Origin of the sequence: Methylocaldum sp. (assembly GCF_035627495.1) — a bacterium.
Taxonomy (GTDB): domain Bacteria; phylum Pseudomonadota; class Gammaproteobacteria; order Methylococcales; family Methylococcaceae; genus Methylocaldum.
The window spans coordinates 1-57,671 of sequence record NZ_DASPLO010000161.1 but is presented as its reverse complement, the minus strand read 5'-3'; the positions used below and the strand labels follow the sequence as shown (position 1 = coordinate 57,671).

The following is a 57,671-nucleotide window of genomic DNA, read 5'->3' as shown; positions in this document are numbered from 1 at the left end:
TCCGACCTCGGTCGCATTAGCCAACCACATCGTCGATCTCGAGGCCGGCCCCTACGCCCGCGAATATTTCGCCTGGAACTTCAACAGCGGGATGGCCGCCATCGACGGAATGCTGTCGCATGTCCTGGGGCGCGGCGACATCCTGATCGCCAGCCGTAATATCTACGGCGGGACCCATCAGCTCATTCACGACTGGTTCGCCAAACCCGCCAATCTGGACATTGCCGTCGAGACCTTCGACGGCTACACCGTCGCCGATTTTCTGAACGGCTGGCAACACGCCCTCAGCCGGTACGGCGACCGCTTCGCGGCCGGCCGGCAAGCCTACGTCTACCTCGAATCGCCCTGCAACCCGCATGGGTATGTCTTGGACGTGCCCGCGATCTGCCGGGAAGCGCATCGGCTCGGCCTGCGCGTCATTCTCGACGCGACTGTCGGCACGCCCTTCCTCCACACACCGCTGCAGCGGGAAGATCCCACGGAGCGCCCGGATTTCGTCATCCACAGCTACACGAAAGATCTCTCCGGCAGCGGATCGGTCATCGCCGGCGTCGTCATCGGGCGCAACGAGGACATGTTCATTCCCAAGGGCGAAACGATGAACGGCGTTCATTGGAACGAGACGCTGTTCTGGAACGTGTATTACGTCAAAGGCACATTCCTCAACGCCGACGCGGCTTTCGACGTGCTCCAGGGCCTGCGCACCCTCGACGTGCGCATGCTGAAGAAGTGCATCAACACGCAGATACTCGCGCAGTTTTTGGCCGCCCATCCGAACATTACGGTTCACTGCAACGCACTTCCCGGCGATCCGAACAGCGAAATCATGAAAAAGACCATGGCAGTCGGATTGCCCGCGCCGCTGTTCACCGTGGATATGGGCGATCTGCCGCCGGATGCCTTTCAGAGATTCTTCGACAACCTCTCGCCGACCTTCGGCCATATGATCAGCCTCGGTCAGAGCAACACGATCGTGGCATGCCCGGCCCTGACGACGCATTCGGAGCTGGACGAACAAGCGCTGCGCGACTGCGGCATCTCGCGGACCACCATCCGTATCGCTGTCGGCGACGAGGACCCCATGGATCTGATCCTGCATCTGGTCAGCACGGCGCGGCTGACAATCGATCCGGTCGTGGCCGGTTTCTCGCAAGGCTTCGAGCCCCTGTCGGCGGCGCGTAAAATGGTGAAAACGACGTATCTGGAAGCGCACCGGAGATACATCGAGGCGAAAACAGCTCAAAGCCCCGAGTGAAACACGGCCGGGCGATCGGGGCCTACCCGAGAACATTTCGCCCGCCAGCCGAATCCAAAAGACATCGAGGCTTAGCACGAGGGCGCAAATCCATGAAAAAGCGGCTGGGTATGGTGTGCTTCGTTTCCGGACTGATGGGTTGCGCCCACTCGATGTCGAAGCCGACCGCAAGGTCCATTTATTTGGCCAGCGGCGAGCCGGCGTATCAGATCACCTGCGAAGAGCAAGGTCTCGCGAAAGATAGTTGCTATAGGAAGGCCGGCGACCTCTGCGGGACGCGGGGGTATGACGAAGTCGCTTTAGGCGATGAACGGCAGATGAATGAAATTCTCGATATGGTGACGGGAGCGATCCGGCAAGGAAAAACTGCGCCCATCGTTAAGAAAACAATCGTGATCCGGTGCAAACGCCCATCGATCGGAGATCGAGTGTAGCGGAGATGATGCATGTAGCGCAGCCACTGTCGCGTCTACGGTAAAGTGGCGCATGGCTCTGCGGGAGCGGGCTTTAGCCCGCGACCGGGGGGCTGCGCAAAATCGCGGGCTAAAGCCCGCTCCCGCAACCCCTCTAGCGCTCATCAAACCCTTCATCCCGGCGCCGATGGCGAACAAGGCGGCGCGACGCGGATTTTGCGGGCTTCGCTTCGATCACGCGCTCAAGCTGCGGCGCCGCACTCGGGGCAGTCTTCTTCTGATACGCCAGGGATTCCTGCCGGCTGCGAATTAGATAACCCGCTACCGCACCGCCGGCGGTGGCGAAGGTCAGCAAGCCCACCGTCACAAACTCGATGGCCAGCAGAATCGCCCCGATACTCAGGAGACCGAAGAGTCCGAAGCCCAGTTTGACGTTGGCTCTGCGCTGGGCGCGGCTCACTTCCCGGACAAGTCGCTGATGGGTCTCCTCGAGCGTCGCCCGTTTGTCGGTTTCGGCGGCAACCAGAAGGTTCTCGCGCTCGCGGGCAAAGCTATTCCGGGCATCGGCCAGCGCATCTTTCTTCACGTGATCGGCGATGGACCCGAACCATAAGGCGATCAGGACCGTAATGATAAGGGCAAGTAAGCCGAGGGGAAGCCAGTTCGCCTCGGCGGAAGCGCTTCTCGCCGCCATCACCAGACCGACCGTCGCCACTTGCACGACGAGGATTCCGGGCAGAAACCTGAACATGGACATCGCGTTGACACCTCGGGATATTATTGGATCGGCAGAAGACTTGGCCTTGGAGTCCTGTACCGGTTAAAGCGTTCCTTGAGCATGGCCTGGCTGAGCCGTGCCAAAAGCGCCGTATTTACGAAGTGCCGCATCGTGGCGGAAATAGCCGACAAGATCCAGCCTAAATCCGTGTTCAATACTTCCCTCATCCAAGGAGTCTTCGGCACAGGATAGCCGACCTACGACTGCTCCGATCACGGATGGTAGGCCGGGATAAGCCTGTCCTGAGCCCCGTCGAAGGGGCGCCAGCCGTTCCCGGCGCTCGACGGACGAAAGCGCCGGATACGCTTCGCTTAATCCGGCCTACATTTTGGGCCAAAAAACCCGCATGTGGGTCAAGCGACCCAGTCCACGCCGCTAAACCGTGATGAAAAACGCTCTAAAGCGGCCCTACGGGTTATTTCCGCCGAAACATACGGTGCTCGGCGCGACAAAACGGAATAAAAACACAATCTGAGTAAAATCAGCGAATCAGTGGCAATGAGAACAACAGCAGAACCTTGAAGCTCATTGTCGCGTGAAGCGCGATTTCGCCCTCAGTAATCGCCCGTATTGCCATGGAAAGCGGGAAAGCAAACTATGTTCATTTCACCAATCCGGCTGTCCCACCAAGACAGCAGAGGTTCACAATGGCGATCCCCAAGGTCCTGGCCGTGGTTTTGGCTGGCGGTGAGGGCACCCGCCTCCTTCCGCTCACGGCTGAACGGTCGAAGCCGGCGGTGCCGTTCGGCGGACGTTATCGAATCGTGGATTTCGTGCTCAGTAACCTGGTCAATTCCGAAATCCATTCAATCTACCTGCTCGTCCAGTACAAGTCTCAATCGTTGATCGAGCATGTGCGCAGGGCCTGGTCGGTGTCCCATTTGATTGCCGGACATTTTGTCACGGTCGTGCCTCCCCAGATGCGCGACGGTCCGGACTGGTTCCAAAGCACCGCCGATGCGGTCCACCAGAACCTGGGGCTGATCGATCATCACCGTCCCGATGTGGTGGCGGTGTTCGGGTCCGATCACGTCTACCGCATGGACATCAATCAAATGGTCCGCTTTCATCTCGATCAAAACGCCGATGTCACCATCGCCGCTTTGCCCATGCCGCTGGAGCAGTGCTCCGCCTTTGGCGTTATCCGTCCCGACCACGCCGGCCGGGTGATGGAATTTCAGGAAAAGCCGGCACGGCCGAAGCCGATGCCCAGCGATCCCCATCGTGCTCTGGCCTCCATGGGCAACTACATCTTCAGCACCGAGGTACTGATCGACGCTCTTAGAGCCATTCAGCCACGCAGCGAACAGGATTTCGGGCGGGATGTCCTGCCGCGGCTGATCCGCACTCACCGGGTGTACGTTTACGATTTCACCTTGAATCAGGTTCCGGGGATCAAACCGTATGAAGAGCAGCCTTATTGGCGCGATGTCGGCACCATCGAAGCCTATTACGCGGCCCATATGGATATGCTGGGACTGGAGCCGCGCTTTGAAATTTTCAATCCGAGCTGGCCGATTTACTCCGATAATTATCTCGGACCGGACACCCGGATCATCGATGGCGAAATCCGGAACAGCATTCTCGGTGCGGGCACTATCATCCAGGGCGCCAGGATCAACCGCTCCGTAATTCGGCGCGAAGTGGTCGTCGAGCCGGACGCCGATATCGACGAGTGCATCATCATGGATTACACCATCATCGGCCGGGGTTCAAAGCTGCGCCGGACCATCGTCGATCGCTACAACATTATCCCACCCAACACCATCATCGGTGTTGGACGGTACCTCGATAAGAATCACCGTCCGGAAAACCCTTCCCGGATCACAATCGTACCGAAGGGCAAACGGGGATTAGATTTGGTTTATTAATTTGCTTGGCATGATTCTCCCCGGCTTACCAGAGAAACGGGACCAACCTGAACCGAACTCTTTCCGTATAGGCCTGGTAACCCTTCAGCTCCCGCCTCAGGAACGCTTCCTCGATCCGGATTCGCAGAACGAGCAGACCGATCGGAATGCCGGCCATCACGGCGGCGGCATACGATTCCAGCCACAAAGGCATGCCGACCAGCAGGGGTATGGCGCCCGTGAACATGGGATGGCGCACGACGCCGTACACGCCGGTGTCGATGACGGTTTGGCGCCGTTCTTTCTGATGCCTGACCACCGGCGCCGCGAACGGGTTCTCCCGGAGGGCCAGGGTAATGATCCACCAACCCGTGATGAACAGAACCAGCCCGAAAGACGCTACGATTATCCCGGGTTTGCCCATGAGGTGAAACCGGAACACGTCCAAGGGAATAAAAGCCAGCACGCCGTAGAACGCGGCGAGAAACAGAAGCAACACAATCCGATCCGCCAGCGGCTGTCCTTCCTGAATGGGAGACTTGAGGCGCTCCTCGAGCAACCCCGTGTTGCCCGGATAGAGACTCGCAATCGACCACACCGTTCCCAAGAAGATCACGGCCAGGAACAACCACGCGTGCGGCCAATCCAGCGTCCCCGCCGGTAGAAATAACAAGCCACCGAAGACGGCCATCTCGGCGATGATGCCCAGGATCAATTTGGCGAAAAGCATACGGGTTGTCGTCCGCCGTTAGGGAAGCTCTGATTAAGTCCTTCGATATGCTCAGGACGAACGGTAACGTATTGATTCCGTTCGTGGTGAGCTTGTCGAACCATGAACGGAATCAACTTGATCAGAGCTTCCTTAGGATCCGGAATCCGCCGTTTGCCGGCTCCGATTTGGACAGAACGGGGAATGAACGGTCGGATGGTCCGGCAAGCGCGGAAGGCGGATGACGAACTCGCTGCCCCTGCCGCGGCCTTCGCTGAAAGCCCGCACCTCACCGCCGTGCATCGCCACCAGGCGTTTGACCAGTGAGAGGCCAATCCCCAGGCCACCTTCGGCCCGGTCGATAGTGCGGTCCACCTGATAGAACAAATCGAACAGGTCCGACAGTGCCGTGGGATCAATGCCGCGGCCGCTATCGCGGACCCGGATGACGACATCGCCATCGGATGGTTCGACTGTCAATTCGATCTGCCCGCCCTCGTCGGTGTACTTGGCGGCGTTGTTGAGCAAGTTCGACACCACCTGCGCCAACCGGACCAGGTCGCCTTCGACGCGCACCGGTTCCGGCGGAAAATGCGCGGTGAATTGGTGCCGGCGGGCATCGATCAGCGGCCGGCTGGTCTCCACCGCCCGCTGCACGATGTCCGCCAGAGAAAGCGGTTCGTTCTTGAGTTCGATCTTGCCGCGGCTGATCCGGGAGACATCCAGGAGGTCGTCCACCAGTCGGGTCAAATGTTCCACCTGCCGATCGATCACATCCCGCGTCCACTGCAGCTTGGGATCTAAGGTCCCTAGTCTGCGCATGATTTGAACGGCGTTGCTGATCGGCGCCAGGGGATTGCGCAGTTCGTGGGCCAGCATGGCCAGGAATTCGTCCTTGCGCCGGTCGGCTTTGCGCAGCTCCTCTTCGGCGTGTTTGCGCTCGGTGATGTCGAGCACGTGTGCCACAAATCCCCGGACCCACCCCTCGGCGTCGCGGTCGGGGGAATAGGTCGCGTGAATCCAGCGCGTATCGCCTTCGGCGTAGGGTACTGGAATTTCGAAAGCGACCCGCTCTCCCGCCAGAGCTCTCTCGACATAGGGGGCGAGGGTTAGCCAAGCCGCCTCGCCGAGGACCCCCCGGATGTGACGCCCATACACCTGTTCACTGCTGTGGCCGAACCACTGCTCATAAGCCTTGTTGACGCGACGGTATCGGCAGTCGGTGTCGATGTAGGACATCAGGGCCGGCGCGTTGTCCATGGTCACCCGCAGCAGGTCGCGCGCTTCCTCCGCTTCCCATCGCGCCGCTTCCAATTCGGCCGTGCGCTCGGTTACGCGCCGTTCCAATGACGCATTGGCTTCGCGTAGCGCCTGCTTGGCCCGATTCATCTCGGTGACATCGATGCCTACCTCCATGATCATCGGAGAGCCGTCACTGTCGGCGAAGGGATAGTCGTGAATCTTGTAGTCACGGCCGTCCGGGCCGGTCCAGTCCCAATCGACTGCCGCGTCGGTCTTCAGTACCTTGAAGGTCTCGCATACCTCGCATGGCTCGCTGCGGTTGAACAGGTATTGGTAGCAGCGCCGACTGTGGGCCTTGCCGTAGCGCTCTTCGAAGAAGCGGTTGGCGAAGACCACCTGATAATCCTGCGACAGCAACATCACGTAAACGGGAAGCCCCTGCAGCACGTCATGCAGCCGCTGACGTTCCGCCTGCACGGCCGCGACGGCCTGGGCCAGTTCGGCGGTGCGTCGCGCCACCTGCCGGCGCAACTGCCAGGTCCACAGCCCCAGGAGTGCCAGCAGGACGGCAATAGCCCCTGCGCCCCAGACTGCATACTTAACCGGGAAGGTCGGGGTCTCGTAGATGCCGAGCCATTTTCTGTAGAGACGGTCGTATTCCCCGCTCGCCTTGACGATGGCTAGGCCCTGGTCGAGGCGGTCGCGCAGTTCGGTGTCGCCCTTGCGTACGGCGAAGCAGAACTCCCGCCGGTAATCCTTGAGCAGCGGACCGGCTTCGATGACCTCGCTTAGGCCAGCCATTTCCACCAGCATGTTTCCCTGCAAGCGCGGCGCCAGCACCGCGTCATGCTGTCCCGAAGCCAGCAGGCGAAAGCCGTCGGCCAGGCTGTCGACGATCACCAACTGATGGGTGAAACCGCGGCCAACAAGGGCGTGGTGAGCAGCATCCGAGCGCAGGACGATGATGCTCAGGGCGCGGGCCTGCCCGATGGAGTTAATGGGCGGGTGCTCCTTGCGGACGAAGAAGCTGTCATAGCCGATGGTGTGCGGTTGAGTGAATTCCACCTGTCCTTCACGTTCGTCCATCCGAGCGACCAGCGGCAGAGCATCGAGCTTGCCCGCTTTCAGATCTTGCCAGACGATGTCCCATCGGTCTGGATGGAACGTGATGGGAATGTCCATCGCCGCGGCAACTGCGGCGAAGAGTTCGACGGCGAAACCAGTCGGCTGGCCCTGCGCATCGACATCGACATAGGGCGGGAAGTCGATCTCCGCGCCAACGATGAGAGGACGGCCCGGCTCAGCCCGGGCGGAGCCGGGCAGACCTGAAACGATCAAGGCCAGCACGAGCGCAACGCGTACGCCCCATGGTCCGAGCCATATTCGAGAAAACACCTTCCCTTTCACCCTAGAAAGGGCAGTTGAATATGCCCGAGTGTGCGGTTGGCGGATCGGCCGGCAAGCCTGTCCTGAGCACCGTCGAAGGGGCACAACGACGCGCATGGTCATTCTCCGCAAAAGATGGCAACCGGATGCTGCACGTGATCACCCCGACGGTACTGTTCAGCCATGGCAGACAGTGAGCATGTTGTATTTCAAAAGGTCGAAGTCCTGTCTTGATAGTCTCACCCAATATTGCCGGACACGCCTGCCCGTCATCCTGCGGACGCACTCCGTGCGATCCAATTGGCGCAGACCGTCCTGGGTCTGCCCCCTCCGGGCGAACGTCGTTCGTCCCATTCTGCTCCCGGCGAATTTGTCCCAAAGACGAGAGGGGACCGGGTACGCCCACCTACGACGCTTCACTGATAGAGCGATTGCCCTGTTCTAAGTTCAAGGTCCGCTCTTCGTCGCATCCCGAAGCCCGTGAAACAATAGAAATTTCAATGGGCTTCGTCGTTCATGCTAGCTGGAGGATGCACTCGCGCCGAGGTGCAGTCAACTATGGAGAGGGAACGAAAGATGAGGTAGTACGTGGAAAAGGAGAAACCGGGAACCGCCGACGGGCTCTGATTCGATGGGGCTCAAGGGAATCGGCCGGACGGCGGACGAAATGGCGATCCGCACCGCCGCGGGCGAGACCGACCAGACCCTACTGATGCGCCGGGCCGGGCGACGCCAGGAACGCTAACCGGTCCTCATGCCGCCAATGCTGATCGGACCGCCCCCCGTTTCGACAGCTTTCTTTCGCCAGACGTGAAAACGCTCTCATTGACAAAGCGTGCCGAGCAGAAGAAATTTTCCTATCTGGACCGTCCGCCGGTCAGAGAGTATTTCATCAACCGCAACCACCGAGGGATATTTTCGCCATGCTGTGGGATATTTCTCCCGTCGCCTTCACCGTTTCCATAGGCTCTTTCCATCTTCCCGTCTACTGGTACGGGCTTTTCTTCGCCGCCACGTTTGTCTATGGAATGCTCGTGTTCCGCTACATGTTTCGGCGGGAGGGGCGGCCGGAGGACGAGGTTTACGACCTGGTGCTGTTCGTCCTCGCCGGGACCGTGATCGGGGCGCGTCTGGGCCATGTACTGCTCTACAATCCGGTGTTTTATCTGACACATCCGTGGAAAATCCTCGCCGTATGGGAAGGCGGGCTGGCCAGCCACGGCGCGGTGGTGGGTATTCTGGTCGGGGTCTGGATGTATTCCCGCCGGGCGACCGATCAATCCTTCTTCTGGGTATGCGATCGCATCGGCGTGACCGTGCCCTTGTCCGGCTGTCTGATCCGCATCGGCAATTTCTTCAATTCGGAAATTCTCGGTCACCCCGCCGATGTTCCCTGGGCGGTGATCTTCGCCCGCGTCGATTCCCTACCGCGCCATCCGGCGCAACTCTACGAGGCTTTCTGTTACCTATTGATTTTCCTGGTCCAGTTCCGTTTTTATCTCAGACACGGGAATAGAGTGCCGGCGGGTTATATGTTCGGGCGCTTTTTCATCCTGGTGTTCGGCGCCCGCTTCGTCCTGGAATTCTTCAAGGAAGGCCAGGCCGTTTTCGAGTCCGGCTGGGCGATTACCATGGGCCAATGGCTCAGCATTCCCGCGGTGCTGGTGGGCATTTGCCTGGTATGGCGGGCGTGGCGGTTGCAGCGGGTATCCGAGATAGGCTGAAACGGCGCGCCGTCATGGCGCCGGGCGTCGTCAGCGCAGCGAGCGGGCCGAGATGACCCAGCCTTTCATGCCCGCCATCGGCCAGCATCGCCACGGGAATCGGCCGTCAAAGTAATGGCCGAATCGGTGTTCCCGATCCGTTCCGGGGCGCGGATTCGATCCCGACACTTGGGATCGTTAACGGCAGGGGTGGGGCGGTGCCCACCCTGCCCACCTTAAATACACCCCGGCGGCTTGGGTAAACCTGCGATGAGGCACGCGTATTTGAGGGGACTCTCGGGGAACAGCCGATGCAGGTAGCGGGACGTGCCTTTTTCGTCTCCGAATTCCTTCTGCACCGCTTTGACGAACATGCGGGTGTTGGGAAGATGATGGAATTTAAAATAGTAGCCCCGGATGAACCGCACGATCTCCCAGTGCGCCTCGGTCAACGCGATGGGTATGCTTGCCGCCAGAACGGCGGCGACATGCTCGTTCCATGCGTTCGCATCGGCCAGAAATCCGCTTTCGGTCGTTTCCAAGCTTACGCCGTCCACTTCGATCATGGCTTAAAACCAGGATTGAATAGGCTGGTAGTCGGCGGTCAAATCGACGAATCCGACATAATCGACAACGCGAATTCCCTCGGCAATTTCGGATGTCTGTACCCCGCGAGCTTCTAGGTCTGGTCCCAAGGCATAAAACCTCAATTGTCCCATAGCCGGCCGGGTGACAGCCTCAAAACCCGCGCCTTTCACGGCGGCATAAACCGCATCCTCGATCAGCAGCACCGCATCGCCCATTCCCGCCCGAGCGAGACAGTGTTCCAGGGCACGGCTTTCGCCAGGCGAGCGGTTGACCAGGTGTAAAGTCGCCATTAGCAGGAGATCACGATGTCATGTCCCGCCGTCAATCCAGCGATTTCCCCCCGTTCCACGATACGAACCGGTATGGCTAGATCTTCGGCGTTCAAATGCCGCTCCTGTAAAGACTCCCGCTCCACCAGAATGTCCTCCACATCGTACAACGCTAAAGCCTCGAACATCGGCGCAACGGGTTTCAGCCCGCTCGCTCGGGGCTGCTGACCGTGTTTGAGGAGGAAAACGCCGTCATCGAGCATAAGAAGCCGCACGGTTTGGTCGAAGGCGGCGGCGGTCATGATCATGTCCAAGGATTCCCGAACCCTCACTGCGCCGGTTGGTCCGCGGCGCATAACGAATAGAAACTTCTTACGCACCGGTTCAGTCACCGAAAACCAACACGCGGTCGGCCTTCAAGCAGGCCTCCACCCATTGCCCCAGACCGCCGACGCGGAAGCCGTCCGCCACCACCGCGGCATCGCGATCCGTTGGTGCCGTTTCGTCCGAGGGCAGCAAGCCGCGCCGCTGGCCCGCCGAGATACAAAGAACCAGGTCGAGCCCGTAGTCGCCGGCCAAGGCGGACCATGCGGGAATCAAATGCCTGTCCTCCGCGGGCAATACATGGCGAACGCCGTTATGAACACCGTCATGATAAAAGAAGACGCGTACGATTTCGTGATCTTTATCCAACGCGGCTTTGATAAACTGGTAAGCCGTATGTGCCGCTTGAGAGTAAAAAGGTCCGGCGTTGACTTGAATGGCGTATTTCATCTCCTAACACTCTTCCGGAAACCGGTTCATCGAGCAATCGCACATCATCCTAGAAACGGCAATTGACCGCTTAGATGACTAGACTGTCCTATCTTCTACCCGCTTCACCGTTTGGGTGAAGCCACTACGCGCCCAAGTGTGCGACTACCGTTTCTAGGATCATGAATTCATCCGCGATCGCGCCGCGTACAGCGCAGAAATACATCATGAAATTCGACAAACTGCTCGCATCTCTGCTCATTCTCAGCCTGGGTTCGTTGGCGCTGCAACCCGCGCTCGCGCAAAACAATATCGAGTTGCCGGACATCGGCGACTCGACGGGAACGCTCATGACGCCACAGCAGGAAAGGGAACTCGGCGAAGCCTTTTACCGCAAATTGCACAGTCAGCTCGACATCAGCCAGGATCCGGAAGTCAACGACTATATCCAATCCATAGGCCAGAAGCTTGCAGCCTCCAGCGACACCCCAGCACAGACATTCCATTTCTTCGTTGTCGGCGAGCCCGCGATCAACGCCTTCGCCGGACCCGGCGGATACATCGGCGTCAACTCCGGGCTGATTCTGACCTCCGAAGCGGAAAGCGAACTGGCCTCCGTTCTGGCGCACGAAATCGCCCACGTTACCCAGCGGCATCTCCTTCAAACATTTCAAGCCGCGGGACGCTTATCGCTGCCCACCGCCGCCGCCATGCTGGCGGCCGTTCTGCTGGGCGCGAAATCCGGGCAGTTAGGTCAGGCGGCCTTGATCGCCGCACAAGCCGCCAGTCTTCAGTACCAAATCAATTTCACCCGCGACAACGAGGCGGAAGCCGACCGGGTCGGCATGCAGATTTTATCGAAATCCGACTTCGATCCGCGCGCCATGCCGACGTTCTTCGAACGGATGCAGCAATCCACCCGCTTTGCCGGCCGACAATTGCCCGAATTCCTGCTGACCCACCCGGTTACGGTATCCCGTATCTCGGATACGCGCGGACGCGCGGAGCAGTTTGCATACCGGCAATACCCCGATTCCTTCGCGTACCAAATCGTCCGCGCCAAACTTCGGGTACAAACCGCCGCCAATCCCCGCAGCGCGCTGGATTATTTCAAGGCGGTCAGCGGCCAGGGCACTAAGCTGCAGCAGGACGTCTCCGCCTATGGGTTAGCCTTGGCCTTGATCGCCAATACGCGGGCGAGGGATGCAAAACCCATCCTGCAAAAGCTCATGGACGCGTATCCCGATCAATCCCATTTCGTCAACGCGCTGGCCACCGCCGAACTGGAAACCAAGAGCTACCCTCGGGCGATCCAGCTTTATGAAACGGCGCTACAGCGCTTTCCGGACAACCGGGCGCTAACACTCAACTATGTTCGCGCCCTGCTCACCACTCGCAAAGCGCAACAGGCGCGCAAACTGCTGCAAGAGTACGCCCGCCGTCACCCACCCACGCCGGAGGTCTACAACCTGATGGCGCAAGCCTACAGCCAACTCGGCAACGACGCCGAATCGCATCGTTACGTAGCCGAGTCTTATTACGCTTCGGGACAAAACCGCGCCGCCATCCTCCAACTTCGTCTGGCCAAGAAAACGGCCGGCGATAATTTTTATCTCAACTCCGTCATTGAGGAGCGCTTGAAACAACTGCTTGCCGAGGAGGAAGAGCGGAGAAAACAGTGAGGCGGTAGAAACCTCTGCTGCCGGGAAATTCGGCGGGTTTTATTCGAGATCCTGCACGCCGCGCTCGATTTCGCCGTGTTTCCGAAGTTGTCGCTTGAGGATCTTGCCCGCGCCATTTTTCGGCAATTCCGGGAGAAAGACGATCTTACGGGGAACTTGGTGGCGCCCGAGATGCTCCCGGCAAAAAGCGCGGACTTCGGCTTCGGTCGTGGGCCTCGATTCATCGCTGGCGATATACGCGACCGGAATCTCGCCATGCAAATCATGCGGCTCGCCGACCACCGCCGCCTCGCGGATCGGCGGAAAGCGGTAGAGCACCTCCTCGATCATGCGAGGGTAGACATTCATGCCGTTGACGATGATCAGATCCTTCTTGCGATCGACGATGCTGAAATAGCCGTCTTCGTCCCGCGTCCCCAGGTCACCCGTTAGAAACCATTCGCCGCGGAACACTTCGGAAGTCGCTTCCGGTTGCTTCCAATATCCATTCATCACGCTGGCACCGCGTACGGCAATCTCGCCGACCTCGCCGCACGGCAACTCGCGCCCATCCTCATCGAGGATTTTCATTTCGACTCCCGGTACCGGCAAGCCCACCGTTCCCGGTTTGATGAAGCCGTCGATAGGGTTTACGCAGGTCACGGGCGAACATTCGGTCGGCCCGTCGCCCTCGTAGATCCTGATGTTGAATTTTTCTTCGAAGCGCCGCAGCACGTCGACCGGAAGCGCGGCGCCGCCGGAAACGCAATAACGTACGGAGGAAAGCAGCGGCACACGCTCGTCCCTGAGGCGCAACAATACGGTATACATGCTGGGTACGCCCAGAAAAATCGTGGCTCGACTGGCGTGGATGGCGTCGGCGACCTGATCGGGCTCGAATCGCGGCAGCGGAACGAACGCACAGCCGTTGGTCAAGGGCGTGAGCATGCCTACGGTGGCCGCGAACGCATGGAACATCGGCAAAACCAATAGCACGACATCCTTGCCCGGACGCCAATGCATGGCCTCGCGGACACTTCGGGTATTGGCGACCAGATTTCCATGGGTCAGCATCGCCCCCTTGGGACGCCCGGTGGTGCCCGAGGTGTAGAGAATGACGACAAGATCCTCTTGCGGATCGCAATCGATCTCCGGTATCGGAGCATCCGAGTCCAGAAAAGCTTCAAACGCCACGGCGCCTTCAGCCTCGCCGCCTACGGACACGCGAAACTCTATTCCTGGCGCCGCCTGAAGCACGGATTCCGTCTGTTTCGAAAAGGCCTGATGAAAGATCAAGCCCTTGGCGCCGGAATCGTTAAGAATGAAGCCGATCTCTTCCGTGTTCAGCAGCAGATTGATCGGAACGACGGTCGCCCCGGCTTTCACGATGCCGGTGTAGGCGATGGCAAATTCCGCCGAATTGGGACAATAAAGCGCAACCCGGTCCCCTTTGGCCACGCCTCGAGCCGCCAAAGCCGCCGCCATGCGATCCGATCGATCGCCCATAGTGGCATGATCGATGATCTGGGAGCCGAGGATTACCGCGGGCCGGTCAGGATAAAGCCGGGCGCTTTCCCGGAGAGCATGAATCAACGACGACATGGTGGCACCTTCTCGGACAGGTTTACGCCTTATAGCGGCAAACGCAAAAAAACAATCCCGCCGGTGCCCGGAGCACAACGGCGGGATTGTTTGTGTTTAGACCGATCGGCTTACTAATTAACGACTCTGTGTCCCCGATTGCGGAGGCAGTTGATGTAAGCGCGCTTATATTGATCGTCGCCCGAAACACCAGTGTGAGCACCGCCGCCGATACCGCCCGCGGCTGCGCCGACCGCCGCACCGCCGCCGGGATTGCCCGCTACCGCGCCGATGGCGGCACCCGCCGCGGCACCCAACAATGCGCCTGCAGCGACCCCTTTCGCCGCCTCCGTTCCGGTGCTGCCCGCCTGGCGAGCCAGCATTTTGCATTCCGCCTGGTCCTGCTGTAGCCGATACGCATTCGGATCGTTATAGGTATCCACCACCGGCTCCCATCCGGTATACGTTGCGCAGCCGCTCAGAGCGAATACGGTGCAAAGAAATACAGATAGCTTTTTGACCATAAGTCGTTTCACTCGCATAGGGAGGTTAATCAATGTCTTAGCAATAGCATCAGGAACAAATGTACTGAAAATTGCCACGGGTACTATAGCAAACTCATCGCGCCCGAGCCGCAAGGATAGATGTCATTGCCCATTCCAGGTCATCCCTCATTCAGCCCAAAATGGCTTCGCCACGCGCTAAATTCGGGAGTTGGCCGCCCAAGCCCATCGCATACCGCATCACTATTTTTTTGGCGGGCGTTACGCGCTCCGCCAAACCCAATCCCAAATTCCGGACAAATCGCAACGGGCGGTTCGCGGTCCCGAACACGCGATAGAACATATCCATAGCCGTCATCATGATCAAATTGTTGCTGCGACGCATGCTTTCGTAGGCTTGTAGCGTATTGATCGAACCGATGTCTTGGCCATTTCTGTGGGCGCCGACCAGCACCTGTGCCAGCGCCGCGGCGTCCAGAAGACCGATATTCACGCCCTGTCCCGCCAACGGGTGAATCATGTGGGCCGCATCGCCAATCAGAGCCACGCCCTCCTTACTGTAACTCAATGCGTGTTGACGCTTGAGCGGGAAACTGCCTTTCGCCGTGATCCGGTTGATATCGCCCAGGGCGGTGGGAAAAACGGAGATTAGTTCCCGGAGAAGAACGTCGTCCGGCAAAGCTTTCAGGCGCCTGACTTCCTCCGGCGCCTCGTACCAAACGAGAGACGCATGGGGCCCGTCCAGCGGCAAGAATGCCTGCGGGCCTTTGGGCGTAAACCGTTGCCACGTGATGTCCTGCTGGCCGTATGCGGTTTCCACCGTCAGCACCAGGGCGTGCTGCTCGTAATCCCAACCGCTTACGCCCATGCCGGCCACTTGCCGCACCCGGGAATAGCCGCCATCTGCCGCGACCAACAAACGCGCCGATAAGACGCGGCCGTCCTCCAATTCGACGGTCGAGCCTTGCGGCCCGTAATCGATCATCTTGGTTTTGACCGGGCAGAGAAAATCGATATTGGGAAACTCGACTAGACGATCAAGCAAGGCCAACTGGATCACTCGGTTTTCGACGATATATCCCAAAACCGGCTCGTTGATGTCCTCGCTGCGAAATTCGACATCACCCGACCGCTCCCACACCCGCATCCTCCGGAATGGACAGAATCGACGCGAAGCGATGCCTTTCCAGGCACCCACCGTCTTAAGAATGCTGGCGGATGCGACACTGACCGCGGATACCCGAAGGTCGTGGGCTTGCTCCGGCGCAAAAGCCGGCGGCGGGGCATCCTCAATTACGGCCACTCGCAGGTGACTTCCTCCGAGGCCGCAGCCCAAGGTGGCTCCGACCATGCCGCCGCCCACAATGATCACGTCATATTTTTCGGTCATTCTAATTCCCCATGGTTAGCGCGCATGCTCCACCTTGTTGCGGAACCGTCGTAATTTTCCGGCAATAAAGTAAAGGCAACCGGGCTCGGCAAGCAATACTGGCCTCTTATCGCCGCTTCGGGGACAGATGGTCAAGCGGCGAACGAGATCAATCTCCGCACCGAAACAAATTTATTTTGCCGCATTTGTGCTAAGCGCCAAGCGCACAGCGGGGGCGCCCTTGAAAAGACCCGCCGGATTCTTTATATTTCTTGCCCATTTGGCTAAAGGGCGGCCTCACGTCGTCATTTCGGACACCCCAAAAAGTAACTGCGAACACGAATTCTTGACGGCCGCGGCGGTCCACTACTGGAACCGCATTATTCATTCTCTTGTAAACCGCGAACCGGCAATAGAAAGACCACACCCCTGACAGAGGTATACCATGAGTTTCAACGCCATACCCGCCAAGCAAGGTCTATACGACCCACGCAACGAACATGACGCTTGCGGCGTAGGTTTCATCGCTCACATCAAGGGCCAAAAAAGCCACGACATCGTCTGTAAGGGGCTGGAAATCCTAAGAAACCTGACTCACCGCGGAGCGGTAGGCGCCGACCCATTGGCGGGCGACGGCGCGGGCATTCTCATTCAAACGCCGGATGCTTTTCTCCGCGACGAGTGCTCGGCACTCGACATCGCCCTTCCGGATTACGGCTACTACGGCGTCGGCATGCTGTTTCTGCCACGCACCCCGGAACATCGCGCAACCTGCGAAACCATTGTCGAAGATTTCATCCGCGCCGAGGGCCAAACCGTAATTGGCTGGCGCGATGTTCCGGTAGACAGCTCGGCGCTCGGCGAATCGGTCAAAGCCATCGAGCCTGTAATCCGCCAAGTCTTCGTCGGACGGTCGGAAAGCTGCAAAGATCAGGACGCCTTCGAGCGCAAGCTGTTCGTCATCCGCAAACAGATCGACAAGAGAATTCGCGACCTGAACCTTGCCGAAGGCAAGATGTTCTACATTCCCTCGTTCTCGTCCCGCACCTTGGTTTACAAGGGCATGCTGCTGGCAGACCAAGTCGGCGTGTTCTATCGCGACCTCGGCGACGAGAAGATGGTATCGGCGCTCGCGTTGGTGCACCAACGCTTCTCCACCAACACGTTCCCGACCTGGGATCTGGCCCATCCCTTCCGGATGATTGCCCACAACGGTGAAATCAATACCTTGCGCGGCAACATCAACTGGATGGCCGCCCGGCGTCATTCGATGTCGTCCGAAATTCTAGGCGAAGATCTCGACAAGATTTGGCCGTTGATTGCCGATGGCAAGTCCGATTCCGCCAGCTTCGATAATGCGCTGGAACTTCTGGTCATGGGCGGCTACTCGCTGGTCCACGCCATGATGCTGCTGATTCCGGAAGCCTGGGCGGGCAACCCCCTAATGGACGAAAACCGCCGCGCCTTTTACGAATACTATTCCGCTCTGATGGAACCGTGGGACGGTCCGGCTGCCGTGGCCTTCACCGACGGACGGCAAATCGGCGCCACCCTCGACCGTAACGGGCTGCGTCCCGCGCGCTATCTCATCACCGACGACGACACCGTCGTCATGGCCTCCGAGATGGGCGTGCTGACCATTCCGGAACATAAGATCGTCAAGAAATGGCGCTTGCAGCCCGGCAAGATGTTCCTGATCGACCTCGAACAGGGCCGCATCATCGACGATGGCGAAATCAAATCGGAACTGGCGAATCGCGAACCTTACCAGCAGTGGCTCAACGACACCCAAATCCAATTGGAGAAGCTGCCGGCCGAAGTCGCCGCCATGCCACCCGACTCGCAGACCCTTCTTGACCGGCAGCAAGCGTTCGGCTACACCCAGGAAGACATCAAATTCTTCCTGACGCCCATGGCCTTGAGCGGCCAGGAGCCGGTCGGCTCCATGGGTATCGATGCGGCGCTCGCGGTGCTCTCCAGCCGCTCGCGATTGCTTTACGACTACTTCAAGCAGGGCTTCGCGCAGGTCACTAACCCCGCCATCGACCCGATCCGCGAAGAGCTGGTCATGTCGCTGGTGTCCCACATCGGTCCACGGCCGAATTTGTTGGCGCTTCACAATGGCGGCAGCCATAAGCGGCTGGAAGTGCATCAGCCGATCCTTACCAATCAGGACCTGGAGAAGATCCGCCGCATCGAAGCCCGCACCGGGGGCGCTTTCAAGACCAAAACCGTGAGCTTCTGCTACTCGGCCGACACCGGCGCCGGCGGCATGGAACCCGCACTGAAAGCGCTGTGTGCGCGTGCGGAACTGGCCGTGCACGAGGGCAACAACATTCTCGTGCTGTCCGATCGGGACATCGATGCGGAGCACATCGCCATCCCAGCCCTCCTCGCAACCTCAGCGGTACATTATCACTTGACCCGCACGGGTCTCCGCACCAAGGTTGGCCTGGTCGTGGAAACCGGAGAGGCGCGCGAAGTACACCATTTCGCGCTGCTGGCAGGCTACGGCGCCGAAGCCGTCAATCCGTATCTGGCTTTCGACAGCCTGTCCGACCTGCGCGAGAAGCTGCCGGAACAGCTATCCGAAGACGAGGTGCACAAGCGCTATATCAAGGCCATCGGGAAAGCCCTGCTCAAGATCATGTCCAAGATGGGCATCTCGACCTATCAGTCGTACTGCGGCGCTCAAATCTTCAACGCCGTGGGCTTGAGCGAAGAGTTCCTGGACGAGTATTTCACCGGCACCATCTGCACGATCGGCGGCGCGGGACTGAGAGAGATCGCCGAGGAAACCATGCGCCGGCATCGGCTGGCCTTCAGCGATGCCCCGCTGTACCGGAATGCCTTGGACGTGGGCGGCGAATACGCCTACCGGGTTCGCGGCGAAGATCATGTATGGACCCCGGAGACCATTTCCAAGCTGCAGCACGCCACGCGCACCAACAGCTGGGAAACCTATCTGGACTACACCCGCTCGATTAACCAACAAAGCGAGCGTTTGCTCACATTGCGCGGCTTGATGGACTTCAATTTCGACGAACGGGAGTCCGTGCCGCTGGATGAAGTGGAGCCGGTCAAAGAGATCGTCAAGCGCTTTGCCACCGGCGCCATGTCGTTCGGCTCCATTTCCTACGAAGCCCATACCACGCTGGCGATCGCCATGAACCGCATCGGCGGCAAATCCAATACCGGAGAAGGCGGCGAATTGTCGGAACGCTTCAAACCGTTGCCCAACGGCGATTCCATGCGCTCGGCCATCAAGCAGGTGGCGTCGGGCCGCTTTGGCGTAACCGCCGAATATCTGGTCAATGCCGACGATCTGCAAATCAAAATTTCTCAGGGCGCCAAGCCCGGCGAAGGTGGCCAGCTGCCCGGTCACAAGGTGGACGCCATCATCGCCAAGGTGCGGCACTCCACGCCGGGGGTGGGTCTCATTTCCCCGCCGCCGCACCACGATATCTATTCCATCGAAGACTTGGCGCAGCTCATTCACGATCTCAAGAACGTCAATCCGGCCGCGCGCATCAGCGTCAAGCTGGTCTCCGAAGTCGGCGTCGGCACGATCGCCGCGGGCGTGGCCAAAGCCCATGCCGATCATGTGACCATCGCCGGTTACGACGGTGGCACCGGCGCCAGCCCGATCACCTCGATCAAGCACGCGGGTCTGCCTTGGGAAATCGGCTTGGCCGAGACCCACCAAACCTTGGTCTTGAACAAACTGCGCGGACGCATCTGCGTACAGGCCGACGGCGGCATGCGCACCGGGCGCGATGTCGTGATCGGCGCGCTTTTGGGTGCGGACGAGTTCGGCTTCGCCACGGCGCCGTTGATCGTCGAAGGCTGCATCATGATGCGCAAATGCCATCTGAACACCTGCCCCGTGGGTGTTGCGACCCAGGACCCGGAACTCCGCAAACGCTTTACCGGACAACCGGAGCATGTGGTCAATTTCTTCTTCTTCATCGCCGAGGAAGTGCGCCAACTGATGGCCAAGCTCGGTTTCCGCAGCTTCGAGGAGATGATCGGGCGCTCCGACAAGCTCGACATGTGTAAGGCCATCAACCACTGGAAAGCCGCCAAGGTCGATCTGTCCCGTATCCTGTACCGGCCGGAAGCTGCGCCAGGCGTGGCCATCTCCAATTGCGAGCCCCAGGATCACGGGCTGGAGAAGGCTCTGGATCATAAGCTGATCGAACTGGCCCGCCCTGCTCTCGACGAACGCAAGCCGGTTCGCATTGAAATGGGCGTCCGCAACTTCAACCGTACGGTCGGCGCCATGCTGTCCGGCGAATTAGCCAAGCGTCATGGCCATGCCGGTTTGCCTGAAGACACCATCTACGTGCGCATGAAAGGAACGGCCGGACAAAGCTTCGGCGCCTTCCTCGCGGCCGGAATCACCCTGGAACTTGAGGGCGAAGCCAACGACTACGTCGGGAAAGGATTATCGGGCGGACGTATCGCCATCTATCCGTCCCCGGAATCTCCGGTCGTACCCGAGGAAAATATTATCGTCGGCAACACCGTGCTGTACGGCGCCATCGGGGGCGAATGCTATTTCCGCGGTGTGGCGGGAGAGCGCTTCGCGGTGCGGAACTCCGGAGCCATTGCCGTCGTCGAAGGCGTCGGCGATCACGGCTGCGAATACATGACCGGGGGCATCATCGTGGTTCTGGGCTCAACGGGCCGCAATTTCGCCGCGGGCATGTCGGGCGGTGTCGCCTATGTGCTCGACGAGACAGGCGATTTCGAACACCGGTGCAACTTGGCCATGGTCGAACTGGAACCGATTTTGGCCGAGGACATCGCTCTGGAAAATCTGGATCACCAGGGCGGCGATCTGGAAACGCACGGGATGGTGGACATCATGCACGATATGACCCGCCACGACGTTCAGCGCCTCCGCACCCTGATCGAGAAGCACCGTCGTTATACCGGCAGCGGACGCGCGAAGCAGATCCTCGAAAACTGGTCGGCTTACGCACCACGTTTCGTCAAGATTATGCCAGTCGATTACCGAAAGGCGCTCGAAAAGATGCAGAAGGCCAAAACGCAAACCGAAGCTCACCACTAGAAGTACGGGCGCGGTGTAAACGCGCCCCGCGCTGACCAGGACCCACGATTGGAAAAATGGAAGGCGCTTCGGCACCCAGAAGCCGAAGTCTAAAGCTTTCTCGTGCAACAAGGCACAGTAACGAGGTAGAAACAGAATGGGCAAACCCACGGGATTCATGGAAATCTCACGTCAGGACAGACGCTATAAGCTGGTGGCGGACCGTCTCCAGCACTACCAGGAATTTGTCGTCCCGCTGACCGAAGAGGAAGTCAGCCGACAAGGGGCGCGCTGCATGGATTGCGGTATTCCCTATTGTCACCAGGGCTGCCCGGTCAACAACATCATCCCCGACTGGAACGATCTCGTTTATCAAGGAAATTGGCGCGAAGCGATCGAGGTACTGCATAGCACCAACAACTTCCCCGAGTTCACCGGCCGCATCTGTCCGGCGCCGTGCGAAGCGTCCTGCACCCTGAACCTGACCGACGAGCCGGTCACGATCAAGACCATCGAATGTTCGATTATCGACAAAGCCTGGGAAATGGGCTGGGTCACGCCGAGCATTCCCCAGCATCGTACCGGCAAGCGGGTAGCCGTGGTGGGATCCGGCCCCGCGGGACTGGCCTGTGCCCAGCAATTGGCGCGAGCCGGCCACAGCGTCGTGGTATACGAGAAAGCCGACCGTATCGGTGGATTGATGCGCTACGGGATCCCCGATTTCAAGATGGAAAAACACCTGATCGATCGCCGCATCGCCCAGATGCAGGCCGAGGGCGTGGTGTTCCGTCCCAATAGTCATGTTGGCCAGGACATTCCGACGAAAAAGCTGCTCGATAACTACGATGCCGTGGTATTGACCGGCGGCGCGGAAAAGCCGCGTGATTTGAACGTGCCCGGGCGCGAACTTCGGGGCGTTCACTTCGCAATGGAATTCCTGCCGCAGCAGAACCGCCGCGTCGCCGGAGATATGCTTCCCGAGGAAACCAGCATCTGGGCGACGGACAAGCATGTCGTCGTCATCGGCGGCGGCGATACCGGCTCCGACTGCATCGGCACCTCGGCTCGGCATGGCGCTGCATCCATCACACAACTGGAAATCCTGCCGAAGCCCCCGGAAAAAGAGAAAAAAGACGTCACTTGGCCTAATTGGCCCAACAAGCTGCGTACATCCAGCTCCCACGAGGAAGGCTGCGAACGCCATTGGAGCGTTGCCACGAAGTCTATCGAAGGAGAAGACGGTGTGGTTAAGCAAATTCGTTGCGTCAGGCTTGAGTGGACACAGGACGGTGGACGCTGGGTAATGAACGAAATTCCCGGCAGCGAATTCACCTTGAAAGCCGACCTCGTGCTGCTGGCCATGGGTTTCATCCACCCCGTGCACGAAGGCATGCTTCACGACCTCGGCGTGAGCCTCGACGAACGCGGCAACGTCAAGGCCAATACCTTGGACTATCGCACCTCGACGGATAAGATCTTCACCGCCGGCGATATGCGCCGCGGCCAGTCACTCGTGGTCTGGGCCATCCGCGAAGGCCGCCAGTGCGCCCGCTCTGTCGACGAATACCTGATGGGGCACTCGGAACTTCCCCGTTAACCCTCTCGGCTGCCGGCTCACAATCCAAGTGAATCGGCAGCCTCTGCGACCGCGGATTCAATTCACGGCGCAACCCTCGGCTGAGCACTCCGAGCTTGAACCCGGCCAGGCTCGATTCGCTTTCCGCATGAGCCGTGCCGGGTTCGCAAGATAGATCATGCGGAACTGGCCGGGGGCACGGCCGTCCAATTTACCGAAGACTTCAATACGCTCGAACTCGGCAATCAGGATGCTTTTCCTTTTGTCACATCGGTTATGTGCTGCTGAGCGCACTTATTGTTAGGATCGATTATGGCGGCAAAGTCGTTTTGATTCTTCCAATCCCTGATCTCATTTATCCAAAAGCAAAGAATGCCGCACGGCTTTCGGCCGTCTTGCGTTTAACATCATCAAACCGGCACAAGTTTGCGGCGAGCCTAAGCGTGAACTCCGGCCGGCCTAATCACTCCGATCCGTGGCACACTGTCTGGGACCAGGATTGTCCCGATACTTGTTAAAGGCCGATTGGATAAACCGCAAAACGTGGAGCAAGTCATGGCAAAAGCATCGTTAACGCCGGAGGAACTGGAACAGCTTCGCTGGGCGTATCGACATCTGGAACACCCTTCCTTTGCCGCTCGGCTGAGCAATGTGATCGGCACTCCGATCGAACAAACGCTCAAACTGCTACCCAAGAGCTGGCATCAACGCGTGAACAAAGCGGCCGAATTCAGCATCCGTCAAGCCATGCATACGGCGGCAAGGACGCTAGATACGCATGCCATTTCAGGAGCACACGATAACTACCACAAGTTTGCAGCATTCGCGGTCGGAGCGGTCGGCGGTTTCTTCGGTCCAATTGCCTTGGTTGCCGAATTGCCGGTCATCACGTTGCTGATGCTGCGTTCGATTGCCGACATCGCCCGCAGCGAAGGCGAGAATCTGGGCATGCTCGATGCGCGTCTGGCTTGCGTGGAAGTGTTCGCCTTGGGTGGGCGATCGAATGACGACGATGCGGCCGATACCGGCTACTACGGATTGCGGTCAACGTTGGCTTTCCATTTTGCCGGCATCGCTGATTATGGCGGGGCCTCCAGCCTGAGCGTTCCGGCCGGCGTCGGATTGATTCGCGGAATCGCCGCACGTTTCGGCGTCGTCATTTCGGACGAGATCGCCATGCAGATGGTGCCGGTAGCGGGGGCCGTCAGCGGTGCCTTAATCAATCTCGTATTCATGCAGCACTTTCAGGACGTTGCGCGCGGCCATTTCACCCTGCGTCGCCTGGAACGGAAGTACAACCCCGACCTTGTGCGAAAGGAATACGAGCGGACCCAAAAAGGGGAAATTAAATTGATAAGAGGATTCAGCCCCTTGGAAGGGTGGTGACCTGCAGCATGCGGGAGTGCGCTTCAGGCGTCACACGGGCTAATCTATTGACTATGCTGCCGCCCTCCACCTAAGTCGCCTCAAAGCTCGCCCAAAAATAGATAGACAATCAGCGCAATGCCAAGTAGGACGATGACCAGGTTCGCGAGCACCCCTATGCCGGCCCGATAGCCGTCGGGAATCTCCACCGGCTTTAGTGTCTTCAGCACCTTTCGATACTGGATAGTCGACAGTATCGCAATAATTGCTCCGAAAAAAACAAAAGCGATGCCCAGCCAAAACGAAATGCCCTTCTGCAAGGGTTCGCCGGGTTTTGAAAAAACCAGATGCACGAACAAACCGAAGCGCTCGATCACGAACCCGAAGGCCATCCAGGCAAGACTGGTGCGATTCCAGGCCAGGAGAGTGCGTTCGGCTGCGAAGAATACACGCGGGTCGTTAAGTTCGGACATTGGAATGACCTGTTGGTGATCGAAGTGCCGCACTTATTAAACATCAAAATGCAGGTATAACCGATGTCGATTTCACTGGAAGAAGCACTTCTTCGCCCCCCAATTAGAAACGGCCGCGCAACCTCGGAGATCATGGCGGGCGATTGGACTAAAATGCCCCGGTGTGACATTCCCTGCGCATTTGTGACAGAATTGCAAGTTTAATTAACCACGGAGTCCCTGAAATGCGCGTGATCCTTCTCGGAAGCCCCGGATCCGGAAAAGGCACTCAAGCCAAAGCCATAATGGAAAAATTCAATATTCCGCAGATCTCGACGGGCGACATGCTGCGCGCTGCCGTGCGGGAAGGTACGCCCTTAGGTATCGAGGCGAAGAAGGTCATGGATTCCGGCGCTTTGGTATCGGATGAAATCATCCTGGGATTGATCAAGGAGCGTATCGCCCAAGAGGACTGCAAAAACGGGTTTTTACTCGACGGGTTCCCGCGGACGATCGCTCAGGCGGAAGGGCTTGCGGAGATGGGTGTCTCCATCGACCATGTCATCGAAATCGTGGTGGACGACGAGGAAATCGTCAAACGCATGAGCGGCCGGCGCGTGCATCCCGCTTCCGGACGGACGTATCACGTGATCTTCAACCCGCCCAAGGTCGAAGGCCGGGACGACATCACCGGCGAACCCTTGATTCAGCGGGATGACGACAAGGAAGAAACCGTGCGCAAGCGCCTGCAGGTTTATCACGAGCAGACCAAGCCATTGGTAGGCTACTACCGGCAAAAAGCCGAACGGGAAGCCGTCAAATTCTCCAGCATCGATGGCGTCGGCAGCGTTGAAGCCATTCGGGACAAGATTTTTTCACTGTTGGAATGATTTTGGTTTGTCGGGCAAGCCTCGACTGAAACATCCATGGGACGCCTCCTGAGGATTTAGCTGGAGCGTCACATTCCCCGTATAAAACTCGCCATCAACAAGAGTCTATGGCCGCCAAAACCCTTTACGACAAATTGTGGGACGATCACGTGGTTTACTCCGAACCGGACGGATCGACCCTTATTTACATCGATCGTCATTTAATTCACGAGGTAACTTCGCCGCAAGCCTTCGAAGGGCTAAGACTGGCGGGCCGTAAGCCCTGGCGCATCGCAGCCAATTTGGCGACAGCCGATCACAATGTGCCGACGACCGGACGCGAACACGGCATCAGCGATCCTGTGTCACGGCTTCAAGTCGAAACACTGGACCGGAACTGCGCCGACTTCGGCATTACCGAGTTCGATATGACCGACGACCGTCAGGGCATCGTGCACGTGATCGGGCCCGAACAGGGCGCGACCTTGCCCGGTACGACCATAGTCTGCGGTGACTCCCACACATCGACCCACGGAGCCTTCGGCGCCCTCGCTTTCGGGATTGGCACATCCGAAGTGGAGCATGTCCTGGCCACGCAATGCCTGGTTCAGAAAAAAGCCAAGAACATGCTGATCAAAGTGGACGGGCAGATCGGCACAGGCGTCACGGCCAAGGACATCGTGCTGGCCGTCATCGGCAAGATCGGCACCGCCGGCGGCACCGGATATACCATCGAATTCGCGGGATCGGCGATTCGCGGCTTGTCGATGGAGGGACGCATGACCGTGTGCAACATGGCGATCGAAGCCGGCGCCCGAGCCGGGCTGGTAGCCGTCGACGAAGTGACGATCGCTTACCTGGAAGGCCGGCCCTATGCCCCGAAAGAGGAATTGTGGGACAAGGCGGTAGCGGCTTGGCGGCAACTTCGCAGCGACGAGGATGCCGTATTCGACAAGGTGGTCGAGATCAATGCTGCCGATATCAAACCCCAAGTCACCTGGGGCACTTCGCCGGAATTGGTATTACCCATCGATGCCGCGATACCCGACCCCGAGAAGGAAACGGACTCGGTAAAACGTGAAAGCATGAAGCGGGCGCTGCAATACATGGATTTGAAACCCGGCACGCCCGTTACCGACATTCGCGTGGACAAGATCTTCATCGGTTCATGCACCAACGCCCGCATCGAGGACTTGCGCGCCGCCGCCGAGGTGGTCCGAGACCGTAAGCTCGCGAGCAACATCAAACAGGCCCTGGTGGTTCCTGGATCTGGACTGGTGAAACGCCAGGCCGAGCAAGAAGGCCTGGATCGGATTTTCCGGGAGGCCGGTTTCGAATGGCGCGATCCCGGATGCTCCATGTGCCTCGCGATGAACGCCGACCGCCTGGAGCCGGGGGAGCGTTGCGCATCCACGTCGAACCGTAACTTCGAGGGACGCCAGGGTTATGGCGGCCGCACCCATCTGGTGAGTCCGGCCATGGCGGCGGCGGCGGGTATCTACGGCCATTTTGTCGACATGCGTCAAATGCCGGCGACACCGCCTGCCGCAAACGAACCGGATAAAGCATCGACAAAGAAAGCACCGGAGAAATCGGCTGCCGCCCCGAAAAAATCCAAACCCGCTCCGTCGCCCCAAACTCAATCCGTGCGCAAGAGGAAATCCAAGCAATGAGAGCTTTTCGCCGCCTTACGTCCAGAGTCGTGCCTCTGGACCGCGCCAACGTGGATACCGACGCAATCATTCCTAAGCAGTTTCTGAAATCCATTCGCCGTAGCGGCTTCGGGCCCTATCTGTTCGATGAATGGCGCTACCTGGATCGTGGCGAACCCGACATGGATTGCTCGCACCGGCCTTTGAACCCGGATTTCGTGCTCAATCAAGCGTGCTACTTTGGCGCGCGAATCCTGTTGACGCGCGAAAATTTCGGCTGCGGCTCATCCCGCGAGCATGCGCCCTGGGCCTTGGAAGACCATGGTTTTCGCGTCATCATCGCGCCGAGCTTTGCCGACATTTTCTACAACAACTGTTTTAAAAACGGCCTTCTGCCCATCGCGCTCCCACTCGAGGCCGTCGACAGCCTCTTCAATCAGGCGGGTCCCGGCTTTGATCTCACCGTGAATTTGGAAACCCAAACGATCACCACCGTATACGGTGACAAGATCCATTTCGAGATCGACCCTTCGCGGAAATACCGCCTGCTCAACGGCTTGGACGACATCGGCCTGACCCTCCAACACGCCGACAAAATCCGGGCTTACGAAGCAAGTCGCCGCCAGGAAGCGCCGTGGCTGTTCCCGGAATATGCCTAAGTTCCCAAAAATAAAGAGAGAATCATCAATCGCATGACAAAGAAGATTGCAGTACTGCCCGGCGATGGCATCGGCCCGGAAATAGTCGCCGAGGCGCTAAAAGTTCTTGACTGCCTGAAACAGGAGTTCGGCCTTGAAGTTGAAACGGAGGAAGCACTGATTGGCGGCGCCGCCTACGACGCCAAAGGCACACCGTTTCCGGACGAGACCCTGACCTTGGCGAAGGCGGCCGATTCGGTGCTCTTGGGCGCAGTCGGCGGCCCAAAATGGGAACCGCTGGATTATTCGGTCCGGCCGGAACGTGGCCTTCTGGGAATACGGGCCGAGTTGGAACTGTTCGCGAATCTCCGCCCGGCGATCCTCTATCCGCAGCTGGTCGCGGCCTCGACTCTGAAGCCGGAAGTGGTTTCCGGGCTTGACATCATGATCATCCGCGAGCTGACCGGCGGCATTTACTTCGGCAAGCCGCGGGGGCGCCGCATCAACGACAAAGGCGAGCGGGAAGGCTTCAACACTTTAATTTACAGTGAGTCGGAAATTCGCCGCATCGCTCACATCGCATTCCAAATTGCCCAAAAGCGCAACAAAAAGCTGTGCTCCATCGATAAAGCCAACGTATTGGAGTGCACCGAGTTGTGGCGCGAGATCGTGATCGAGGTCGGTCACGAGTACCCGGATGTCCAGCTTAGCCATATGTACGTCGACAACGCCTCGATGCAGTTGGTGCGCGCGCCCAAGCAGTTTGACGTAATGCTTACCGATAATATGTTCGGGGACATTCTCTCGGACTGCGCCGCCATGCTTACGGGGTCCATTGGCATGCTGCCTTCGGCGTCACTCGACAAGAATGGCAAGGGCATGTACGAACCCATTCACGGCTCAGCCCCCGACATTGCCGGCAAGGGCGTCGCAAACCCCATTGCCACCATACTGTCGGTGGCCATGATGCTGCGTTACAGTTTCAACGATGCCGCGTCCGCAGATCGGATCGAGAAAGCGGTGATAGCCGCTTTGGATGCAGGTTACCGAACCGCAGACATCTATTCGGAAGGCACCGAAAAGGTCGGAACTGCGGAAATGGGTGGCGCTATCGTATCCGCTTTACGATCATTCAACGGCTAATCCCGAACGAGTTTCCCCATGAGCAAGACATACAACATTGCAGTGTTAGGGGCCACCGGCGCGGTGGGTGAGACCATGCTTTCCATTCTGGAGGAGCGCAACTTCCCGGTAGGCCAAGTGTATGCCCTGGCCAGCGCCCGCTCCGCTGGCCAGCAAGTGGAATTCAAAGGCAGTTATCTCACCGTGCAGGATGTGGCCGAGTTCGATTTTTCCAAGGCTCAGATCGGCTTGTTCTCCGCGGGAGCGTCGGTTTCCGCCGTCTATGCCCCCAAAGCGGCGGAAGCTGGCTGCGTGGTGGTGGACAACACTTCCTGTTTCCGTTACGAAGCGGACATCCCACTGGTTGTGCCGGAAGTCAATCCGGAAGCCATTGCGCAATACAAGACCCGCGGCGTCATCGCCAATCCGAACTGTTCCACGATCCAGATGCTGGTGGCGTTGAAGCCGATCTATGACGCCGTCGGCATTGAGCGCATTAACGTCTGCACGTATCAAGCGGTGTCCGGCACCGGAAAAAAGGCGATCGAAGAGCTCGGCAACCAAACGGCTCAGCTGCTGAACGGCAAACCGATCAAGCCCGAAGTCTATCCGAAGCAGATTGCTTTTAACGCCCTGCCTCAGATCGATGTCTTCATGGATAACGGCTACACCAAGGAAGAAATGAAGATGGTCTGGGAAACCCGCAAGATCATGGGCGACGACAGTATTCAGGTGAATCCGACCGCGGTGCGGGTACCCGTATTCTACGGCCATTCCGAAGCAATCCACATCGAAACCCGGAACAAAATTACCGCTGCATATGCACGGGAATTACTCAGCCGCGCGCCAGGAGTGACGGTGATAGACGAACATAAACCCGGTGGCTATCCGACCGCGATTACCGAAGCGGCCGGACACGATGCCGTTTACGTCGGACGCATCCGTGAAGACATTTCTCACCCCCGAGGTTTAGACCTTTGGGTCGTAGCCGACAACGTGCGAAAAGGTGCCGCGCTCAACAGCGTCCAAATCGCGGAGGTGCTGGTAAAAACATACATCTAGGCTAAGCTTTCCTTCAGCAATCTAGGCAGCTCCCGCCATGCAGTCAATGTCGGGAGCGATTGGACAAAGGAGCGGCAAATAGTGCGTAAGTTATCAAAAACCTTGGCGATGATGAGTCTGCTGGCCCCGATGGGAGCTAGCGCGCTAGGTATTGGAGACATCAAGCTACGTTCCGCTCTGAACCAGTCCCTCAACGCCGAAATCCCGCTGGTCCTCTCCGGCGCGGATTCCTTGGCGGATGTCAAAATCTCTTTGGCCCCCCCCGATGCCTTCGCCAAGGCAGGGTTAGAGCGGCACTTTTTTCTCACCAAATTGCAGTTCACCGCTGTTCAGAAACCCGACGGTAGCTATATCATCGAGGTCAGTTCGAACGATGTCATGCATGAACCGTTCGTAAGTTTCTTGGTAGAAGTCAACTGGCCCCGCGGGCGTGTGGTCCGCGAATACACCGTATTGCTGGATCCGCCGGCCACTTTCTCCGACCGAACGATTGCCGAACCTACCTCTCCATCGGTATTCGAGCGGCCGACCCGCAGTTCAGAGCGAACAGCGGAGACTCAATCTTCACCGAGCGAGTTCCATTCCCGGCGTTCAACCGGGCGCTCTCCGTCTGAATCCAAAACCCCATTTAACGGTTCCGAATACGGACCGGTTAAAAGAGATACCACACTTTGGGAAGTCGCCAAACTGGTAAACCAGGATCCCGGCATTACGCAGGAACAAATGGTAATAGCCCTCTTCCGGCACAATCCACAGGCGTTTTATGGGAACACCCCAGACACTTTAAAGGCCGGGGAAACTTTGCGAATTCCGGATCGTGAGTTCATTCTGCAAATCACGAATGCACAGGCACGGGACGAGCTTTATCAACAAAACAATCGCCGAACCGGAAAGCTTGCGAACCGCGACACAGAGAAGCAGAACTCGGAAGCCGCGGCTGCACCCGCGATTGCGCAGCAGTCGGCGCAGGGTCAGCTCAAATTGCTAGCCCCGTCCGATACCAAAGGCGAAGAAGCGGTAGCCGGGACCACGGATGGAGCCGGAAAGTCCAAGGGCGATATCGCTCTTGAGGTTGCAGAAACAGTTAAGCAGGAAAACGAGGATCTCCGTTCCCGCCTGACTCAACTTGAGCAGCAACTGAACGAGATGCATCGTCTCCTAACCCTCAAGAACGAACAAATTGCGACTCTGCAGGTACCACAGGCACAACAGCCTTCGACGGCATCTTCGGAGAAAGCCCCCTCTCATCCGGAGCAGTTAGCAGCTCAAACAGCGCCCGACCAGGAAACACCACAGGTAGAGGAGACGCCCACTCAGCCTGAGAACGCGCAGCCCTCCCAAGTACCCAGCCCGGAAACCGCCCAACCCGCCACTATTGCAACGGCGAAGCCGACGGTCGCACCGCCTAAACCCGTTCCTGTTTCTCCGCCACCCGAGGAGCCGGGCTTCTTGGACGAATTCTTCGATCAACCGACATATCTCGGTACTGCCGGAGGCCTGATGCTGCTGGCACTGATACCGTGGCTGATCGCCCGCCGCCGTGCGGCAATGATAGAAGAAACCGAGAGCATCTTACTTGCGACCGAAAAAGAGAACCTGCAAAAGACCAAAGTTGTCGAATCCAAGTTCGACTCCACAATCTCAGAACCGGCGGCCGCTGCAAAAAGCTCTTTTTTGAGCGAATTCACACCGAGTGATTTTGATGCCTTAGGAGCCGAGTCCGACGAAGTTGATCCCATTTCGGAAGCCGATGTTTATCTGGCTTACGGCCGCTACAAGCAAGCGGAGGATTTAATTCGGAACGCCATAGAACAGCACCCGGAACGAGACGAGTGCAAGCTTAAGCTCCTAGAAATCCATTACGCCACTGAGAACCGAGAGGCCTTTGAGCGTTTTGCCCAGGAACTTAAGGCACAAGACAAGGATGACGAGCCAGAGTTATGGGAAAAAGTGGTTGAAATGGGAAGGGAATTGTGTCCCAACAATCCGCTGTTTGCCGTGTCGCCGTCTTCCGGTCCGATTCTGGATTTTGGTTCAAATCCAGGAAATATCCTGGGCTCCATCGACCTCACCGACGAATTGATTGAGGATTTAAAGCGCTTCGACAGCGAGGTGGCAGAGACGTCCACATCTACCGAGGAAAAGCTCGTTCCTCTGAATTTCAATCTTGATGCGCAAAGTTCAGATGAACCGCTGGTGATGACTGACGAGCGCTCTACAATGGAATTTGACGTTGACTCTTTCCGGGGTAAGAGCGTTCCCACCGTCAAGGTCACACCCGAAGATGAGCAACCTGAACTCGAAAATCTAATCGCCTTTGATTCCGGTAAATCGGAGTCTAATTCTCAAAGCGAATACACGCCGCAAGAATCAGGTAACACCATAGACGAGATCTTGCGCGAGTTAGAGGGAAATGCACGGCACGAGGATAGGTCTGAGTCGGATACTGCCACGTCGATTGCCAGCAATGAAATATCTGATTTCAATGTTAATTCTTTTCAGGTCGAGAACTTTCAACCCGCGACACCGGAACCCGAGCACGAGCTGCCGGAACTTGAAAATCTGATTGCTTTTGATGCGGACAAGCTGAACTCTCGTCCTCAAAATGAATACCCGGAACAAGAAGCCGCTCAATCCATAGACGATATCTTGCGCGAGTTGAGCAGAAACGACTTGCTGCAAGATGAAGTATCAGAACCGCGCAGCGTCACGCCAACTTCAAACACCGAAACACCGGATTTCGAGTTCGACTTGGTATCGCCTATCCAAGCCGAAAGCGAGACACTGGACACGAGTCTTTTGGAAAACCTCTCGGACGAAGGTGAGGATCAGTACTCTGCGTTAACCGATATGGACCAGTTGGAAACTAAACTAGATTTGGCCAAGGCTTACGCGGACATGGAGGACACACAGTCGGCGGTGGAAATACTCGAGGAAGTTCTGGAAATGGGAAACGAGCAACAGAAAACGGAGGCAAAAGCGCTGATAGACAAATTGAGCGCGCAGGAAGCGCGACCGGAGCCGGCTCCTATCGCTAGCCCCGGCGGCCGCATCTAAAATAAACGCCTAAACCAGGAATCGACTCTTTCCGTTGGATTTGACAACTGACCACAAGAAGACACCGCCGTGGGGGCGGAGCCAGCAATAAACGGATATCGGATTGCCGTGGCACAATTCTCATCCGACCGTAAACCGCTTACACGATCTATCCAAACCAATTCGACGTTTTCGGGCGGCTCCAATTCAAGTGACTCCCTGCTCACTTTTCCCATAGTAGATGCCCAAACCGGTAACGCTCCCTGGGCTCCGGTTAGCTTAGCCGGCTGGTTATCGTCACGCCCAACCCACACTACCCCCAGGTAATCTCCGGTGAATCCCGCGAACCAGCTATCCCTAAGGTCGTTGGTCGTTCCTGTTTTTCCCGCGGTATCGAAATGGGAAGGCAAATAGGCATAGGCGGGTTTTCCGGTACCGTCTCGCATGACTTCCTGCAGGATCGTGTCGACCAAATAGACCGCAGCAGAATCTATCGATTGCCGAACACTAAGGCCATAGCGTTGCAAGGTTTTTCCCTCTTGTGAAACGACCGCCTGAATAGCCCGTAATGGAACCACAAAGCCGTCGCTAGCTAAGGTTTGATACATTTGGGCGACTTCAAACGGCGTTAACGTGGCGGTTCCCAGCAAAAGCGACGGAACGAGTTCCACCGATTTTTCAACACCCAGCTTACGCAAGGTTTCCGCGGTACTGGCAACGCCCACATCCATGCCTAAATGGACCGTCGCGAGGTTAAAGGAGTGGGCCAAGGCCTTGTGCAAAGGAACTATGCCATGCTCTTGATTATCGTAGTTTTTCGGTGCCCACGGCCCTCCCCCGGGATTCTTTATGCGAATCTCACTGTCTTGTAGCGGCGACATCAGCGTGTACCGTTGTGGGTCCTCTAACGCAGTCAAATAAACAACTGGTTTGTACAGCGAGCCTATCTGGCGTTGGGCATCCAACGCGCGATTAAACCCGGAATCCTGCGGATCTCTAGACCCCATCAAAGCGGCGACTTCCCCGGTAGCCCGGCGAGTGATCACTGCGGCGGTTTCCAACTGAGTCGTCCGAGTTTGCCTGTCAAGTTTTCTTAACGTAGTCTCGACTGCGGACTCGAGGTAATGCTGCGCAAATACGTCCAGTGTAGTGAAAAGCCGGAGTCCTTCCGACGTCAGGTCCTCCGGACGATATTCTTGCTGCAACTGGCGCTTGATCAGATCCAAAAATGCAGGATAACGGCTGATTGCTTGATGCGGATTTTTTACGACGTCCAGAGGCTTAGCCTTAGACTCGTCGGCTTGACCCCGTGGAATTTGCCCCTGTTCAACCATTTCGTCCAACACCAAGTCCCTGCGTTTCTTTGCTTTGGCGGGCCATCTAAAAGGGTCGTAATACGAAGGTCCCCGTACTAGAGAAACCAACAGAGCAACATGATGCAGCTCCAACTCTTCCAGCGATCGGCTGAAATAATACTGGCTCGCCAAACCGAATCCGTGTATTGCTCGGGCGCCGTCCTGACCAAGGTAAATTTCATTAAGATAGGCTTCCAGGATTTCGTCCTTCGAATAACGCGCCTCCAACACCAAAGCCATGACCAACTCGTTGAGCTTGCGCCACCATGTGCGTTCAGAACTTAGAAAAAAGTTTTTCACAAGCTGCTGAGTTAAGGTGCTGCCGCCTTGCACGATTCCCCCGGCGCGAATGTTAGCCCACATCGCACGAAGAATGCCCCGAGGCGATATTCCGAAATGCTCGTAAAAATCCCGGTCTTCTACAGAAAATAACGCCTTTAAAAGAAGCTCCGGTGCCTGACCGAGCTTGATCAGGACACGGTCTTCTTTCAAAGCGGGGTAGAAAGTGCCGATCTGGACTGGATCTAAACGAAGTAGCGCCAGCGGCTTGGATTCTTCAGAGTCAGTGACCGAGCTTATTTGTCCAACATCGAATCGCACCTGTATGTGCCGAGAAGCCTCCACTTTATCCCAAAATCGAAAGTCGCGTGTCTTTAGGACAAAGACATCGCCTTTCCTAAAATAAGTTCCTTGCGACGACAAGCCCGGGTCGCTTCTGTATTTCAGCTGCTCTAGCAACCATTCAAGCCGACCGGCATCCAATTCGTAACCGGCGAACAACTCGACCGGACTGGCGTAGACACGGGCAGGCAAAGCCCAGCGCTTTCCTTCGAATTGTTGACGGACGATGTAGTCCTCATACGCCAGATAACCGACAGCGATCGCAATGACAAACGGAGACAGATACAGCAAGATGCGTCGGAACGACGCGTTCAGGAAAGACAGGATGGGTGATCGGTTTTTACGCGATGTCTTGCCGCGTCTGGTATTTTGCATGGGATAAAGGAATAACGCCCGTCAGGGCTAAGCAAAAGGACCGTAAATTTAAACGGCAACTTCGATTAGGCGGCTTGGGTCGACTGTACGGAACTGGCGATATCGTCGATGGAGATTGCTGTTTTGTCGAGCAGATGGGGTTCCGGCTTACCGATTAGATAACCTTGTACATAATCTACACCGAGTGTTTTCAAAAGATAAAGAACCTTCGGGCTTTCGACGTATTCGGCGATGGTCTTTTTCCCTAGCTTGCGGGCGATATCGATCATTGCCTTGACAAGCACCCTATCTGTTTCATCATGAAGCAGATTTTTAATGAACTGTCCGTCAATCTTCAAGTAATCTACTGGAAACTTCTTGATGTAATCGAAAGAACTAAAGCCCGCACCAAAATCATCTAAGGCGAAATGGCACCCCAACGCCCTTATGCGTGCAATCATTTCCCGAGTTTGCTGATAATTCGCGACGGTTGCCGTTTCGGTGATCTCGAATGCGAGCCGAGACGCGGATATCCATGTTATTTCCAGTTTTTGCTTAATTAGGGGTAACAGGGATTGATCCTGAAACGCAACACCCGACAAATTTATCGTTAGGCTGATATGCGATAGGTTTTCCGGCAGTGAAGCCAGAAAATCTATCGATTTCTCTACCACCCAAAGATCAATATGGTGAATTAAGCCCATACGTTCGGCGACCGGGATGAACTCACCCGGCGAGAATATATCCGAACGCTTACCCCTCATTCGGATCAGGACTTCATAGTGTGTGATGGCACCGTCCTTAACCCTGACAACCGGCTGAAAAACCAGAAAAAACCGGTTTTCCATCAAGGCTTCACGAATCAACGGGACCCACAATATATCGCTTCGACGCGTGCAAGCCTGCGTGTCTTTATCGTTGTACAACTGCACCATATTACGCCCGTTCGCTTTCGCTGCGTAACAAGCTTGATGCGCCTCGGCAATCAATACACTCGGATGACTCACCATCCTTCGCGATTCGAGTAGAGCAATACCGATACTGGCCGAGATATGATAACTGTCTTGTCCAGTGACAAAGCGGAAACCATCCAAGGCTTGGCGAAGCCGTTCAGCAATAACCAATGCCTCCTGCTGCTTTACGTTTTCCAAAAAAATACAGAACTCGTCAGCTCCAATCCGGGCTGCGATGTGATCCAAATCGAGAGTGCCATGCAGCAGGCTGACCGTCTCCACTAACAGACGATCACCGGTTTCGTGACCCTCAAGATCATTGATCATATTGAACCGATCCAGATCCAGGTACAGCAAGGCACCTTCCTGATCGAAATTCCGGCATCGGTGTATGGCCAGCTGAAGTTTCTTCTCCAGGCTGCGGCGATTCGCGAGGCCGGTTAGTTCATCATGGGCCACGAGATATTTGAAACGGGCCTCCATGATTTTGCGCTCGGAGAGTTCATTTAATAGTTGCTCCTCCTGGCTGCGTCTCAGGTGACGCTCGTTTCTGAGTATCAAACTCATATTTACCAAGGGGATAAAATCGCGACCGCGGATAGGCTTAGTAATCAGGCTGATGCCTTGCCTGCTCAATTGAGCGAGACGGAGCACCTGCTTGCTGTCCATTTCAGTCGATTCTTCAGTGAAGATAATGGCGGGGATGCCAACTCCCTCATCTATTGAGGAAAAAGATAAACAGAACTCGTCAATCTGACATTCAGGGAGGTTGCTATTTAGAATAATGAGACCAACATCTTCGAGGCTCCGCTGGAATTTTCTCAGCTGTTCAAGGACTTCTCTTCCATTAGAGACGGATACGAAATTCAGGAAGCCGGCTTCTGACAGAATTAACTCGACTTGGGCACGGTGACGCTCGTTATGCTCACCGATAATAATTAACTTTTCGCCGAGCTGGTTAGTTGGCGTCATGGCATCCAATCAAAAGCACGAAGCTTAGTTATGATAAAAGATTCAATCGCCACTCGTATCACGTATAAAATCTTCCTTGAGCTAAGATAAATATAGATGCCATTTATTAGCGTATCAGTCAAATTAAATTAAAGGCAGAATAGCGTTTGGTATGCACGCCAAGAGCTAAAACCATGCAATACGCCTCTACCCCGCTTAGTATCCGCGTAATCCTGACCGGAAACGTGCACTTAGCCTCTCCCCCTGAATTATTTTTGAGACTCAATGAAGTGCTTGAGAATCCAGAGGCAAACTTGCACGATGCCGGCGCGCTGATTGAAAGCGATCCGGGCCTCTCCGCAAGGCTGCTAAGAATCGTCAATAGCGCCTTTTACGGAATCCCATCTAAAGTCACATCTATCCACCATGCAGTAAATATTATCGGCGTTCAGGAAATTCGGGACTTGGTATTAACTACGCTAGTGGTCGATAAATTTTCGTCCTTCACCAATAGCTTAATGACAATGAGAGAATTTTGGAGCATGAGCGTGCGCTGCGCACTAACAGCCAAATTACTCGCGAGTTTCTACCCAAATGGCGAACGTCTGCAAGCAGTATTTCTTTGTGGGCTACTACATGAAATAGGGCGACTAATCGTTTATCATCGCCTTCCGGAATTGGCCCGTGCCGCGGCACTCCTGGCACGATCCGAAAATATAAATTACCATGAAGGAGAAAGACGGATTATCGGATTCGACCATTACCAGGTCGGGGCCGAGTTGGCTCGGCTATGGCGACTGCCGGAGATCATCGCCGTAACCATCGAACATCATGACACACCAGAAAACGCCACGGTATTCAGTCGCGAAACCGCCCTGGTCGCTCAGTCGCAATCTTTTGTCTATTCACATTATTTTAACTGCGGTATATCGGACGATGCGCCAGCGACCGATATTGCCAAATGGAACCTTATCGGCATTGACGTAACTGAGCTAAATGAACTAATCCCGCAAGTCAACGAACAATTCAACGAAGTTTTCAAGCTTATTTACCCGGGTTAAGCCACCGCCTTTTACACAAGATGCTTAATTATCAAATCAGCCAAAACGCGAGCATGCTCCGGACTATCGTTTAGGGCGGGGATTAATCGGTATTGGCTGCCTCCAGCTTCTTTAAAAACCTCTTTGTTGGTGATCCCAATCTCCTCCAGGGTTTCCAAACAATCGACGGCAAATCCCGGGCAAGCCACATCAACCTCTCTAAATCCCCTTTGCGGCAAGGACTTTAGCACATCGATGCAATAAGGCTGCAACCAGCGCCCTAGCCCAAATCGAGACTGAAAAACCAGTTGCCAAGCATCATTCGAAAGCTGCAATTCATCCGCGATTAGCTTGGCGGTCGTATGGCATTGTTCATAGTAGGGATCGCCTAAGACGCGGCTTCGTTCCGGTAAACCGTGGAATGAGATCAGCAAAAATTCACTTCGGCCATTATCACGCCAGAAATATTCGATTCGTTTCGCCGCAGCCCGAATATAAGCCGGATAGTCATGATAGTCGCTAACGAATCTTATCTCCGGAACATGTCGCCAACTTTTCAAAACCGAGGCAACCGCATCAAATACTGTTCCAGTACTTGGCGACGAATACTGGGGATACAACGGCAAAATTAGAATTCCATCGACCCCGGCGCTCTTCAACTCGTCCAGCTTCTCCCGAATTCCGGGCTTTCCGTAACGCATTGCAATTTCTACGACAGCCTGTCCCCCGGTTCTCGCCGAAACCTCGGCTTGCACCGCACGAGTCAAATCCGTGCTGAACACCATTAAAGGGGAGCCCCTGTCAGTCCAAATCGAACGATAGGCTCGTGCCGACTTCGATGGGCGCACCCGCAGAACCACACCACGGAGGATCATCCACCAAATCGGCCTCGGTATTTCCACGACCCGCGAGTCCCAGAGGAACTCGCTCAAATACCGCCTAACCGCGGCCGTAGTCGGGGCCTCGGGCGTACCTAGGTTAACTAGAAGCACACCCCAACGGCGGGATTTTCCTGTTTCTGCCACGGAATGAAATCCCTGGTCTATTTTCGATTGATGAGATTGAGAAACTCCGAGCGAGTACTGATTTGCTTACGGAATAAACCCAGCATGGATGAAGTAGTCATAACCGAGTTTTGCTTCTCCACACCTCGCATCATCATGCACAGATGCTTAGCTTCGATCACCACGGCAACGCCCGCCGGATTAATTGCCGTCTGGAGGGCGTCCGCAATTTGTTTGGTCAACCGCTCTTGGATCTGAAGACGACGAGCGTACATCTCCACAATACGAGCAATTTTGGAAAGTCCGATCACCTTTCCTTGAGGCAGATAAGCCACATGGCACTTACCGATGAAAGGCAGAAGGTGGTGTTCGCACAATGAATATAGTTCGATATCTTTTACGATCACCATGTCCTCGGTATCCGCCTCGAAGATGGCATTATTGAGAACACGCTCGAGGCGCTGATTGTAGCCGCTATTGAGAAAGCGAAAAGCCGCTGCCGCCCGCTTGGGCGTATCCATCAATCCCTCACGGGTAACGTCCTCTCCAAGAGATTGTATGATCTGGGAAAAAAGATGCTCCATTACGCTTTGCATGATTAATGTCACCAATGGGAATAGATAAGTATATCGCGCAGGAATACGCCATGTCTTTCACGATCAGACATGCATTGATTCCTCACAATAGCGAGCAGCGTTCACGAGCACATCCACTCCAGCACTTGGTTTTACCGCGTGTTCGCCAAGATACCTCCGCCATGCTCGCCCACCCGGCATACCGTGATATAACCCCAGAACATGCCGGGTGATGGTGTGCAAGCGCACGCCCCGCGCCAGTTCCGTTTCCAAATACGGAAACAGCGCTTCAACAACCTGGTGTCGAGAGAGAACGGGACGATTATCGCCAAAAAAACGCCGGTCAGCCTCCGCAAGCAAGTACGGCTGATGATAGGCAGCTCGCCCCATCATCACGCCGTCAAATCGTTTAAGATGCTGCTCCGCCTGGTTCAGGTCGACAACACCGCCGTTTAGGATAATTTCGAGAGCCGGATAGTCCTTTTTGATTCGATCGACCACATCGTATCTTAATGGTGGTATTTCGCGATTCTCCTTAGGAGACAACCCCTTAAGCCACGCTTTTCTGGCATGGATAATAAAAGTATGGCAACCGCCGGAAGATACCGTGTCGACGAAGTGCGCGAGATCTTCATACGAGTCCTTTTCGTCAATACCGATTCGGGTCTTGATCGTTATCGGAAGCGATACGGCATCGGCCATAGCCGCCACACATTCAGAAACCAACTCAGGCTCGGCCATCAAGCAAGCACCGAATCGCCCATTCTGTACCCGGTCGCTCGGGCATCCCACATTAAGGTTAATCTCATTAAACCCATAACCCTCGGCAATCCTTGCACACTCAGCAAGATCGGAGGGACTGCTGCCGCCCAACTGAAGCGCCAAGGGCTTTTCATCCGAATGAAACTTCAGTAAATGGTCGCGGTTTCCATGCAAAATCGCACCGGTTGTAACCATCTCGGTATAAAGCAGCACCCGCCGAGAAATTAGACGTGCAAAATAGCGAAAATGGCGATCCGTCCAATCCAGCATGGGGGCGATGCTCAAAATTCTTTGCATACGGATAATCATCTTAACAAGCGGGAAATGCGCCGTTGTCGCAAGGATTGATTAGTGAGCGATTCCCAGTAGAATGAATTTCATTGCGGCTTTTTTGGACACACGAAACCCTAGGAGTTTCCAGGATCAGGCATATGAAAGCCACCTTTCTTGTTTCCGGCCGGAGCAAATCTTGTTGCGCTCACTTTGTCGCTTTCGGCGTAAAGGGTACCTTATGGGAATTTTCCTTGTCTTACGTTGACTATCGGTAACTCATGAAATCGCGACCGGCCGATTTCGAACGAATACTCTCTAATTTACACGCCTTAAGACGTTACCCGTCAGAACCTCTTCTTATAGAGCATATTCAAAGTAGCGTTGAGTCGCTGACTCAAATTCATAACGCGAGGGAGAGTCGGTACCGCGCCGTAATTCAACAACTTCTCCATTATGTTGAACTACTGATTTCGGACAGAAACCAAAAATTGGCGAAACGAATCGAGTTTCTCCAAACTTTGTTGAGCCCTTCTTTATCCTTAGCCGAATTGAACACGTTAATTAAAGGCGTCGAAGATCTCAAACAATCTTTGTTTCGTCCTCATTTTGATTTTTCCGACCGAATCATCGGCGACCATGATCCATCGTCCAAGGAAGCGGAGGCCACAGAGCAAAAATTGGAGACAAAGGAAACAAATAGGAGGCGCCCGGAAAAAACATCAACTCTTTCAGACTGCTCCACGCCTTTTCTCGAAGGACAAGGCGTAAAGATGGTGGAAATCCACCAGTCTTTGACTGCATGCCTTAAAGAAACGGGCGATGCCAACCTACATTCCGGACAGCTACTCAAGAATATTATTCAGATGCTGACCCATCCGGATAATTTCATATTAACCGGCGCGACGCGGGAGGATCTTCTAAAACAAACACATATCCTGCTAGAAGAGCAGCAACGCCAGACGAAACAAATTGACGTTATCCAGAATTATCTGGACTTGCTGGAGACGAACAATCGGAAGATCGACCTGGAATTCACACGAGTCCATCAATTAAGCCTTACTGATGAGCTAACCGGACTCCCCAATCGGCGAGCCTTCCTGAACCGGCTGGAAGACGAGGTCGGGCGCGTGCAACGTTACTATACTCCGCTGGCCTTGGCGATGATGGACCTCGACGGTTTCAAGGAGATCAATGATCGCTACGGTCACGCTGCCGGCGATGAAGTTCTCAGAATCTACGCCAAAAAAATCTTGCCCACATTTCGCCGTCATGACCACGTGGCACGTTTCGGCGGCGAAGAGTTCATCATACTGCTTCCCAATACCGAGTTGGACGGCGCCTTATGGGCACTCAAGAAAATCCAGGCACAAGTCCATCGAAGTACGTTTTCAACTGGCAGCCTGACTATGGCTTTACCGACTTTTTCTGCCGGCGTTACCGTATACGCATCAAATGAGTCGGCCGACACCTTCGTCAAGCGGGCTGATGCCACTATGTATCGTGCGAAACGGTTAGGAAAAAACAGGATCGAAACGGAAAACGTCAAAAGGCGAAACCAAGGAAATCTTGGCTCATCAAATGATTAATGTTTTGAAAATACGGAAGAGGCGTTAACCGTTGAAGTCGCCGCCAGCCCTCTTTGCCAGCATCGGAACAGCAGCAACCTCCGAGTGGATACGGCACGCGCGACTCCGCTGCCGTATCCAATAACCACTTATGAGAACTGTGGTTGTGGCGAGACTGGCAGCGCAAAAGTAAAGCAGATTCTTTACCTGCAAAACCTCATCCATAAGTTCCTCGTTACGGATTACTTTCGAATCGGGCAACCTATGGAAGCGAGAATGCTCAACCTGAGTATCGTCGAAGGCATTAGCTGAAGCGCGTTCCGCATAGCCTTCCAAAAGCGCCAGGTCGTTCTTTAGCTGCTCGAAAGCTTCAATATCCGCGGAGCTGACTTTTCCAATCTCGATGTTCCGCTGAAGGGCTTTGAGTCTCATTTCGACCGACTCCGCCAGCAGAACGCCGAATTTGCCTTGCAGCGCCTCCATTTGTTGATTGATTGCCTTGATCCTGGCGTGCCCTTCCGATGGGCTGACTAGCGTGGACTCTAGACGAGTCGAAAAATCAAATAGAACGAGGACAAACGAACCGAAGAATATCGCGAACAGGATAAACAGCACTCGCGCCCTTCGCTGCCGAGCGGCCGGCACGGGATACCGAACCGAAGCCTCGGCGCGCAGTGCGGGCGCGGTCGTTGACTCGCTCTGATACCTCTCGTACACCCCATCTCCTCCGCTACGACGCTCAAGCCATCGCAAACTGTCGTTATATCAGGCCGCAGGCCCTTCGATTCAATAGCTTTTTCAACTATGGCAGAATAACCCTTACGGGTCAATTGATAAGCGCGCCGCCTCCATCAACCGCTTCATCTCGCTCACCGCCCGTCCCAAACCGGCGAAAAGCGCCCATGCAACGATAGAATGTCCGATATTTAGCTCCTCGACCTGAGAAATTCGGCATATTTCCGCGACATTGTGGTAATTCAATCCATGCCCGGCATTTACTTTAAGACCGTTGCGGACAGCTTGCTCGGCCGCTCGCTCCAGTCGACGAAGCTTCTCTTTCCTATCCTCGTCCGAGACCGCATCCGCATAGTGACCCGTGTGCAATTCGATAACCGGAGCACCGGTTTTCACTGCCGCTTCGATCTGTCGAAGATCGGCGTCAATAAATAAGGAAACCTCCACTCCGGCCTCGCCCAAGACTTCGCAAGCGGCATGAATCCGTTCGAAATTTCCGGCCACATCAAGACCACCTTCCGTAGTCAATTCTTCGCGTCTTTCCGGAACCAGGCAGCACGCTTGGGGCCTCACCGTTTTTGCGATGGCGACCATCTCGTCGGTTACTGCCATTTCCAAGTTAAGGCGGGTCTCAATCATCTCTCGAAGCAGCCTAACGTCTCGATCCTGTATATGCCTGCGATCCTCGCGAAGATGAGCAGTAATCCCGTCGGCGCCCGATTGCTCCGCGACTAAGGCCGCCTGAATCACCTCGGGATATTTGGTATGCCTAGCCTGACGTATGGTGGCGATATGATCGATGTTCACTCCGAGCAAGATAGGGCGAGATGGCTTCATGGTTTGCTTTTTATAATTTGCTTGAAGAAGTCGCGGCTTTTAAGAGCTTTTCCATTGAGATAATAATTAATCACTCGCCGCATCAGATGTTTCGCCTCCTGGAGTTCATCAGGATCGTTCAGCGTCTTTTGTTTCAATGCAAGCAAGGTAGCGCCGCTAATCGAGTCCGCAACGCCTTCGTCGTTCTCTACCGGACCTTGCTCGATCTTGTAGACATACGTTCTTGCTGGATCAATTTGTTGCCCATATGCAGTTTCCCGATCAAAGGACAGGCCGTATCCCGTCTCTTCTAAAAGAGAAACTTCAAACAACCGCAGAATCCGCTCTACGCCATCAGTTGTCGCGAGCTGACCCAGGGTGTTCCGATAAAGATGGAATACTTCGGGATAAGGGTCATGGGAAGGAAGAAAGTTAAGGAGCAATTCATTCATATAGAATCCGCAGAACACCTTGAGCCTGCTCAACTCAATGCTTGTTCCTATAGATTCCACGGCGGTTAAGACCGGCAGCTCTCCTTTTCCCGCCCAAGAGAGACGCAATTCAACGAACGGCTGCAGTAACGAAAGCAATCCCTTTTTACTTTTGCGCACACCTTTCGCCAACAGCCGGATCCGACCGAAATCCAATGTGAATACGTCGAGAAGAAGGCTGGACTCGCGATAATCTCTGCGGTGGAGAACAAAACCGTTCTGTAGCGAGATACGGCCATGGAAATCCGGAGAAGCGCTCTTGCTCGCTTCATTCGGTATAGCCGAGGCTGTGCAGGGCTCGCTCATCATCCGACCAACCTTTTTTTACCTTGACCCAAAGCTCTAGGTAAACCTTGCTATCAAGCAGACGTTCCAGTTCGCGGCGCGCCCGCTCACCGACCTTTTTGAGCACTTCGCCATTACGGCCGATGATGATTGCCTTCTGGCCTTCACGCTCGGCCCAAATAACCGCACTGATTCGTGTCAATCCGCCCTCGGGCTTGAACTGCTCGATCTCCACCGTCAGCGCATGAGGCACCTCTTGCGCCAAGGAACGAAGCAGTTTTTCCCGAATAACCTCAGCGGCAAAAAAACGCTCCGGCCTATCGGTGATTTGATCTTCGGGATAAATCGGTTCGCCTTCCGGCAAAAGCTCGATGATTTTCCGCTCCAAAACATCCAGGTTAGTGCCCTTTAAAGCGGATACCGGAACTAAATCGGCAAACGAGTGGCGAGTCGCCGCTCCCTCTAGAAACGGCAAGAGAACGCCCTTATCCTCGAACCTGTCGACTTTGTTGATAACCAGGATTACGGGCACCCCCGCGGACTTGATCCTATCCAGAACCAATTCATCCTCCGAGAGCCACGTCGGCCTGTCGATGAGCCAGATAATCACATCCACGTCGAGCAGGGCGGAGATCGCCGCACGGTTGAGGTAGCGATTCATCGCTCGCTTTTGGCTGGCATGAATGCCAGGAGTATCGACAAAAATAATTTGCCCTTCCGCAGTGGTTTTAACGCCGCAAATGCGATGCCGCGTCGTCTGCGGCCGGCGGGATGTAATACTGATCTTTTGACCGACAAGGTGGTTTAGGAGGGTCGATTTACCCACATTGGGGCGGCCGACCAGAGCGACAAAGCCCGCTTTCATGGTTTGAGCCTCAATTCTTCGGCCAGCACAGCCAACATCTTCTCTGCAGCCTGCTGCTCGGCCTTTTTTCGGGAAGAGCCGACACCCTCGCACGAGCCCGGGATCAGTGAGACGCGGCATTCCACGCAAAAGCTTTGGTCGTGCGGCTGACCAATGACCGTTTTAAGGGTATAGGTGGGCAATTCAAGTCCTCGCGCTTGCATTAATTCTTGCAAGCGGGTCTTCGGATCTTTTTTCCAATCCTGTAACGAAAGACGGTCTATTGGCTCGGCGAACAGATTTAATATCCACTCTCGGCACGCGTCTATGCCTTGATCGATAAGCAAAGCGCCAATCACGGCTTCCAACGCGTCGGACAAGATTGAGTCGCGCCTATATCCGCCGCTTTTCAGCTCGCCCGAGCCTAAAACCAGATAATCCCCTAAATTTAATTTACGCGCCAATTCCGCCAAAGAGGTTTGATTCACCAGAGTGGCGCGTAGCCGGCTGAGCACGCCTTCGTCGGCCTCCGTGAATTTGTCGTAAAGTCTCTCCGCGATCACAAAACCGAGCACGGAATCGCCCAAGAATTCCAGCCGTTCATTGTTCTCGCTTTCGGCGCTTCGATGGGTCAAGGCTCTTCTGACCAAGGCAGAGTTCTTGAAGCTCAAGCCCAGCCTTTTTGCGATCTTTTCCGGTTCCAATATCACAACTTCACCGGGATAAGAGTTGAGCACGTAACGACGCGTCCGATAAAGTGATAGCTCGGAGAAACGGCCGATTTACACGGCTCCGCCCCGTTTGGAGTGCACTGTACGAACGTGACAAGTAAAAAATAGGAACGTTTTTCATCAGTTCGATCCGACCTCAAGGAGATCGTTAAAATGCAGCAAAGCATCCACGTTTCCAAAAAGATGCTCAGCTACGTCATAGGTTATTTGAATTTTTAGGTAAGCCCCCTGCTTAGTGATCTTCACATCTTTGGCCGTTACCCGTTCGACCATGTTGATCTCCCAGCGTTTCTGCAGGAGGCTCAAGATTTCTTCTCTGGATTTCGAAGCGATATCGTTATCTTTCTTGAGTGATTCGAGCGATGACGCAACCTTATAGTGCTCCAGATATACGGGCCCGATTTTTAACACAAGCAACGAGAAAAAACCGATCAAAAACAGGACGAATAGAAAACCGGTAACCGTCAGACCTCTCTGCCGGGAAGGGAAATTAGCCATTTTCGCGTACTCCAGGAGTTTTCGGATGGTTTCGGCACTAGACCGCTAATTCAATATAGTACCGAGACGATTAAATGCGATGCCGCCGTTCTCCCAGTCCCAACTCATCCAAACGAAAAAAGCTTTTCCGACCAAATGGCTTTCCGGTACGGTACCCCAGTAACGGCTATCGTTGCTGTTGTCCCGATTATCGCCCATGACAAAATATTGGCCTTCGGGCACCGTGAATTCCCCCTGCACCGAAGGCTGGCCCTCTCGAATTAGGATGTCGTGGTTAACCCCTTGCAAGTCTTCGGTCAAAAGGCGTGCGCCGGTCATGACGCTACCCTGCCCCACACCTTGGTATTCAGCCAGAGCCGTTTGTTTGATAGCCTCGCCGTTCACATAAAGCTGCTTGTTGTAATACGCGATGCGATCGCCCGGCAAGCCGATGATGCGCTTGATGTAATCCACCTTCGGGTCTTTTGGAAAACGAAAAACCACGATGTCGCCCCGCTTGGGTCCGCCCATCTCGACGATTTTTGTGTTTAAAACGGGAAGGCGAATACCGTAGGTATACTTGTTGACGAGAATGAAATCGCCGATGAGAAGTGTAGGCATCATGGAACCCGAGGGAATACGGAACGGTTCCACCAAAAACGACCGCAGCAAGAGTACGATCAGAATGATCGGGAAAAATGAGCGAGCGTATTCCACGACGACCGGCTCTTTAACCGGCACCCTAGCTCCGGACGCTTGCAACCGCCGCTGCAATATGTAGCCACCCCAAATGATCCCGGTCAAAAGCGTTGCCACGACCAAAAAAAACGAAAAATCGAAATCCATAAGCTAGGTCTTTTTGTTGCTTTTCCGTATTAGGAATCTTTGTTTACGCGCAAAACCGCCAGGAACGCCTCCTGCGGAATATCAATCTTCCCCACCTGCTTCATCCTTTTCTTGCCGGCTTTCTGCTTTTCCAGCAGTTTTTTCTTACGGGTGATATCGCCGCCATAGCACTTGGCCAGCACGTTTTTGCGCATCGCTTTTACCGAAGATCGAGCGATAATTTTCGAGCCGATCGCGGCCTGAATAGCCACTTCGAACATCTGTCTCGGAATAAGATCCTTCATTCGCTCGACGAGATCTCGGCCTCGGGTTTGACTGATGTCCCGGTGCACGATCAAAGACAGCGCATCGACTCGCTCGCCATTGATGAGAATATCCAACTTTACCAAAGGCGCCGCCTGAAACCGCCTGAACTCGTAATCGAACGAAGCGAATCCGCGGCTGACGGACTTAAGGCGGTCAAAAAAGTCCAGCACGATCTCGCTTAGAGGCAATTCGAAGCTGAGTGATACCTGCCCGGCCATGTACTGCATCTTTTTTTGTACGCCGCGCTTTTCAACGCAAAGCGTCATCACCGCGCCCAAATAATCCTGCGGCACCAAAATATTGGCCTCGATAATCGGTTCGCGAATTTCGGCGATTTCGTTGGGCAGCGGCAACTTGGACGGATTGTCGATCAGAATCGTTTCGTCATCCGTTTTGAGGACCTCGTACACGACGGTCGGCGCCGTCGTAATCAAATCGAGATCATACTCCCGCTCCAGCCGCTCTTGGATAATCTCCATGTGCAGCATTCCCAGAAACCCGCACCGAAAGCCGAACCCCAAGGCCTGGGACGTTTCCGGCTCGTACTGAAGCGCGGCATCGTTGAGATGCAGCTTGCTCAGCGCTTCCCGGAGGTTCTCGTAATCGTCGGATTCAACGGGATAAAGTCCCGCAAACACCCTCGGCTGAACTTGTTGAAAGCCTGGCAGCGGCACCTGACAAGGCCGATCGGTTGCCGTGATCGTATCGCCTACCGGCGCACCGAAGATATCCTTGATGCCGGCCACAACGAAACCCACTTCGCCAGTTTGGAGGCTCTCCTTATCTAAGGTCTTGGGGGTGAAGACGCCCAGCTTTTCCACCAAGTGGCTCTTCCCCGTGGACATGATGACAATCTTCTGCTTGCGGGAGATGGAACCGTTGACCACTCGCACCAGCGAAACAACCCCTAGGTAGTTGTCGAACCAGGAGTCGATGATCAGCGCTTGCAAAGGCGCTTCAGTGTCGCCCTTAGGCGAAGGCACCTTGCTTACCAATTGCTCGAGAAGATCATTCACCCCGAGACCGGTTTTCGCGCTGATCTTTAAGGCCTCGTCGGCCGGTACCCCGATGATCTCCTCGATTTCCTTGCAAACCCGATCCGGTTCCGCCGACGGCAGGTCGATTTTGTTCAGCACGGGAATCACTTCCAACCCCTGCTCGATCGCCGTATAGCAGTTCGCTACGCTCTGTGCCTCCACCCCCTGCGCTGCATCGACCACAAGCAAGGCACCCTCGCAAGCCGCCAGTGATCGAGAAACTTCGTAGGAAAAATCCACGTGGCCGGGCGTGTCGATCAAATTGAGCTGATAAGTCTCGCCGTTTTTAGCCGTGTAGTTGAGCGTTACGCTTTGGGCCTTAATGGTAATGCCGCGCTCCCGCTCGATATCCATCGAGTCGAGCACCTGGTTAAGCATCTCGCGGTCACTAAGTCCACCACAAATTTGGATGAAACGGTCTGCTAGAGTTGATTTGCCATGATCGATATGAGCGATGATGGAGAAGTTACGAATATGCTGCTGATCGGTCACAGTCTCAATCCTTGAGCTTCATGGCCAAGAACAATGACCCGCCGCGTCGCTGCACCAATACCGCAATCGATTTGCCTTTCGGCAATCCCTTCACAACGTCGTTGAAATGGTTCACGTCTTTAATAATCTGATCCTGAATACGAAGAATTACATCACCACGGCGTATACCCGCATCATAAGCGGGACCAGGATTGACCGCCTGTACCAGCACGCCATGCTGCGAAATTTCCAACTGTTCCCGCTGCTCCACCGTCAAATTGGATACGCTAAGCCCCAAACGGTCGAAAGTCTGGGCACCCGGGGCCTCCTCGGCACCCAGGAGCGCTCCCTCGTCCTCGGGCAATGCGCCAATCTTGATCTTCACATCCCGGGTAGAACCTTGGCGGATAATTTTGACCGCTGCCGTTTCGCCCACCTTAGTCATGCCCACCATCGGCGGTAGCGACGACGAACCAACGACTTCCTGCCCATTAAACTCGGTGATGACGTCGCCGATCTGGATACCACCCGCCTCCGCGGGACTCTTCGGCAAGACTCTTGATACCAGGGCTCCCTGCGGCTTCTTCATCCCGAAAGATTCGGCCAACTCCCGGGTGACGTCCTGCACTTGCACGCCTAGCCAACCCCGCGACACGTGGCCCTGCGATTTCAGCTGCTCAACCACCTGCATGGCGACTTCAATCGGGATAGCGAACGATAATCCCATAAAGCCGCCGGTACGGCTGTAGATCTGCGAGTTGACCCCGACCACTTCGCCATCCAAATTGAACAAGGGACCACCCGAGTTACCCGGATTGATCGCCACGTCGGTTTGAATAAAGGGCACATAGTTGTCGCTCGGCAGGCTGCGACCCTTAGCACTAACTATGCCCGCCGTGACTGAATGATCGAAGCCGAAAGGCGAACCGATAGCCAACACCCATTCGCCGACCTTGAGCTTGTCGGCCGAGCCCATTCTCACGACCGGCAAGTGATCCGCCTCTATCTTTAGTAACGCGATGTCGCTGCGCTTATCCGACCCCACCACTTTAGCCACCAATTCCCGGCGGTCTTGCAGTCGCACGATGATCTCATCGGCATCCTTGACGACGTGATGATTGGTGAGGACATAACCATCCTGAGAGACAACAAAACCCGATCCCAAGGATTTTACTTCGCTCGGCTGGCCACCACCTTCCCCGAAGAAATGCCGAAAGAAATCATCGAAAGGGGTCCCTTCCGGTATTTCAATGCCCTCTGGTAACTGCGGCTCGGTGGCGGTTACCTTTTGCGAGGTACTAATGTTTACTACCGCCGCACTGTTTTTCTCGACTAAGCCCGTGAAGTCGGGAAGCTGAGCAAGGACTCCCTGTGACGAAAGCCCCATAAGGGAAAAACAAAGCACGAGGGCTAACCACCTGGTTTTAAGCATACGAAACTCCCAAGTCTTCACGGACCTAAGCATGAATTTAAAAGCTAAAAGCGGATTTGATGTCAGCTAAGTTTACGGAGAACCACGGGGTGCAGTTTGCCGCGAGAAAGTGCCCCGGTGGATTTCAAAAAGACAAAAGACAAAATTAAGCCTATCACGCCCCCGAATGCGCTGGCCCCATCATTAGAGATAGCGGGTATCAACGATGATGCGACGATGTCTCCCAATACCGCACCAAAAAACAAGCCCAATAAAGGAATCAAGTATGCACAGAAGGATCCTTTTACGATGGCGTCCTCCTGAATTCCCAGCATAACGCGATCACCCACGTGAACGTCAATCGGGGAAAATACCTGTAAACGAATTATCGGTGTTCCGAGGTACTGACCCACCACAGCGGAGGCACACTGCTGAGAACATCCGCCACAGGCAGACCTTCTCGGCTTTTCAACCCAAACCTGCCCGGCTTCCGTGTGCGAGACGACTGCCTCTTCCTCAATCATGGCCTTTGTACATTCTGACGATGCACTCCACCTGCAATGGCCTGTACGGTTCTAGCGGGCACTTCACCCATCACGGTAACCAGATAGCGATCGATCTTACGAGAATGGGCGTTTATAGCGCCGACTTTCTTCTGGTGGCCCTTAACGACATCGCCTCCCAATTCATCAATATAAATTGAAACAGAAGAAAAACCATCACTCAATAAGATATGTTCCACCGGATGTTCCGTCGGCGCACGCAGCAGCCGTGTATAAGAAATCATCTGAAATCCGTCAGGCACGTTTTCAAGCACCCACTTCAGTGAGTCAAGCGGCAGCGCCTTACGTTGATTGATCTGCCAGGTGAAGGTGTCAACCTTAGTGGACGCATTCAGCTCGGATCGCGGAATCGATTCTTCTATGCTCAGCGAAGTGAACATCATCTGCTCTACCACCTGGTCATTCTCGCCAACCAGCTCGAATTTGAGCGGCAACTTGGATTCTACGTCCACCCAAATCCGACGAGCGTACCGAAAGTCGTCACGCGGCTCAATACTGATTATCTGTGATAAACGTTGGGCGACATATTCCTGCGCCAGAAGCTTGAAATCGTAATGCCGTGAGAGCTGCGCCAGATCCTCCGGCAATTCCAGCAAAACCGAGCGTCTTGACGGTTTGTTTTCTACAAAAACAGTCTTGGTATCGGGAAAGTAGCACGCCACCTTTTCTGCATTCCGCACGACTTCGCGGAGCGGGCTATTCATCGACACTAACCGTTCTTGCTCTATGCCCTCTGCAAAGGCATGAAACAGCTGAAAGCTCTCGACGTGTTTATCTTTGAGATAAGCCACTACCCCCCGATAATTCAAATGAATCACCCCTTGACGCATATCCATTAGCCACCGAATAGCGTCACTCTGACGGAGTTCGGCAGTTGCCCCAAAAGCCTCGGCCGCAAGCAACATCAAACAAATTTGCCATGCTAAAACGCGGCGTATGCGGAGCATATCCACAGAGCGAGTAAAAAGCGAAGCCATCAATTCGAATTTAGCGAGAAGAGTCGTAGGTCACCAGGCGGGCATAAGGCAACACACCCGGAGCCCCTACCAAATAAGCCGTTTCATTGTGCATAACGAGGTAATCCTGAAATTGGGGATCGCCCCCTGAACGAGCGTTACCAGCCCCAGTCAACTCTGTTTGCGCCAATAGCTCGGGACCGCGCACCGGAGAATATTCACTTATGGATTTTCCGACTAAAACCGCCACAATCGCCAAAGAAGCCGCTAACGCTGCCGTAACCGCCTTTTCACGATAGCGATGTTTTCCCGATCTTGGAGCAAGAATCGTAGGCTCGCTGGCCAGCGCATCCCGAACTCGATCTACAAAGCTATCGTCAACGAGCAAGGTCTTCTCCGATCGCATCAACTCGCTGATCAAGCGGTAGCGATGCCACTGCTTACGAAGCTCGGCATCACCCTCAACGCGAGACATCAATGCCAGCGAGTCACTCTTGCTCAATTCTCCGTCAAGCAACAATGACAATTTTTGTTTCAGATCGTCATCCGACATGGAGTTGTCCCCTAACCGAGTATAAATTTTAATTTCTTATCGATGGCTTCGCGCGCACGAAAAATGCGTGAACGCACGGTCCCCACCGGACAATTCATTACTTGGGCAATTTCGTCGTAACTCAAACCATCGAACTCGCGTAAGCTTATCGCCGTACGGAGTTCTTCGGGCAGTTCGTCGAGCGCAAATTGGATAACCTGAGCGAGTTCTTCACTTAACACCACTCCCTCAGGGGTTTCTTGATCTTTTAGACGTACGGCGGACTCGAATTGTTCCGCCTCCTCGATGTCGATTTCGTCTTCGGAGGGACGGCGCGACCGCATCGCTAAATGATTCTTCGCCGTATTGATCGCAATCCGGTACAACCATGTGTAGAAAGCGCTCTCGCCGCGAAAACTCGGCAGCGCCCGATAAGCCTTGATGAAGGATTCCTGAGCGACATCCAAGGCTTCATGGGGATCCTTGATGTAGCGGTTGATCAGCTGCGCGATCTTGTACTGGTACTTTCGAACGAGAATATCGAACGCCGTTTTGTCGCCTCGCTGCACCCTCCGAACTAGTTCCTCATCGAGTTGCTCTCCCATTGCGGGAAACCCTTCCCTCTATTTAAAAGGGCACACGCGTGACCAAAAGACTCCGGCTTTTGTTCGAACGCAACGAGCGGATGAAAAATATGGCTTATTAGAGAGCTTCATTAAGAGCGAGACACGTGGCTTTGACAGAAATACTGCCGAGGAATGCTGCATAATTGCATTGGCTTGATTCTACAAGAAGAATTATCGTAGTTTCATAAGCACCATTCAATGCGTATTTCGCCTTATCCTTCAACAGTCCTGCTTTCGGTTATCCCATCAGCACCCATTCATATCCAACCCACTATACCCTGCGAGTATCGGTGCCTTCTCAATGCCCAATTAAACGCCACCTGTTTTAGACGGCATGGTTTTACAGTACGATGACAGAACTACTACAACGCCCTTAGTTCATGTCATCCTCCGTTCATGACGTTTTGATCATCGGCAGCGGCGCAGCCGGTTTAAGCCTTGCGCTACGTATCGCCGACCACGCGCGTGTCGCCGTCTTATCCAAGACGGCCCTGAGCGAAACTAATACGCTCTATGCCCAGGGCGGTATTTCTGCGGTACTGGATGCCGAGGACTCGATTGAGTCGCACATACAAGATACGCTGAATGCCGGAGCCGGCCTTTGCGATCCGGACATCGTCCAACTCGTCGTTTCGCAGGGTAGGGAATGTATCGATTGGCTGCTGGAACGAGGCGTTCCGTTCACTGAAATGGACTCGGAGAACGGCGCTCACCAACTTCACCTCACCCGGGAGGGTGGACATACCCATCGCCGTGTAGTCCATGCGGCCGACGCCACCGGACGGGCCGTGGAAACATCGCTGGAACAACATGTCCGCGCGCACCCTAATATCGACCTATTCGAATTCCACAATGCAGTCGACCTGATTACCACAAAAAAGATCGGCCGTGGCGAGAACCGCGTACTGGGCGCCTATGTACTGGATACCAATGCCAATACAGTAAAAACATTCCGGGCTCGCGTCGTCGTTCTAGCCACTGGAGGCGCCAGCAAAGTCTATCTATACACCAGCAACCCCGACATCGCCACCGGAGATGGCATTGCCATGGCATGGCGGGCCGGCGCCTGCATCGCCAATATGGAATTCATTCAGTTCCACCCGACCTGTCTCTATCATCCGCATGCCCGCTCATTCCTGATTTCAGAAGCCGTTCGCGGAGAAGGCGGGAAATTGCTCTTGGCGGACGGCTCGTCCTTCATACACCGATTCGACCCTCGCGAAGAATTGGCCCCCCGCGATATTGTGGCGCGGGCTATTGATCATGAAATGAAGCGCCTGGGCGTCGACTGCGTTTACCTGGACATCAGCCACAAACCTGCCGATTTCATCAAGAGCCACTTTCCCACCATTTACGCAAGGTGTCTGGAGTTCAACATTGATATTACGATGCAGCCGATACCGGTCGTTCCGGCCGCGCACTATACCTGCGGGGGCGTGCGGACCGACCGCCACGCACGTACTGATGTACCGGGCCTTTATGCGGTTGGAGAAACCGCCTGTACCGGCCTCCATGGAGCCAACCGCATGGCCAGCAATTCGCTACTGGAGTGCCTGGCATTTGCTAAGCAGGCGGCCGAGGATATTATCAAGGCGCTGCCCGAGATCCACTCCCCTCCGGATCTGCCGGAATGGGATGAATCCAAGGTCACCGACTCCGATGAGGAAGTCGTTGTCGCCCATAACTGGGATGAAATCCGCCGGTTTATGTGGGACTACGTGGGCATCGTCAGGACCAACAAGCGCTTAGAGCGGGCGCTGCGCCGTGTCGAGCTGTTAAAACAGGAAATTGCCGAGTACTACGGCAACTTTCGGGTTACTAGTGATTTGTTGGAGCTGCGTAACCTAGTCATCGTAGCCGAACTGATCATCCGCTCGGCCTTGTTGCGCAAGGAGAACCGGGGACTCCATTTCACACTGGATTATTCGGGCGCAAACGAACAGAAGTCGCCCGAAAATACCGTACTCTGCCCTTGATCATCGCGATATTTGAGTGGCTCTAAGAGAGCCTCGAAGCCCGATCAAGCTCAAACGATTCTTCACGTCCGGCTCAATGCCGCATAACGGCTCGCCGGTACATACTAACCGGAATGCGCTTAGCTCCCCAGTCGCCAGGACTCTCGTCGAAAACACCGGCGCACGGTGTATCACATACATTGCAGGTTCCTTGCGACGTCAAATTCCATTCCGACAGCTCATACCAATCACGTCCGATAAGCAACTGTCCGCATTGGTGACAATAAGTGCTGTCACCGGCTTTGTTGTGAACGTTTCCCACATAGACATACCTAAGACCGTTTTTCACGGCAATACGTCGGGCGCGTATTAACGTATCCAGCGGGGTGGAGGATTTGTCCATCATCTTCCAGTCAGGGTGAAAAGCCGAAAAATGGAGGGGAACATCCGGCCCCAGCTTCTCGACCACCCATTGAGTTAAAGCCTCCAGCTCCTGGTCCGAATCGTTCTCGCCCGGGATCAGTAAGGTCGTTATCTCCAGCCACACCGGCGTTTCATGCTTGATGTATTGCAGCGTTTCCAACACCGGTTGCAAATGCCCGCCGCAGATCTTGCGGTAAAACTCGTCGGTGAACGCCTTCAGATCTATATTGGCCGCATCCATCACACTGTAAAACTCAGCGCGCGGTTCGGCGCACATATAACCGGCCGAGACAGCGACCGATTTGATGCCCTGCGCTCGGCATTCGCGGGCGACATCCACCGCGTATTCATGAAAAACCACCGGATCGTTGTAAGTGTAAGCTACGCTACGGCAACCCAGCTCTTTTGCCGTCCACGCAATGGCCTCGGGGAAAGCCTGATCCATCAAGGAATCCATCTCCCGCGACTTGCTGATATCCCAGTTCTGACAGAACTTGCAGGCCAAGTTGCACCCGGCCGTGCCGAACGAGAAGACCGGCGTACCGGGAAGGAAATGATTCAGCGGCTTTTTCTCGATAGGATCGATACAGAAGCCGCTAGACCGCCCGTACGATAGCAATGCAATCTTGCCGTCCACATTGCCGCGGACGAAACAAAGCCCTCGCTGTCCTGCCTGCAACTTGCAAAACCGGGGACACATCGTACATTCCACACGACCATCTTCCAGCATACGCCAGTAGCGCGTAGGGAAACCCGCTGCTGCATCGATAATCGGATCCATAATTCACACCACACTCGTTAAGCAAACTCGTACTTGTACAATAAGACTCATTGGGCGCCGGTTAACGCTTAGCAGTCGGCCGGCCTCTATCCTAAGAGGACATCACAATGAGAAGCATACGCCAACCTGCCGTCGCCGGAATGTTCTACCCGGCCGACGAACACCAGCTTCACGCCATGATCCAGGGAATTTTGCGGGATGCAAACACGACCGGGCGAGTACTGAAGGCCATTATCGCGCCGCATGCCGGCTACATTTATTCAGGCCCAATCACCAGTGCCCATGCCCTGCTGAACAGGACCGGGATGTCATTAGTCGCGTGATATTAATGGGACCTTCCCATATAGAGTCGGCTTCCACGATATCGCGGAGCCACGCGGACAGTTATGCCATCCCCTTGGGCGATAGCCCTATAGAACCATGCTGTCATCGAAAAGATTCTCGATCTACCGTTCGTTAAGATGCGCGATGAGGCACACCTACTCGAACATAGCCTGAAAGTTCATCTGCCATTTCTGCAAGAGGTTTTGGACCAATTTAAGTTGGTTCCTTTGGTCGCGGGCGACGCCGCACCATCCGAGGTCAGTAAAGTGCTCGAACGGCTTTGGGGCAGCCCGGAAAGCTTGATTGTCATCAGCTCCGATTTGAGCCATTGCTTATAATTACGCCACTGCAAAACAAATGGACCAGCCCACATCCGTCGCCATTGAAAACCTTCGACCGGAAGACGTCGATTATGAATTGGCTTGCGGGCGGATACCGGTCAACGGCTTACTTGATTTAGCCCGCAAAAAGGGACTTACGGCTCGAACGCTGGACTTACGCAATTCGGGAGACACCGCTGGCAGCAAGGACCGAGTCGTCAGCTACGGGACTTATGTCTTTGCGTAACTGAACCTGTTCCCTAGAGTCCTGTCCCATTAATTCGCTGACATAATCGTTGAAGTTTGGCCAGGATGGAATCCGCCGTGGCGGTCCAGACGAAGGGTCGGCAGGACTGGTTGTAATGGGAGATGAAGTGGTCGATCTTGTTGACCAGATCCC

48 protein-coding genes and 2 pseudogenes (1 of these 50 running past the window's edge) are annotated in these 57,671 nt (G+C 55.4%); 19 read left to right on the top strand and 31 right to left on the bottom strand.

The features are described from left to right. A protein-coding gene (locus VEB01_RS14340) for a trans-sulfuration enzyme family protein (protein WP_324876556.1) crosses the window boundary here: on the top strand, nucleotides 1–1,255 show its 3' portion. 578 nt of this gene lie to the left of the window's left edge; only the last 1,255 of its 1,833 coding nucleotides appear in the window; its start codon lies beyond the left edge, outside the window; its stop codon occupies nucleotides 1,253–1,255. Nucleotides 1,256–1,347: 92 nt separating this feature from the next. Next, on the top strand, nucleotides 1,348–1,689 hold the full coding sequence (locus tag VEB01_RS14335) for a hypothetical protein (protein ID WP_324876554.1): 342 nt from the start codon (nucleotides 1,348–1,350) through the stop codon (nucleotides 1,687–1,689). Between the two features lie 133 nt (nucleotides 1,690–1,822). Here the strand turns inward: VEB01_RS14335 and VEB01_RS14330 are convergent, their stop codons facing one another. Further along, nucleotides 1,823–2,419 (bottom strand): hypothetical protein, encoded by a 597-nt coding sequence (locus tag VEB01_RS14330; protein ID WP_324876552.1) that lies wholly within the window; start codon nucleotides 2,417–2,419, stop codon nucleotides 1,823–1,825. A gap of 674 nt (nucleotides 2,420–3,093) precedes the next feature. Here VEB01_RS14330 and glgC point away from each other — a divergent pair. Next, a complete protein-coding gene (glgC, locus tag VEB01_RS14325) occupies nucleotides 3,094–4,317 on the top strand; it encodes a glucose-1-phosphate adenylyltransferase (protein ID WP_324876550.1) in 1,224 nt (407 codons plus the stop codon). Between the two features lie 25 nt (nucleotides 4,318–4,342). Here the strand turns inward: glgC and VEB01_RS14320 are convergent, their stop codons facing one another. After that, a complete protein-coding gene (locus VEB01_RS14320) occupies nucleotides 4,343–5,026 on the bottom strand; it encodes a methyltransferase family protein (protein WP_324876548.1) in 684 nt (227 codons plus the stop codon). Between the two features lie 132 nt (nucleotides 5,027–5,158). Then, complete coding sequence (locus VEB01_RS14315; protein ID WP_324876546.1) at nucleotides 5,159–7,642, bottom strand: transporter substrate-binding domain-containing protein; 2,484 nt, start codon at nucleotides 7,640–7,642, stop codon at nucleotides 5,159–5,161. A 914-nt stretch (nucleotides 7,643–8,556) separates the two neighbouring features. On the opposite strand from VEB01_RS14315, the gene lgt reads away from it, so the two are divergent. Further along, nucleotides 8,557–9,357 (top strand): prolipoprotein diacylglyceryl transferase, encoded by an 801-nt coding sequence (lgt, locus tag VEB01_RS14310; RefSeq protein WP_324876544.1) that lies wholly within the window; start codon nucleotides 8,557–8,559, stop codon nucleotides 9,355–9,357. Between the two features lie 215 nt (nucleotides 9,358–9,572). Here lgt and VEB01_RS14305 read toward each other — a convergent pair whose 3' ends face one another. Genes VEB01_RS14305 through tusD form a run of 4 tightly spaced genes read right to left on the bottom strand, consistent with a single transcriptional unit; the run spans nucleotide 9,573 to nucleotide 10,967 of the window. Further along, the gene (locus VEB01_RS14305) at nucleotides 9,573–9,902 is read right to left on the bottom strand and encodes a TusE/DsrC/DsvC family sulfur relay protein (protein WP_324876542.1); all 330 of its coding nucleotides are present in this window, start codon (nucleotides 9,900–9,902) and stop codon (nucleotides 9,573–9,575) included. A 3-nt stretch (nucleotides 9,903–9,905) separates the two neighbouring features. Continuing rightward, nucleotides 9,906–10,214 carry a sulfurtransferase complex subunit TusB gene (gene tusB, locus VEB01_RS14300; protein WP_324876540.1) on the bottom strand — a complete coding sequence of 103 codons (309 nt, stop codon included), beginning with the start codon at nucleotides 10,212–10,214 and terminating at the stop codon, nucleotides 9,906–9,908. After that, a complete protein-coding gene (tusC, locus tag VEB01_RS14295; RefSeq protein WP_324876538.1) occupies nucleotides 10,214–10,573 on the bottom strand; it encodes a sulfurtransferase complex subunit TusC in 360 nt (119 codons plus the stop codon). Before tusC ends, tusB begins: the two co-directional genes overlap by 1 nt. 4 nt (nucleotides 10,574–10,577) lie before the next feature. Further along, nucleotides 10,578–10,967: a sulfurtransferase complex subunit TusD gene (tusD, locus tag VEB01_RS14290; RefSeq protein WP_324876536.1), complete on the bottom strand. Its 390-nt coding sequence runs from the start codon at nucleotides 10,965–10,967 to the stop codon at nucleotides 10,578–10,580. 206 nt (nucleotides 10,968–11,173) lie between these two features. Here tusD and VEB01_RS14285 point away from each other — a divergent pair, with 206 nt between their 5' ends. Next, nucleotides 11,174–12,628 carry a beta-barrel assembly-enhancing protease gene (locus VEB01_RS14285; RefSeq protein WP_324876534.1) on the top strand — a complete coding sequence of 485 codons (1,455 nt, stop codon included), beginning with the start codon at nucleotides 11,174–11,176 and terminating at the stop codon, nucleotides 12,626–12,628. A 39-nt stretch (nucleotides 12,629–12,667) separates the two neighbouring features. Here the strand turns inward: VEB01_RS14285 and VEB01_RS14280 are convergent, their stop codons facing one another. From VEB01_RS14280 to VEB01_RS14270, 3 genes are all read right to left on the bottom strand, one after another. After that, on the bottom strand, nucleotides 12,668–14,209 hold the full coding sequence (locus VEB01_RS14280; RefSeq protein ID WP_324876533.1) for a long-chain-fatty-acid--CoA ligase: 1,542 nt from the start codon (nucleotides 14,207–14,209) through the stop codon (nucleotides 12,668–12,670). Between the two features lie 113 nt (nucleotides 14,210–14,322). Beyond that, complete coding sequence (locus tag VEB01_RS14275) at nucleotides 14,323–14,712, bottom strand: glycine zipper family protein (RefSeq protein WP_324876531.1); 390 nt, start codon at nucleotides 14,710–14,712, stop codon at nucleotides 14,323–14,325. A 151-nt stretch (nucleotides 14,713–14,863) separates the two neighbouring features. Beyond that, on the bottom strand, nucleotides 14,864–16,081 hold the full coding sequence (locus tag VEB01_RS14270; protein WP_324876529.1) for a UbiH/UbiF/VisC/COQ6 family ubiquinone biosynthesis hydroxylase: 1,218 nt from the start codon (nucleotides 16,079–16,081) through the stop codon (nucleotides 14,864–14,866). A gap of 424 nt (nucleotides 16,082–16,505) precedes the next feature. Here VEB01_RS14270 and gltB point away from each other — a divergent pair, with 424 nt between their 5' ends. The 3 genes from gltB (at nucleotide 16,506) to VEB01_RS14255 (ending at nucleotide 24,078) form a co-directional block, all read left to right on the top strand. After that, a complete protein-coding gene (gene gltB, locus VEB01_RS14265) occupies nucleotides 16,506–21,137 on the top strand; it encodes a glutamate synthase large subunit (protein WP_324876527.1) in 4,632 nt (1,543 codons plus the stop codon). Nucleotides 21,138–21,273: 136 nt separating this feature from the next. Then, nucleotides 21,274–22,713: a glutamate synthase subunit beta gene (locus VEB01_RS14260; protein WP_324876525.1), complete on the top strand. Its 1,440-nt coding sequence runs from the start codon at nucleotides 21,274–21,276 to the stop codon at nucleotides 22,711–22,713. 534 nt (nucleotides 22,714–23,247) lie between these two features. Further along, on the top strand, nucleotides 23,248–24,078 hold the full coding sequence (locus VEB01_RS14255) for an EcsC family protein (protein WP_324876523.1): 831 nt from the start codon (nucleotides 23,248–23,250) through the stop codon (nucleotides 24,076–24,078). A gap of 80 nt (nucleotides 24,079–24,158) precedes the next feature. On the opposite strand, the gene VEB01_RS14250 is transcribed toward VEB01_RS14255, so the two are convergent. After that, entirely contained in the window at nucleotides 24,159–24,530 is a 372-nt protein-coding gene (locus tag VEB01_RS14250) for a YidH family protein (RefSeq protein ID WP_324876521.1), read from the bottom strand. 224 nt (nucleotides 24,531–24,754) lie between these two features. Here VEB01_RS14250 and adk point away from each other — a divergent pair, with 224 nt between their 5' ends. The 6 genes from adk to VEB01_RS14220 all read left to right on the top strand — a co-directional run bounded on the left by adk (nucleotide 24,755) and on the right by VEB01_RS14220 (nucleotide 32,909). Then, nucleotides 24,755–25,399 (top strand): adenylate kinase, encoded by a 645-nt coding sequence (gene adk, locus VEB01_RS14245; RefSeq protein WP_324876519.1) that lies wholly within the window; start codon nucleotides 24,755–24,757, stop codon nucleotides 25,397–25,399. 107 nt (nucleotides 25,400–25,506) lie between these two features. Beyond that, on the top strand, nucleotides 25,507–27,051 hold the full coding sequence (leuC, locus tag VEB01_RS14240) for a 3-isopropylmalate dehydratase large subunit (protein ID WP_349255741.1): 1,545 nt from the start codon (nucleotides 25,507–25,509) through the stop codon (nucleotides 27,049–27,051). Further along, nucleotides 27,048–27,689 carry a 3-isopropylmalate dehydratase small subunit gene (gene leuD, locus VEB01_RS14235; RefSeq protein ID WP_324876517.1) on the top strand — a complete coding sequence of 214 codons (642 nt, stop codon included), beginning with the start codon at nucleotides 27,048–27,050 and terminating at the stop codon, nucleotides 27,687–27,689. Before leuC ends, leuD begins: the two co-directional genes overlap by 4 nt. Nucleotides 27,690–27,722: 33 nt before the next feature. Continuing rightward, nucleotides 27,723–28,811, top strand: a complete 1,089-nt coding sequence (gene leuB / locus VEB01_RS14230) for a 3-isopropylmalate dehydrogenase (protein ID WP_324876515.1) — start codon at nucleotides 27,723–27,725, stop codon at nucleotides 28,809–28,811. An 18-nt stretch (nucleotides 28,812–28,829) separates the two neighbouring features. Then, complete coding sequence (locus tag VEB01_RS14225; protein ID WP_324876513.1) at nucleotides 28,830–29,852, top strand: aspartate-semialdehyde dehydrogenase; 1,023 nt, start codon at nucleotides 28,830–28,832, stop codon at nucleotides 29,850–29,852. A gap of 81 nt (nucleotides 29,853–29,933) precedes the next feature. Then, nucleotides 29,934–32,909 carry a motility hub landmark protein FimV gene (locus VEB01_RS14220; RefSeq protein WP_324876512.1) on the top strand — a complete coding sequence of 992 codons (2,976 nt, stop codon included), beginning with the start codon at nucleotides 29,934–29,936 and terminating at the stop codon, nucleotides 32,907–32,909. Here the strand turns inward: VEB01_RS14220 and mrcB are convergent. Together mrcB and VEB01_RS14210 are read right to left on the bottom strand one after the other, a co-directional pair. Next, entirely contained in the window at nucleotides 32,906–35,239 is a 2,334-nt protein-coding gene (gene mrcB, locus VEB01_RS14215) for a penicillin-binding protein 1B (RefSeq protein WP_324876510.1), read from the bottom strand. The two genes, VEB01_RS14220 and mrcB, sit on opposite strands and share 4 nt — an antisense overlap. 65 nt (nucleotides 35,240–35,304) lie before the next feature. Then, on the bottom strand, nucleotides 35,305–37,143 hold the full coding sequence (locus VEB01_RS14210) for a putative bifunctional diguanylate cyclase/phosphodiesterase (protein ID WP_324876508.1): 1,839 nt from the start codon (nucleotides 37,141–37,143) through the stop codon (nucleotides 35,305–35,307). Between the two features lie 173 nt (nucleotides 37,144–37,316). Between VEB01_RS14210 and VEB01_RS14205 the strand changes: the two genes are divergently transcribed. Beyond that, nucleotides 37,317–38,183, top strand: a complete 867-nt coding sequence (locus VEB01_RS14205) for an HDOD domain-containing protein (RefSeq protein ID WP_324876506.1) — start codon at nucleotides 37,317–37,319, stop codon at nucleotides 38,181–38,183. Between the two features lie 11 nt (nucleotides 38,184–38,194). On the opposite strand, the gene hemH is transcribed toward VEB01_RS14205, so the two are convergent. From hemH to dusA, 3 genes are all read right to left on the bottom strand, one after another. Beyond that, nucleotides 38,195–39,187, bottom strand: coding sequence for a ferrochelatase (gene hemH / locus VEB01_RS14200; protein ID WP_324876504.1), 993 nt, complete (start codon nucleotides 39,185–39,187; stop codon nucleotides 38,195–38,197). Nucleotides 39,188–39,204: 17 nt separating this feature from the next. After that, nucleotides 39,205–39,762 (bottom strand): GTP cyclohydrolase I FolE, encoded by a 558-nt coding sequence (folE, locus tag VEB01_RS14195; protein ID WP_324876502.1) that lies wholly within the window; start codon nucleotides 39,760–39,762, stop codon nucleotides 39,205–39,207. A gap of 63 nt (nucleotides 39,763–39,825) precedes the next feature. Then, nucleotides 39,826–40,800, bottom strand: a complete 975-nt coding sequence (gene dusA / locus VEB01_RS14190; RefSeq protein WP_324876500.1) for a tRNA dihydrouridine(20/20a) synthase DusA — start codon at nucleotides 40,798–40,800, stop codon at nucleotides 39,826–39,828. Nucleotides 40,801–41,264: 464 nt separating this feature from the next. Between dusA and VEB01_RS14185 the strand changes: the two genes are divergently transcribed. Beyond that, nucleotides 41,265–42,362, top strand: a complete 1,098-nt coding sequence (locus VEB01_RS14185) for a GGDEF domain-containing protein (RefSeq protein WP_324876498.1) — start codon at nucleotides 41,265–41,267, stop codon at nucleotides 42,360–42,362. Nucleotides 42,363–42,386: 24 nt separating this feature from the next. Here VEB01_RS14185 and VEB01_RS14180 read toward each other — a convergent pair whose 3' ends face one another. The 13 genes from VEB01_RS14180 to rpoE form a co-directional block, all read right to left on the bottom strand. Beyond that, on the bottom strand, nucleotides 42,387–43,058 hold the full coding sequence (locus VEB01_RS14180) for a hypothetical protein (RefSeq protein ID WP_324876496.1): 672 nt from the start codon (nucleotides 43,056–43,058) through the stop codon (nucleotides 42,387–42,389). 102 nt (nucleotides 43,059–43,160) lie between these two features. Continuing rightward, nucleotides 43,161–43,913, bottom strand: a complete 753-nt coding sequence (pdxJ, locus tag VEB01_RS14175; protein ID WP_324876494.1) for a pyridoxine 5'-phosphate synthase — start codon at nucleotides 43,911–43,913, stop codon at nucleotides 43,161–43,163. Next, nucleotides 43,910–44,692 carry a DNA repair protein RecO gene (recO, locus tag VEB01_RS14170; protein WP_324876492.1) on the bottom strand — a complete coding sequence of 261 codons (783 nt, stop codon included), beginning with the start codon at nucleotides 44,690–44,692 and terminating at the stop codon, nucleotides 43,910–43,912. The genes pdxJ and recO overlap by 4 nt, the downstream gene beginning before the upstream one ends. Beyond that, nucleotides 44,652–45,533, bottom strand: a complete 882-nt coding sequence (gene era, locus VEB01_RS14165; protein ID WP_324876491.1) for a GTPase Era — start codon at nucleotides 45,531–45,533, stop codon at nucleotides 44,652–44,654. The genes recO and era overlap by 41 nt, the downstream gene beginning before the upstream one ends. Then, nucleotides 45,530–46,222 carry a ribonuclease III gene (rnc, locus tag VEB01_RS14160; RefSeq protein ID WP_324876581.1) on the bottom strand — a complete coding sequence of 231 codons (693 nt, stop codon included), beginning with the start codon at nucleotides 46,220–46,222 and terminating at the stop codon, nucleotides 45,530–45,532. The genes era and rnc overlap by 4 nt, the downstream gene beginning before the upstream one ends. 141 nt (nucleotides 46,223–46,363) lie before the next feature. Further along, nucleotides 46,364–46,741: a DUF4845 domain-containing protein gene (locus VEB01_RS14155; RefSeq protein ID WP_324876489.1), complete on the bottom strand. Its 378-nt coding sequence runs from the start codon at nucleotides 46,739–46,741 to the stop codon at nucleotides 46,364–46,366. 45 nt (nucleotides 46,742–46,786) lie between these two features. Then, entirely contained in the window at nucleotides 46,787–47,566 is a 780-nt protein-coding gene (gene lepB / locus VEB01_RS14150; RefSeq protein ID WP_324876487.1) for a signal peptidase I, read from the bottom strand. Nucleotides 47,567–47,595: 29 nt separating this feature from the next. Continuing rightward, nucleotides 47,596–49,401, bottom strand: a complete 1,806-nt coding sequence (gene lepA / locus VEB01_RS14145; protein WP_324876485.1) for a translation elongation factor 4 — start codon at nucleotides 49,399–49,401, stop codon at nucleotides 47,596–47,598. A 4-nt stretch (nucleotides 49,402–49,405) separates the two neighbouring features. Continuing rightward, entirely contained in the window at nucleotides 49,406–50,812 is a 1,407-nt protein-coding gene (locus VEB01_RS14140) for a DegQ family serine endoprotease (RefSeq protein WP_414675483.1), read from the bottom strand. 62 nt (nucleotides 50,813–50,874) lie between these two features. Continuing rightward, nucleotides 50,875–51,315 carry a SoxR reducing system RseC family protein gene (locus VEB01_RS14135; protein WP_324876484.1) on the bottom strand — a complete coding sequence of 147 codons (441 nt, stop codon included), beginning with the start codon at nucleotides 51,313–51,315 and terminating at the stop codon, nucleotides 50,875–50,877. After that, nucleotides 51,312–52,259 carry a MucB/RseB C-terminal domain-containing protein gene (locus tag VEB01_RS14130; RefSeq protein ID WP_324876482.1) on the bottom strand — a complete coding sequence of 316 codons (948 nt, stop codon included), beginning with the start codon at nucleotides 52,257–52,259 and terminating at the stop codon, nucleotides 51,312–51,314. The genes VEB01_RS14135 and VEB01_RS14130 overlap by 4 nt, the downstream gene beginning before the upstream one ends. 82 nt (nucleotides 52,260–52,341) lie before the next feature. Then, a complete protein-coding gene (locus VEB01_RS14125; RefSeq protein ID WP_324876480.1) occupies nucleotides 52,342–52,863 on the bottom strand; it encodes a sigma-E factor negative regulatory protein in 522 nt (173 codons plus the stop codon). Between the two features lie 11 nt (nucleotides 52,864–52,874). Continuing rightward, nucleotides 52,875–53,447: an RNA polymerase sigma factor RpoE gene (gene rpoE / locus VEB01_RS14120; RefSeq protein ID WP_324876478.1), complete on the bottom strand. Its 573-nt coding sequence runs from the start codon at nucleotides 53,445–53,447 to the stop codon at nucleotides 52,875–52,877. Nucleotides 53,448–53,848: 401 nt separating this feature from the next. On the opposite strand from rpoE, the gene nadB reads away from it, so the two are divergent. Next, on the top strand, nucleotides 53,849–55,444 hold the full coding sequence (nadB, locus tag VEB01_RS14115) for an L-aspartate oxidase (protein ID WP_324876476.1): 1,596 nt from the start codon (nucleotides 53,849–53,851) through the stop codon (nucleotides 55,442–55,444). A 73-nt stretch (nucleotides 55,445–55,517) separates the two neighbouring features. Here the strand turns inward: nadB and amrS are convergent, their stop codons facing one another. Next, nucleotides 55,518–56,627, bottom strand: coding sequence for an AmmeMemoRadiSam system radical SAM enzyme (gene amrS / locus VEB01_RS14110; protein WP_324876474.1), 1,110 nt, complete (start codon nucleotides 56,625–56,627; stop codon nucleotides 55,518–55,520). 107 nt (nucleotides 56,628–56,734) lie between these two features. Here amrS and amrB (VEB01_RS14105) point away from each other — a divergent pair. After that, nucleotides 56,735–57,289, top strand: a pseudogene (gene amrB, locus VEB01_RS14105) (AmmeMemoRadiSam system protein B). 19 nt (nucleotides 57,290–57,308) lie between these two features. Continuing rightward, nucleotides 57,309–57,518 (top strand): AmmeMemoRadiSam system protein B, encoded by a 210-nt coding sequence (gene amrB / locus VEB01_RS14100; RefSeq protein ID WP_324876472.1) that lies wholly within the window; start codon nucleotides 57,309–57,311, stop codon nucleotides 57,516–57,518. Nucleotides 57,519–57,531: 13 nt separating this feature from the next. On the opposite strand, the pseudogene VEB01_RS14095 reads toward amrB (VEB01_RS14100), so the two are convergent. After that, a pseudogene (locus tag VEB01_RS14095) lies at nucleotides 57,532–57,671 on the bottom strand (IS630 family transposase); the annotation flags it as partial.

Coding starts and splice junctions, on each gene's coding strand:
- VEB01_RS14335 (WP_324876554.1), top strand. CDS start 1,348: ATGAAAAAGCGGCTGGGTATGGTGTGCTTCGTTTCCGGACTGATGGGT.
- VEB01_RS14330 (WP_324876552.1), bottom strand. CDS start 2,419: ATGTTCAGGTTTCTGCCCGGAATCCTCGTCGTGCAAGTGGCGACGGTC.
- glgC (WP_324876550.1), top strand. CDS start 3,094: ATGGCGATCCCCAAGGTCCTGGCCGTGGTTTTGGCTGGCGGTGAGGGC.
- VEB01_RS14320 (WP_324876548.1), bottom strand. CDS start 5,026: ATGCTTTTCGCCAAATTGATCCTGGGCATCATCGCCGAGATGGCCGTC.
- lgt (WP_324876544.1), top strand. CDS start 8,557: ATGCTGTGGGATATTTCTCCCGTCGCCTTCACCGTTTCCATAGGCTCT.
- VEB01_RS14305 (WP_324876542.1), bottom strand. CDS start 9,902: ATGATCGAAGTGGACGGCGTAAGCTTGGAAACGACCGAAAGCGGATTT.
- tusB (WP_324876540.1), bottom strand. CDS start 10,214: ATGGCGACTTTACACCTGGTCAACCGCTCGCCTGGCGAAAGCCGTGCC.
- tusD (WP_324876536.1), bottom strand. CDS start 10,967: ATGAAATACGCCATTCAAGTCAACGCCGGACCTTTTTACTCTCAAGCG.
- VEB01_RS14285 (WP_324876534.1), top strand. CDS start 11,174: ATGAAATTCGACAAACTGCTCGCATCTCTGCTCATTCTCAGCCTGGGT.
- VEB01_RS14280 (WP_324876533.1), bottom strand. CDS start 14,209: ATGTCGTCGTTGATTCATGCTCTCCGGGAAAGCGCCCGGCTTTATCCT.
- VEB01_RS14275 (WP_324876531.1), bottom strand. CDS start 14,712: ATGGTCAAAAAGCTATCTGTATTTCTTTGCACCGTATTCGCTCTGAGC.
- VEB01_RS14270 (WP_324876529.1), bottom strand. CDS start 16,081: ATGACCGAAAAATATGACGTGATCATTGTGGGCGGCGGCATGGTCGGA.
- gltB (WP_324876527.1), top strand. CDS start 16,506: ATGAGTTTCAACGCCATACCCGCCAAGCAAGGTCTATACGACCCACGC.
- VEB01_RS14260 (WP_324876525.1), top strand. CDS start 21,274: ATGGGCAAACCCACGGGATTCATGGAAATCTCACGTCAGGACAGACGC.
- VEB01_RS14255 (WP_324876523.1), top strand. CDS start 23,248: ATGGCAAAAGCATCGTTAACGCCGGAGGAACTGGAACAGCTTCGCTGG.
- VEB01_RS14250 (WP_324876521.1), bottom strand. CDS start 24,530: ATGTCCGAACTTAACGACCCGCGTGTATTCTTCGCAGCCGAACGCACT.
- adk (WP_324876519.1), top strand. CDS start 24,755: ATGCGCGTGATCCTTCTCGGAAGCCCCGGATCCGGAAAAGGCACTCAA.
- leuC (WP_349255741.1), top strand. CDS start 25,507: ATGGCCGCCAAAACCCTTTACGACAAATTGTGGGACGATCACGTGGTT.
- leuD (WP_324876517.1), top strand. CDS start 27,048: ATGAGAGCTTTTCGCCGCCTTACGTCCAGAGTCGTGCCTCTGGACCGC.
- leuB (WP_324876515.1), top strand. CDS start 27,723: ATGACAAAGAAGATTGCAGTACTGCCCGGCGATGGCATCGGCCCGGAA.
- VEB01_RS14225 (WP_324876513.1), top strand. CDS start 28,830: ATGAGCAAGACATACAACATTGCAGTGTTAGGGGCCACCGGCGCGGTG.
- mrcB (WP_324876510.1), bottom strand. CDS start 35,239: ATGCAAAATACCAGACGCGGCAAGACATCGCGTAAAAACCGATCACCC.
- VEB01_RS14210 (WP_324876508.1), bottom strand. CDS start 37,143: ATGACGCCAACTAACCAGCTCGGCGAAAAGTTAATTATTATCGGTGAG.
- VEB01_RS14205 (WP_324876506.1), top strand. CDS start 37,317: ATGCAATACGCCTCTACCCCGCTTAGTATCCGCGTAATCCTGACCGGA.
- folE (WP_324876502.1), bottom strand. CDS start 39,762: ATGCAAAGCGTAATGGAGCATCTTTTTTCCCAGATCATACAATCTCTT.
- dusA (WP_324876500.1), bottom strand. CDS start 40,800: ATGCAAAGAATTTTGAGCATCGCCCCCATGCTGGATTGGACGGATCGC.
- pdxJ (WP_324876494.1), bottom strand. CDS start 43,913: ATGAAGCCATCTCGCCCTATCTTGCTCGGAGTGAACATCGATCATATC.
- recO (WP_324876492.1), bottom strand. CDS start 44,692: ATGATGAGCGAGCCCTGCACAGCCTCGGCTATACCGAATGAAGCGAGC.
- era (WP_324876491.1), bottom strand. CDS start 45,533: ATGAAAGCGGGCTTTGTCGCTCTGGTCGGCCGCCCCAATGTGGGTAAA.
- VEB01_RS14155 (WP_324876489.1), bottom strand. CDS start 46,741: ATGGCTAATTTCCCTTCCCGGCAGAGAGGTCTGACGGTTACCGGTTTT.
- lepB (WP_324876487.1), bottom strand. CDS start 47,566: ATGGATTTCGATTTTTCGTTTTTTTTGGTCGTGGCAACGCTTTTGACC.
- VEB01_RS14140 (WP_414675483.1), bottom strand. CDS start 50,812: ATGCTTAAAACCAGGTGGTTAGCCCTCGTGCTTTGTTTTTCCCTTATG.
- VEB01_RS14135 (WP_324876484.1), bottom strand. CDS start 51,315: ATGATTGAGGAAGAGGCAGTCGTCTCGCACACGGAAGCCGGGCAGGTT.
- VEB01_RS14130 (WP_324876482.1), bottom strand. CDS start 52,259: ATGTTGCTTGCGGCCGAGGCTTTTGGGGCAACTGCCGAACTCCGTCAG.
- VEB01_RS14125 (WP_324876480.1), bottom strand. CDS start 52,863: ATGTCGGATGACGATCTGAAACAAAAATTGTCATTGTTGCTTGACGGA.
- rpoE (WP_324876478.1), bottom strand. CDS start 53,447: ATGGGAGAGCAACTCGATGAGGAACTAGTTCGGAGGGTGCAGCGAGGC.
- nadB (WP_324876476.1), top strand. CDS start 53,849: ATGTCATCCTCCGTTCATGACGTTTTGATCATCGGCAGCGGCGCAGCC.
- amrS (WP_324876474.1), bottom strand. CDS start 56,627: ATGGATCCGATTATCGATGCAGCAGCGGGTTTCCCTACGCGCTACTGG.
- amrB (WP_324876472.1), top strand. CDS start 57,309: ATGGACCAGCCCACATCCGTCGCCATTGAAAACCTTCGACCGGAAGAC.